Origin of the sequence: Bradyrhizobium sp. SZCCHNR1053 (genome assembly GCF_032381235.1) — a bacterium.
Taxonomy (GTDB): Bacteria; Pseudomonadota; Alphaproteobacteria; order Rhizobiales; family Xanthobacteraceae; genus Bradyrhizobium.
This window is the reverse complement of record NZ_JAUHJM010000017.1, coordinates 50,001-91,376: the sequence shown is the minus strand read 5'-3', so window position 1 is coordinate 91,376 and position 41,376 is coordinate 50,001. Positions and strand designations below refer to the sequence as shown.

45 protein-coding genes and 2 tRNA genes (1 of these 47 cut by a window edge) are annotated in these 41,376 nt (G+C 65.3%); 18 read left to right on the top strand and 29 right to left on the bottom strand.

Annotation, left to right across the window (positions count from 1 at the left end):
- Positions 1-542: 542 nt before the first annotated feature.
- Both QX051_RS27930 and QX051_RS27925 read right to left on the bottom strand, forming a co-directional pair.
- Positions 543-617 (bottom strand) — tRNA-Glu (locus tag QX051_RS27930).
- 403 nt (positions 618-1,020) lie between these two features.
- Positions 1,021-1,359: a hypothetical protein gene (locus tag QX051_RS27925; protein ID WP_315778338.1), complete on the bottom strand. Its 339-nt coding sequence runs from the start codon at positions 1,357-1,359 to the stop codon at positions 1,021-1,023.
- Between the two features lie 31 nt (positions 1,360-1,390).
- Between QX051_RS27925 and QX051_RS27920 the strand changes: the two genes are divergently transcribed.
- Both QX051_RS27920 and rpoH read left to right on the top strand, forming a co-directional pair.
- On the top strand, positions 1,391-2,371 hold the full coding sequence (locus QX051_RS27920; protein WP_315778342.1) for an RluA family pseudouridine synthase: 981 nt from the start codon (positions 1,391-1,393) through the stop codon (positions 2,369-2,371).
- A 219-nt stretch (positions 2,372-2,590) separates the two neighbouring features.
- On the top strand, positions 2,591-3,490 hold the full coding sequence (gene rpoH, locus QX051_RS27915; RefSeq protein ID WP_315737032.1) for an RNA polymerase sigma factor RpoH: 900 nt from the start codon (positions 2,591-2,593) through the stop codon (positions 3,488-3,490).
- Positions 3,491-3,582: 92 nt separating this feature from the next.
- On the opposite strand, the gene QX051_RS27910 is transcribed toward rpoH, so the two are convergent.
- Together QX051_RS27910 and QX051_RS27905 are read right to left on the bottom strand one after the other, a co-directional pair.
- Positions 3,583-4,206, bottom strand: coding sequence for a peptidoglycan recognition family protein (locus QX051_RS27910; RefSeq protein ID WP_315778337.1), 624 nt, complete (start codon positions 4,204-4,206; stop codon positions 3,583-3,585).
- A 21-nt stretch (positions 4,207-4,227) separates the two neighbouring features.
- A complete protein-coding gene (locus QX051_RS27905; protein WP_315778336.1) occupies positions 4,228-5,463 on the bottom strand; it encodes a GGDEF domain-containing protein in 1,236 nt (411 codons plus the stop codon).
- Between the two features lie 227 nt (positions 5,464-5,690).
- Between QX051_RS27905 and QX051_RS27900 the strand changes: the two genes are divergently transcribed.
- Positions 5,691-5,918 carry a hypothetical protein gene (locus tag QX051_RS27900; protein WP_315772285.1) on the top strand — a complete coding sequence of 76 codons (228 nt, stop codon included), beginning with the start codon at positions 5,691-5,693 and terminating at the stop codon, positions 5,916-5,918.
- Positions 5,919-6,023: 105 nt separating this feature from the next.
- Here QX051_RS27900 and QX051_RS27895 read toward each other — a convergent pair whose 3' ends face one another.
- Positions 6,024-6,413, bottom strand: a complete 390-nt coding sequence (locus QX051_RS27895) for a response regulator (protein ID WP_315778335.1) — start codon at positions 6,411-6,413, stop codon at positions 6,024-6,026.
- 151 nt (positions 6,414-6,564) lie between these two features.
- Between QX051_RS27895 and QX051_RS27890 the strand changes: the two genes are divergently transcribed.
- Positions 6,565-7,404: an SDR family oxidoreductase gene (locus QX051_RS27890; protein ID WP_315778334.1), complete on the top strand. Its 840-nt coding sequence runs from the start codon at positions 6,565-6,567 to the stop codon at positions 7,402-7,404.
- Positions 7,405-7,561: 157 nt separating this feature from the next.
- Here QX051_RS27890 and QX051_RS27885 read toward each other — a convergent pair whose 3' ends face one another.
- From QX051_RS27885 to QX051_RS27805, 17 genes are all read right to left on the bottom strand, one after another.
- The gene (locus QX051_RS27885) at positions 7,562-9,529 is read right to left on the bottom strand and encodes a methyl-accepting chemotaxis protein (protein WP_315778333.1); all 1,968 of its coding nucleotides are present in this window, start codon (positions 9,527-9,529) and stop codon (positions 7,562-7,564) included.
- A gap of 257 nt (positions 9,530-9,786) precedes the next feature.
- On the bottom strand, positions 9,787-10,128 hold the full coding sequence (locus QX051_RS27880) for a rhodanese-like domain-containing protein (protein ID WP_315772279.1): 342 nt from the start codon (positions 10,126-10,128) through the stop codon (positions 9,787-9,789).
- 47 nt (positions 10,129-10,175) lie between these two features.
- Entirely contained in the window at positions 10,176-10,733 is a 558-nt protein-coding gene (locus QX051_RS27875) for a YeeE/YedE thiosulfate transporter family protein (RefSeq protein WP_315736281.1), read from the bottom strand.
- A gap of 10 nt (positions 10,734-10,743) precedes the next feature.
- Positions 10,744-11,286, bottom strand: a complete 543-nt coding sequence (locus QX051_RS27870; RefSeq protein ID WP_315778341.1) for a YeeE/YedE thiosulfate transporter family protein — start codon at positions 11,284-11,286, stop codon at positions 10,744-10,746.
- 447 nt (positions 11,287-11,733) lie between these two features.
- Positions 11,734-13,422, bottom strand: coding sequence for a methyl-accepting chemotaxis protein (locus QX051_RS27865; protein ID WP_315778332.1), 1,689 nt, complete (start codon positions 13,420-13,422; stop codon positions 11,734-11,736).
- A gap of 418 nt (positions 13,423-13,840) precedes the next feature.
- A complete protein-coding gene (locus tag QX051_RS27860) occupies positions 13,841-14,941 on the bottom strand; it encodes a YeeE/YedE family protein (protein WP_315778331.1) in 1,101 nt (366 codons plus the stop codon).
- Between the two features lie 68 nt (positions 14,942-15,009).
- Positions 15,010-15,450, bottom strand: coding sequence for a DsrE family protein (locus tag QX051_RS27855; RefSeq protein ID WP_409998148.1), 441 nt, complete (start codon positions 15,448-15,450; stop codon positions 15,010-15,012).
- Between the two features lie 8 nt (positions 15,451-15,458).
- Complete coding sequence (locus QX051_RS27850) at positions 15,459-16,361, bottom strand: alpha/beta hydrolase (protein WP_315778330.1); 903 nt, start codon at positions 16,359-16,361, stop codon at positions 15,459-15,461.
- An 11-nt stretch (positions 16,362-16,372) separates the two neighbouring features.
- A complete protein-coding gene (locus QX051_RS27845; protein WP_315718331.1) occupies positions 16,373-16,807 on the bottom strand; it encodes a hypothetical protein in 435 nt (144 codons plus the stop codon).
- Positions 16,808-16,833: 26 nt separating this feature from the next.
- Positions 16,834-17,592: a cytochrome c gene (locus QX051_RS27840; protein WP_315778329.1), complete on the bottom strand. Its 759-nt coding sequence runs from the start codon at positions 17,590-17,592 to the stop codon at positions 16,834-16,836.
- Positions 17,531-18,814 (bottom strand): sulfite dehydrogenase, encoded by a 1,284-nt coding sequence (gene soxC / locus QX051_RS27835; RefSeq protein ID WP_315778328.1) that lies wholly within the window; start codon positions 18,812-18,814, stop codon positions 17,531-17,533. Before soxC ends, QX051_RS27840 begins: the two co-directional genes overlap by 62 nt.
- A gap of 5 nt (positions 18,815-18,819) precedes the next feature.
- The gene (soxB, locus tag QX051_RS27830; protein ID WP_315772268.1) at positions 18,820-20,514 is read right to left on the bottom strand and encodes a thiosulfohydrolase SoxB; all 1,695 of its coding nucleotides are present in this window, start codon (positions 20,512-20,514) and stop codon (positions 18,820-18,822) included.
- Positions 20,515-20,538: 24 nt separating this feature from the next.
- Complete coding sequence (gene soxA / locus QX051_RS27825) at positions 20,539-21,363, bottom strand: sulfur oxidation c-type cytochrome SoxA (protein WP_315778327.1); 825 nt, start codon at positions 21,361-21,363, stop codon at positions 20,539-20,541.
- Positions 21,364-21,396: 33 nt separating this feature from the next.
- Positions 21,397-21,723, bottom strand: coding sequence for a thiosulfate oxidation carrier complex protein SoxZ (soxZ, locus tag QX051_RS27820; RefSeq protein ID WP_315718309.1), 327 nt, complete (start codon positions 21,721-21,723; stop codon positions 21,397-21,399).
- 18 nt (positions 21,724-21,741) lie between these two features.
- The gene (gene soxY, locus QX051_RS27815; protein ID WP_315778326.1) at positions 21,742-22,194 is read right to left on the bottom strand and encodes a thiosulfate oxidation carrier protein SoxY; all 453 of its coding nucleotides are present in this window, start codon (positions 22,192-22,194) and stop codon (positions 21,742-21,744) included.
- Positions 22,195-22,214: 20 nt separating this feature from the next.
- A complete protein-coding gene (gene soxX, locus QX051_RS27810; protein WP_315755995.1) occupies positions 22,215-22,658 on the bottom strand; it encodes a sulfur oxidation c-type cytochrome SoxX in 444 nt (147 codons plus the stop codon).
- A 130-nt stretch (positions 22,659-22,788) separates the two neighbouring features.
- Positions 22,789-23,379, bottom strand: a complete 591-nt coding sequence (locus QX051_RS27805; RefSeq protein WP_315778325.1) for a thioredoxin family protein — start codon at positions 23,377-23,379, stop codon at positions 22,789-22,791.
- 94 nt (positions 23,380-23,473) lie between these two features.
- Between QX051_RS27805 and QX051_RS27800 the strand changes: the two genes are divergently transcribed.
- Entirely contained in the window at positions 23,474-24,190 is a 717-nt protein-coding gene (locus QX051_RS27800; protein WP_315778324.1) for a hypothetical protein, read from the top strand.
- On the opposite strand, the gene QX051_RS27795 is transcribed toward QX051_RS27800, so the two are convergent.
- Complete coding sequence (locus QX051_RS27795) at positions 24,191-24,925, bottom strand: cytochrome c biogenesis CcdA family protein (RefSeq protein WP_315778323.1); 735 nt, start codon at positions 24,923-24,925, stop codon at positions 24,191-24,193.
- Between the two features lie 121 nt (positions 24,926-25,046).
- On the opposite strand from QX051_RS27795, the gene QX051_RS27790 reads away from it, so the two are divergent.
- From QX051_RS27790 to QX051_RS27780, 3 genes are all read left to right on the top strand, one after another.
- Positions 25,047-25,436 (top strand): thioredoxin, encoded by a 390-nt coding sequence (locus tag QX051_RS27790; protein WP_315778339.1) that lies wholly within the window; start codon positions 25,047-25,049, stop codon positions 25,434-25,436.
- Between the two features lie 24 nt (positions 25,437-25,460).
- Positions 25,461-25,811 carry a metalloregulator ArsR/SmtB family transcription factor gene (locus QX051_RS27785; RefSeq protein WP_315755991.1) on the top strand — a complete coding sequence of 117 codons (351 nt, stop codon included), beginning with the start codon at positions 25,461-25,463 and terminating at the stop codon, positions 25,809-25,811.
- Between the two features lie 121 nt (positions 25,812-25,932).
- Positions 25,933-27,018: a YeeE/YedE family protein gene (locus QX051_RS27780; RefSeq protein ID WP_315736267.1), complete on the top strand. Its 1,086-nt coding sequence runs from the start codon at positions 25,933-25,935 to the stop codon at positions 27,016-27,018.
- A 303-nt stretch (positions 27,019-27,321) separates the two neighbouring features.
- On the opposite strand, the gene QX051_RS27775 is transcribed toward QX051_RS27780, so the two are convergent.
- Positions 27,322-27,398, bottom strand: a tRNA-Met gene (locus QX051_RS27775).
- 491 nt (positions 27,399-27,889) lie between these two features.
- On the opposite strand from QX051_RS27775, the gene QX051_RS27770 reads away from it, so the two are divergent.
- Both QX051_RS27770 and QX051_RS27765 read left to right on the top strand, forming a co-directional pair.
- On the top strand, positions 27,890-29,323 hold the full coding sequence (locus tag QX051_RS27770) for a coniferyl aldehyde dehydrogenase (RefSeq protein WP_315778321.1): 1,434 nt from the start codon (positions 27,890-27,892) through the stop codon (positions 29,321-29,323).
- A 154-nt stretch (positions 29,324-29,477) separates the two neighbouring features.
- Complete coding sequence (locus QX051_RS27765) at positions 29,478-31,079, top strand: GMC family oxidoreductase (protein ID WP_315778320.1); 1,602 nt, start codon at positions 29,478-29,480, stop codon at positions 31,077-31,079.
- A 45-nt stretch (positions 31,080-31,124) separates the two neighbouring features.
- Here the strand turns inward: QX051_RS27765 and QX051_RS27760 are convergent, their stop codons facing one another.
- Positions 31,125-31,886: an SDR family oxidoreductase gene (locus tag QX051_RS27760; RefSeq protein WP_315778319.1), complete on the bottom strand. Its 762-nt coding sequence runs from the start codon at positions 31,884-31,886 to the stop codon at positions 31,125-31,127.
- 110 nt (positions 31,887-31,996) lie between these two features.
- On the opposite strand from QX051_RS27760, the gene QX051_RS27755 reads away from it, so the two are divergent.
- Positions 31,997-32,512 carry a CvpA family protein gene (locus QX051_RS27755; RefSeq protein WP_315778318.1) on the top strand — a complete coding sequence of 172 codons (516 nt, stop codon included), beginning with the start codon at positions 31,997-31,999 and terminating at the stop codon, positions 32,510-32,512.
- 142 nt (positions 32,513-32,654) lie between these two features.
- Positions 32,655-33,437 (top strand): SDR family oxidoreductase, encoded by a 783-nt coding sequence (locus tag QX051_RS27750; protein ID WP_315778317.1) that lies wholly within the window; start codon positions 32,655-32,657, stop codon positions 33,435-33,437.
- 292 nt (positions 33,438-33,729) lie between these two features.
- Here QX051_RS27750 and QX051_RS27745 read toward each other — a convergent pair whose 3' ends face one another.
- Entirely contained in the window at positions 33,730-34,185 is a 456-nt protein-coding gene (locus QX051_RS27745) for a DUF3775 domain-containing protein (protein WP_315778316.1), read from the bottom strand.
- Positions 34,186-34,301: 116 nt separating this feature from the next.
- Here QX051_RS27745 and QX051_RS27740 point away from each other — a divergent pair, with 116 nt between their 5' ends.
- The 4 genes from QX051_RS27740 (at position 34,302) to QX051_RS27725 (ending at position 37,714) form a co-directional block, all read left to right on the top strand.
- Positions 34,302-35,165, top strand: coding sequence for an MBL fold metallo-hydrolase (locus QX051_RS27740; protein ID WP_315778315.1), 864 nt, complete (start codon positions 34,302-34,304; stop codon positions 35,163-35,165).
- Positions 35,166-35,242: 77 nt separating this feature from the next.
- On the top strand, positions 35,243-36,085 hold the full coding sequence (locus tag QX051_RS27735; RefSeq protein ID WP_315778314.1) for a fumarylacetoacetate hydrolase family protein: 843 nt from the start codon (positions 35,243-35,245) through the stop codon (positions 36,083-36,085).
- 128 nt (positions 36,086-36,213) lie between these two features.
- On the top strand, positions 36,214-36,828 hold the full coding sequence (locus QX051_RS27730; RefSeq protein ID WP_315778313.1) for a glutathione S-transferase family protein: 615 nt from the start codon (positions 36,214-36,216) through the stop codon (positions 36,826-36,828).
- A gap of 19 nt (positions 36,829-36,847) precedes the next feature.
- A complete protein-coding gene (locus QX051_RS27725; protein ID WP_315778312.1) occupies positions 36,848-37,714 on the top strand; it encodes an MBL fold metallo-hydrolase in 867 nt (288 codons plus the stop codon).
- A gap of 12 nt (positions 37,715-37,726) precedes the next feature.
- Here QX051_RS27725 and QX051_RS27720 read toward each other — a convergent pair whose 3' ends face one another.
- Positions 37,727-38,059 (bottom strand): DHCW motif cupin fold protein, encoded by a 333-nt coding sequence (locus tag QX051_RS27720; RefSeq protein WP_315778311.1) that lies wholly within the window; start codon positions 38,057-38,059, stop codon positions 37,727-37,729.
- 103 nt (positions 38,060-38,162) lie between these two features.
- Positions 38,163-38,705: a methylated-DNA--[protein]-cysteine S-methyltransferase gene (locus QX051_RS27715; RefSeq protein WP_315736256.1), complete on the bottom strand. Its 543-nt coding sequence runs from the start codon at positions 38,703-38,705 to the stop codon at positions 38,163-38,165.
- Positions 38,706-38,914: 209 nt separating this feature from the next.
- On the opposite strand from QX051_RS27715, the gene QX051_RS27710 reads away from it, so the two are divergent.
- Positions 38,915-39,715: a phytanoyl-CoA dioxygenase family protein gene (locus tag QX051_RS27710; protein ID WP_315778310.1), complete on the top strand. Its 801-nt coding sequence runs from the start codon at positions 38,915-38,917 to the stop codon at positions 39,713-39,715.
- A gap of 167 nt (positions 39,716-39,882) precedes the next feature.
- Complete coding sequence (locus QX051_RS27705; RefSeq protein ID WP_315778309.1) at positions 39,883-41,226, top strand: NAD(P)H-dependent oxidoreductase; 1,344 nt, start codon at positions 39,883-39,885, stop codon at positions 41,224-41,226.
- 48 nt (positions 41,227-41,274) lie between these two features.
- On the opposite strand, the gene QX051_RS27700 is transcribed toward QX051_RS27705, so the two are convergent.
- Positions 41,275-41,376 carry the 3' end of a hypothetical protein gene (locus tag QX051_RS27700; protein ID WP_315736253.1) on the bottom strand. It continues 492 nt past the right edge of the window, so 102 of the gene's 594 nt are visible here — the last part of the coding sequence; its start codon lies off the right edge, out of view — the gene reads right to left on this strand; its stop codon occupies positions 41,275-41,277.

Here is a 41,376-nt window from a genome sequence, read left to right as displayed (position 1 = left end):
ATGGCTCGAAATTGCACCGCGCCGAGCCCTCTCACCCCCCTAATTCGGATTCTTGCCCAGCCTCGTCGGGCAAATCAGATCGATGCTCTTCGCCGTCTCCTGCTCGCTGAAGGGGCGTTTCGCGATCGTCACGGACCGTGGAGCGGGAGATGCGGTGGCCGCCTAGGGTCGCAGTGCGCGTTTCGCGTGCGGACGAACGAACCCGAGGCGGACGGTCAAGCCGTGTGGTCCCGACACCCCGACGCTGGTGTCTTGGTCGGCGACATCCCGATGACGGGGGCAAGCAAGCCCGGTCCCCTGGGAGAGCACGGAGCAGCCGTTCAACCCATCGCGCGGGGAAGGCCGGTTGTTCGGCCAATCCTGTGGTGACTGCCGCCTGCTTTTCTTTTTGCAGGCGGGCCATGGGTGCGGCCTGCACCCGGCCTTCCCTGCGCCCTTCTCTTGGAAGGGCGTGCCTGAGAGCAAAGCTCGGACGCGAACGCGCGCCGCGAGGCTGCGAAGCCGCGCTTACAGGTCGGAGATATCGGGTTGAGCGCCGGGAATGGCGCTCCCTAGGGGAATCGAACCCCTGTTTCAGCCTTGAGAGGGCCGCGTCCTAACCGCTAGACGAAGGGAGCGTGAGTTGAACCGCATAGCCTCGAAATCGCCGCGCCGCAAGACGGGGGATGGGAAATTTCGTGGGGTGAGTGCCTCGAGGGTCTTTCCCCGTGGGGACCCCCACCCCCGACCCCTCCCCGCTAGGGGGAGGGGAGTGGACTGCCCGGGTGGCGAAGGGATCGGCCATCATAGGATGGAAACAGCCGGCCAAGGCGGCGGTGGGCTCCCTCTCCCGCTTGCGGGGGAGGGTTGGGGTGGGGGCGCCGCGGCGGCGGTGCGTGTGGAGAGAGTTCCCCCACCCGCATCGCATCTTCGATGCGATGCGACCTCCCCCGCAGGCGGGGGAGGCGCTGACCGCCCGAGTCGGCAGAGATGGGGCAGCAACGCAATAATGGCTGGCGTCCGAGCGAAACCGCCCTGCCCTTACGGCTCCACCGCGAAGCGGAGGCGGCCGGTGGGTTTCAGGGTCTTGGCGTCGAAGGTGCGGATCTCGGTGGTGCCGGAGACGTCCAGCGTCACCGCCAGGCGGTCGCCGGCGGTGCCGGTGGCGACGATCCGGGCGCCCTTGGGCAGCATGGCGGTGAGGTCGGGGCCCGAAGCTGTGCTTCCATCGCCGCGGAAAAGGCGGTAGCCGATGGCGACCAGAAGCACTGCGATCGCGATCGAGGTGGTCACGCCCGCGATCATCATCATGCGCCGCAGCCGCGCCATCAGCTGGGCCTGCTCGGGCGAGGACGGCTCGGGCGCAACGGTGGAATTCATGGACATCTCGACTTCAAATCCTAGCGGCGTGATGACGGTGACGGTCGCCGGCGACGAAGGCTCGCCGCGGCTCGATCGCGTGCTCGCGGTCCGGCTGCCGGAGCTGTCGCGGTCGCGGCTGAAGGCGCTGATCCTGGCCGGTCAGGTCTGCCTCCGCGCGGAGGCGGTGCGGGACCCCGCTTATCACGTCACAGCCGGCGACACGATCACAATCGACGTGCCGGAAGCGGTGCCGGCCGAGCCCGCGGCCGAGGCGATCCCGCTGAAAATCATCTACGAGGACGACGACATCGTCGTCATCGACAAGCCGGCCGGCCTCGTCGTGCACCCCGCCGCAGGGCACGAGACCGGCACCCTGGTGAACGCGCTGATCGCGCATTGCGGCGCCAGTCTTTCCGGAATCGGCGGGGTCAAGCGGCCCGGCATCGTGCACCGGCTGGACAAGGACACCACCGGGCTGATGGTGGTCGCGAAGAACGATCGGGCGCACGCCTCGCTCAGCGCGCAGTTCGCCGATCACGGCCGCACCGGCGCGATGGAGCGCGGCTATCTGGCGTTCGCGTGGGGCGTGCCGCATCGGCCGCATGGCACCATCAACGCCGCCATCGACCGCCATCCGCATGCCCGCGACAAGATGGCGGTGCGCCCGCGGGGGCGCGAGGCCATCACCCATTACGAGGTGCAGGAGAGTTTTACCGGCCGCGACGGCAAGCCGGTGGCGTCGCTGATCGCCTGCCATCTCGAGACCGGGCGCACCCACCAGATCCGGGTGCATCTGTCTCACCTCGGCCATCCGCTGCTCGGCGATGCCGTCTATGGCCCGCATTTCAAGACCAAGGCGAACCAGCTCGCGCCGGCGGCGCGGCAAGCGCTCGAGGCGCTCGGACGGCAGGCGCTGCACGCCTATCTCCTGGTCATCGAGCACCCGCGGACGGGAGAAATAATGCACTGGGAATCGGAGCTGCCGGAGGATCTCATGCTGTTGAGGAGCGCCCTGCGAGCGGCGCTATGACGCAGCGCCTTCAGAAAAACGCAAGCATGCCAGCAGGTTATGGCAGCCACACGGGGACGTGACCCCCGGAATCCTTCCACCGGGGGGCGAAAATGGTGTATGTTGCGCCTGCGTCGAATGGTCGACGCATGGAACGTCGCAAACCGGCCGGCTTTAACCAAGCGACCGCTTTGCCTGGCCCGCCGCTATCGGGGGCCTGAACCAACTGGAGGGCGCTCGATGGCCCGTACAGCTACGCTGCCGGTTCTCAATGGAGAATCCGGACTTTCACGCTACCTCGCCGAGATCCGCAAGTTCCCGATGCTGGAACCGCAGGAGGAGTACATGCTCGCCAAGCGTTGGCGCGAGCATGACGACAGCGACGCAGCGCATAAACTCGTGACCAGCCACCTCAGGCTCGTGGCCAAGATCGCCATGGGCTATCGCGGCTACGGCCTGCCGATATCCGAAGTCGTTTCGGAAGGCAATGTCGGCCTGATGCAGGCGGTGAAAAGGTTCGAGCCCGAGAAGGGCTTTCGCCTCGCCACCTACGCCATGTGGTGGATCAAGGCGTCGATACAAGAGTACATCCTGCGTTCCTGGTCGCTCGTGAAGATGGGCACCACCGCGAACCAGAAGAAGCTGTTCTTCAACCTGCGCAAGGCCAAGAGCAAGATCTCCGCGCTGGATGAAGGCGATCTGCATCCGGATCAGGTCAAGCTGATCGCGAAGCGCCTCGGCGTGACCGATCAGGACGTGGTCGACATGAACCGCCGCCTCGGCGGCGACGCCTCGCTGAACGCGCCGATCCGCGACGACGGCGAAGCGGGCGAATGGCAGGACTGGCTGGTCGATACCTCGCCCAACCAGGAAGCCATCATGGCCGAGCACGAGGAATATGACCACCGCAGGCAGGCGCTGAACGGCGCGATCGGCGTGCTCAACGCGCGCGAGCGCCGCATCTTCGAGGCGCGGCGCCTGGCCGACGAGCCGATGACGCTCGAGGACCTCGCCGCCGAGTTCGGCGTGTCGCGCGAGCGGGTGCGCCAGATCGAGGTGCGCGCGTTCGAGAAGGTGCAGTCCGCCGTCAAGGGCGCCATCGCCAAGCAGGAGGCGGCGGCCCTGGAGGCCGCGCATTAACGGCGCGGCTTACGGCTTGAAGGTGGTCTTTGGATGCGATCGGAGCCGGCGGAGACGCCGGCTTCTTGTTATGTGATCAGTTTGATATGTGATCAGTCCGGCGCAGCGCGGGCGAGCCCGGCGAGCGCACAGCCCTCGCAATAGCGGGCATCCTTGTAGTCGATCCAGTTGTGCGCATAGATCCGCTCCCGCGGGATCTGATAGCGCAGCCGGAGCAGCTTCGAGAGAATGCGCCACGCGGCGACCTGGGCTTCGGTGGCGGGCCGGGTGACGTTGGGATAGTTGCCGGCGAACTCCACGCCGATGGAATTGTCGCGCACGACCTTGCGATAGGTCGGGCCGTTGTCGATATAGCGGTTGTCGTTGCGGTTGGCGCCGTCGCCATGCAGCGTCACCAGGGTTTCCGGCACCGCCCAATACACCGTGCCGTCGGTTTCCACCCACAGGGTGACGCCGCGCCGTTTCGGGTTCTTGGCTTGCGCCAGCGCCCCCGCCCGCGCCGATCCCGCCGGCCCTTCGGTCTGGTGGACGATGATGTTGGTCCAGGGATGGGCTTTGGCCGGATCGCCCCACGGCGCCAGCCAGACCATCTTCAGACCGGGGATGTCCGGCGTGCCGGACGAGCGGGCGAGCGACGTGAGATCCTCGGCCGAGACCGGCGCAGGAAGAAGAAGCAGCGCGAGCGCTGCGCGGAGGAAGAACAGAACCGGCCTCATGGCCGGCAACGATAGCACCGGCTACCCGGCGGTGGCATCCTGCCGGCGCGGCGGCGCCATCATCGGCTCGATCTGGTCCGGCGCCAATGCCGGCGTCTCATGGTCACCGGCGAAGACGGCATAGCGGTTCTTGCCCTCCTTCTTGGCGGCATAGAGCGCCTGGTCCGCCCGCGCCATCAGCCGGTCGGGGAATGCGCCGACATCCTCGGTCCATTCGGCAATGCCGATCGAGACCTCGATCGGCACCTCGGCGCCGGCACAGGCCTCCGCATCGTCGCGGCAGACCTGCAGGATGCGCCGCGCGATCATCGCGCCTTCGCGCAGGGCGGACGCCGGCAGCACGATGCAGAATTCGTCGCCGCCGGTGCGCGCCAGCATGTCGCCGGGGCGCAGCCGGGTCTGGGCCATCAGCGTGAAGTGCTGCAGGCAGGCATCGCCGGCGGCATGGCCATGGGTGTCGTTGATGATCTTGAAGCCGTCGAGGTCGATCACCAGCAGCGCGAACGGCCGCCGCGAGCGCTCGGCGCGCGCGCATTCCTCGCTCAGGCGCTGCATCAGGTGACGGCGGTTGGCGACGCCGGTGAGATCGTCGAGCAGCGCGAGATCGGCGACCTCGTTGCGCAGCCGGTCCACCGCCATCAGCAGGAAGCCGAAATTGAGCGACATCGACAGGAAGATCAGCAGCAGCACCGCGGCTGCCTGGCCGCTGGTGGAGTGGCTGAAATTGAAATCGGCGCCGACGAACGCCCCGATCGACCGCGCGGCAAACACCGCGATGATCAGAACGGACAGCAGGCCGGCCAGCCGCGCTCCCGGATTGACGGGCCCGCGCCTCGCATCCAGCACCAGCCGCGCGATGATCGCCATGGGGACCGCCTGCCCGATCGAGTAGCACAGGATCCTCAGCGGGCCGTGGTCGTACACGTATTGAAAGAATGCGATCGACGCACAAGTCATCGCAACGACGGTCAAGCTCAGCCGCCACGACGCCCTGTAGCCATAGAAGCGCTCGACACCCATCGCCGCGAGGCAGATCGCGAAGGTCATCAGCGAGCCGCCGGCCAGCAGCGGAACGAACGAGCCGAAATAGAACCGCGTCAGCGCGAACGTCGCCGCTGGCGCGCACATGAACGCAGACGCCGTCCAGTACCGCGCCGAATCCAGATTGGGATAGCTGCGCATCACGTAGGCCCAGATCAGGCCCAGCGCGAGGAAATTGACCACGAAGGCGGTCCACAGCGTCGGAACGTTCAGCATCCCGACAGCAGGACGCCGCAGCTCCTGTCCTCGATGTTCAATATCGCCGCGCTCATGAGCTCCCCTGTTGTTCGCGGCAACATGGGCGCGGCGCAGTTAACGGTTCCTCAAGGTCGCAACCAAGATTGCGCCTTGGTTTTGAATCAATGAAGACACCTTTTACGATCCGCTAACCTTGTCACGACCTGCGTGCCAGCGGCGCAACTGGCCGGCGAATGCATCGAGCTGTGGATAAGCGCAACCGCGCTGGTGACAGCGTGAGGCAGAGCTTCGCGAATCTGCTGGGATCGACACCCGAGGCTGATGCATGGCTGGCGTGCGCCAGCGAAGCCTCGAAGTCGCGTTGCAATCCATCAACTCCTGACGAGGATGCCATGGCGAAGAAGGCGAAGAAGGCCGCGAAGGCCACCAAGAAAGCTGCGAAGAAGACCAAGAAGGCTGCCAAGAAGAAGTAGTTGCACTTCCCGGGTGGGAGCGCGGCTTCCACCCGGCTCTCAGTCAGCTCGACCCGCTAGCCGATCCTACGTCTCCACCGGTCGGCGGTTGCCACGCAACACGCCTCACCTGATATCGGGCGCGCGCTCGAGCGTCACCTCGGCTTCGCGCAGCACGTCCAGCGGCGCCCACGGCTTGCTCCAGAACTTCGTGCCGCCCGGCAGCGGCTGCGACAACGGCCGGCCAGAAGTGACGACCACATTGATGTGGGGGTGACGCGCCTTGGCGAGATGGGCAAGCTCGACCCCGTTCATGCGGCCCGCCAGATTGACGTCGGTCATCAGCAGCACGATGCGATGACCCGGCTTGTTCAGGACGAGTTCGGCGGCCTCCGCGCTCTCACACGCGATGACGTCGTACTCACTCTCTTCGAGCAGCAGCGTGATCATCTCGCGCTGCGCCAGATCGTCTTCCACGATCAGTGCGGTGGCACGGAAAGGTTGCGACTGTCCCATGCAGGTCCTCCACGAATGTGTGCTCGTAAAGTAATGTGAGTTAAAAGCTGAACGGCCGGATGGTTCGGTTCCAATCAGAAAAAGTGGCAGAAAGCCCAGCTGCAATTGGAACAGGCACGTAGATCCGGTCGATCAGGGGAGTGAAGCGACAATGACGATCATTCGAGGCGCATCTGCCGCCGTGACAGGCGCAGCCAGCGGCATCGGCCGTGCGCTGGCGCAGGAGCTGGCGGGGCGCGGTTGCGATCTCGCGCTCGCCGACCGCGACGAGGCGGGCCTCGCAAGCCTCGCCGCCGAGCTCGCCGCGAGCGGCCGCAAGGTGACCACGCACCGGCTGGACGTCAGCGATGTCGCTGCAGTCAACCAGTTCGCGGAGGACGCGGCCCGCGCGCATCCCGGCCTCAACATCGTCGTCAACAATGCCGGCGTGGCACTGTTCGGCAGCTTCGCAGAGATTGATCAGGCGGAGATGGACTGGCTGTTCAACATCAATTTCTGGGGCGTCGTGCACGGCACGCGCGCGTTCCTGCCGCATCTTTCGCGCCAGCGCGAAGCGCATGTCGTCAACCTGTCCTCGATCTTCGGCATCATCGCTCCGCCCGGCCAATCGGCCTACGCCGCGGCAAAGTTCGCGGTGCGGGGATTTTCCGAGAGCCTGCGTCACGAGCTCACAGCCGCCGGCAGTCCCGTGCGGCTGTCCGTCGTGCATCCCGGCGGCATCGCCACGGCGATTGCGCGCAACGCCCGCGCCGGCCACGGCATGACCGACAATGCGCGCCGCGTGCAGGCCATCGAACGGTTCGAGCGGCTCGCCAGGACCAGCCCGCGCGACGCCGCGTTGCGGATCATCGAGGGCATCGAGCGCAATGAGCCCCGCATCCTGATCGGCGGCGATGCGCGCTTCATGGATCTCCTGCAGCGGTTCATGCCGGGCACCTATTGGCGCGTGATGGCGAAGCGGCTCGAGAAGGCGGCCGCGAAGCAGGCGTGAGTCACGGGACGGGAGGCGCCGCCCCGCCTCGCGCTCTCGAGACCACGGCACCAGGACACAGCTCATGCCGGTCGGACACGGGAATCACCCCCGTGGCGGATACGCCGGAGCGATCGGCGTGTCGGCGAGCTTGATACTTCAGCCACCCAACGACCGGTCAGGCCGCTCTGATATGAGCCAGGAACTGGTTGACCTCGCTGCGCAGCCGGGTCGACTGCTGCGCGAGCTCGCCGGCCGCCGACAGCACCTCGTTAGCGGCGTGGCCGGTCTGCACGACCCCGGACGTGACGCCCGCGATGTTGCGCGTGACGTCCTGGGTCTTGCCGGCGACGACGTTCACATTGCCGGCGATCTCGCGGGTCGCGGCATCCTGCTGCGCGATCGATGAGGCGATGATGGTCGAGATCTCGTCGACCTCCTGGATCGTGGTGCAGATCATACCGATGCTCTGGACCGCGGCGGCGGTTTCGGCCTGAACCGCGGCGATCTGAGCACCAATCTCCTCGGTCGCCTTGGCCGTCTGGGTCGCCAGCGTCTTGACCTCGCTGGCGACGACGGCGAATCCCCTGCCCGACTCGCCGGCGCGCGCGGCCTCGATCGTCGCATTCAGCGCCAGCAGATTGGTCTGGCTGGCGATCTGGTTGATGAGTGCGACGACCTCGCTGATCTTGATGGCGGCAACGTTGAGCCGCTGCACCTTGTCGTTGGATTGCTGCCCTTCGTCCGCGGCCTTGCGAACCACGGACGATGCACGCTCGAGCGTCTTGCTGATCTCGTTCATCGAGGATGACAGCTCTTCGGCCGCCGAGGCAACGGTGTTGACATTATCCGATGCGGAGCCGCACGCCTGCGACACCGTCAGGGCCTGCTGCTTCGATTGATCGATCGTCACCGACATCGAACGGGCGGTCGCCTCCATTTCGATGGCCGCAGCCGACACTGCGTCGACAACGCCGCGGACGCTGGCCTCGAAGCCATCGGCCACCTCCATCAGCATGCGGCGCCGGTCCTCCTCGGCACGAGCCTGGGCCTTCTCCTGCTCCGCCTGCAGATCCCTCATCCGGATGGCGTTGTCCCTGAAGACCGAAACGGCGCGCGCCATCTGTCCAACCTCGTCCTTGCGCCAGTCGGCCGGGACGCTGACGTCCAGGTTGCCATCGGCGAGCTCGCGCATGGCGCTCGTCATCTGGACGATCGGGCGGGAGATGCTGCGCGCGATCAACAGCCCGGCGAGCGCGATCAGCACGAGGCCGGCCAGCGTCATCCCGATCGCCAACGCCCCGGCGCGATTGCGAGCCTGGATGAACTCGCTGTTGTCCATGATGATCTCGACGGCGCCGATCGGCTTGCCGGAGAAATCCTTGATCGGGCCCAGCAGCGCGACCACCGGAACGCCTTTGAGCTGTCCTTGGCGCGACAGGAAGCTGCCGGCCGATGCCTCGCGATAGTCGCCGCTTGCGAAGAAGGAGGTCTCCCCGATCGTTGTCGCGAACAGCTTGAAGCCGTTGTCGCCAGCCAGGCGGAACGCGACGTCGACATTCCGGCTGCGCTTGAACTCGTCGAAGAAGTTTTGGCCAAAGGTCAGGCCGAACTCGACCGAGCCCAGATGTTTGCCGGCGGAAACGATCGGTACGACGCCGCGGAGGCCGAGGCCGGCAACGCCGCCCTCCAGCCCGACGATCGGCTTGCGGTCGGTGTTGGCGGCCACCACCGTCTTGCGGAAGCCCGACAGATCGTCGCCGAACTTGGCCGGCTGGTGCACGCGCAGGAAGGACATCGCCGGCGGCGTGTGAAACTGAAACTGGTCGACACCGTAATCGGACTTCATGCTGGCCATGCCCGCGCCGAACAGCCGCATCAAGGCGTCGCGGTCGTTCTGCGCCATGGCGTCCTGGACGGCGGGGATCTTGGCGACCACCGCGCTCATGGCTTCCGCGCGGGTCGACTCCAGCTGCAGGCGCGAATTGAAGGCGTCATATTGGGCGTGGAGCTCGCGCTCATTGGCGCGGTCGATGATGCCGCCGATGATCCACATGGCGACCAGCAGCACGAAGAGGGCCGTCGCGGCCGCGCCGATCACCAGAGAGAGGGTGATCCGGGTTCTCAAGCCAACAAGCTTCAACATGCAATCCTCGAACGTCGACCGGTGTTCGAGTATTGCAGCGTTGCAACTAATTATTCCTGAACGAGTCAACCAATGTAGTGGACCAACAACAAATTAGCTGCTGCGGGCGAGAACGGCTATCGAAGCTTTCCGCCGCACACTTTGCTCTTGACCTGCCGCAACCCACGCTGGTTGCAGGTCATTTCATCTCAACCAGAACAGATCCGTTCGGAACGTCCTGACAGAGCAGAACGTCCGATCTGTCGGACAGGGCGCGTTCAGGCGACAGGACCGCCGCGCGCCCGCCAGCGGCTCATGCCGCCGGCATAGTGGCGGATATCCTGCCGCCCCGCCGACAGCGCCCGCCGCAGCGCGGTGGCCGAGCGGCCGCCGGCCTGACAGATCAGAACCACCGGCTTGTCGTGCACGAGGTCGCCCGGGTCGAAACGCGACAGCGGGTGATTGACGGCGCCGGGAATGTGTCCGCCCTTGAACTCATGCGGCTCGCGCACGTCGACGATGACGCAGCTCCGCTGCTGATGCGCCCGCACCAGCTCGTCATGCTCGATCGCCGGCACGCTGGTCGATCCGGTCAGCTTGCTGAACAGTCCTGATAGCATGGGAGGAACCTCTCACTGATTGACATAGGGGCACTCGGCGACTCCGCCTACCCCTGTGTCCGCTTCGCCTTGGCCTCGGACGCTTCGACCCAGAAGAAGAACGCACCTGCGCCGATCGCGAGCGCGGCGAACCAGACGCCATCCGGCACGCCGGTGATGTCGGGCAGCCGCACCTTGCCGAGCGCCCAAACATTCAGGACGTGAGCCTTCACCCAGTCGAAGCTCAGCGCATAGAGGATCGCGCCGACAATCATGCCGAAAGCGCCGACTGCGGCATGCACGCTGCCGCTGGCGATGGCGCCGAGCGCGGTGCCCGGGCAGTAGCCGTAGACCACCATGCCGACGCCGAACAGCGCCGCGCCGAGCGCGACCGCGAGCATGTTGGCGTCCTTGACGTAATATTTGGTGTTGCCGGTATCAACCAGCAGCAGCACGCCGATGCCGCCGACCAAGATCGCCGTGCCCATCACCTTCAGCACGGTGAAGTCGCGCAGCCGGAACTGGTTCTCGATCACGTTGCAGCTCGTGACCTTGCCCTGCTGCAGCAGATAGCCGAACACGGCGCCCATCAGCAGCGGGCCGGCGATGCTCATCAATGACGTCATGGCCATTCTCCTATGCTTTGCGGAACATGACGCGCGACGCCAGAAGGCCGGTCGCGAACATCACGGCGAGGAACAGCCAGCTCGACAGCGCCAATTGCAGACCGCCGGAGATGCCGTGTCCGCTGGTGCAACCGCCGGCCAGACGCGCGCCATACATGATGACGATGCCGCCGAGAAACGCGGCCACGAAGCGCTTGACCACAGACGGGCCAAAGCGCTCCTTCCAGACCTCCGGTACCAGTTCGAGGCGCCACGTGCCGGAGATGATCGCCGACAGGAATGCGCCGAACGGAATGCCGACCAGGAACCAGACGCCATAGTCCCATTTCAACGGCATCGACTTCCAATAGCTGTTGGCGGCGACGGCGTCGGATCCGATCACCGGCGCGGCAAACAGCGATGCGATGCGCGAAAACGCCGTCGTGACGCCGAGGGGGTCGCCGAACCCGGCAAAGGCCACCCAGCTGAGGACGCCGATGCCGGCGCCGACCAGATAGGGCGACCAGTCGATGCGCCTGGACTTGCCCAGATCCTTGACCATGACGTCGTTCATCATTGCCACGACGGGTCCTCCCTGCTGACGCGGCCCAGCGCCGCGACCGACTTACGTTACTATATGCATATATTCGAATTTCTGCAATTATAATTCAGCCGCTGCCGACGGGTGAGGTGAAAAGGCGGGGCTCTGCGGCAGCCTGACTGCGAGGAAACAGCGGCACTGACGAACTCGGGGACGGCAGCCCCGGGCAAGCCGCGGCGGAGCATGATCCGCCGCGACCCCACGCTCTGTTCATGTCGGCGCGGGCCTCGCAAGCCCATCGTCACCAGGCGACTCGGTCACGCAGCTTGCCGCGGCCGCGCGAAAGATCCTCGAGATGAGCCTCGCAAGCCACCGCAGAAGCGATGGCAGCGTGGCCGGCGCACCTGTCAGCACACCCGACGCGGGCCGGCCGAAATGGCGGCGAGATCGGATCTGCGCGGCTCTCAGTCGCTACGAACCCTAGGCGGCTCTCACGCCGGCGATGAACTTCTTCACTTCCATGCTCAGTCTGGCACTGTCGTCGGCCAGCGATTTCGCGGCGGACAGAACCTGGGAAGCCGCGGTTCCGGTATCGACGGCGCCGCGCTGCACATCCGCAACGTTGGCTGAGACCTGCTGCGTTCCCACCGCCGCGTGCTGGACGTTGCGCGAGATCTCCTGCGTGGCGGCGCCCTGCTGCTCCACGGCCGATGCGATCGTCGACGAAATCTCCTGCAATTTCTCGATGGTGATGCTGATGTCGCGGATCGCACCGACCGATTGCTGGGTGGCGGACTGGATGCCGGAGATCTGCTGGCCGATCTCGCCGGTGGCCTTCGCCGTCTGCTCGGCAAGCGCCTTGACCTCGGATGCGACCACGGCAAATCCGCGGCCGGCTTCGCCGGCGCGCGCGGCCTCGATCGTTGCATTCAGCGCGAGCAGGTTGGTCTGTCCGGCAATCGTATTGATCAGCTCGACGACGTCGCCGATGCGGGCAGCGGACTTCGAAAGCTCGCTGACCTGTTCATTGGTCTTGCGGGCCTGCGCCACCGCCTCATTGGCCATCTGGGCCGAATCCTGGACTTGCCTGCTGATCTCGTTGACGGACGCGGAGAGCTCCTCGGTCGCAGATGCCACCGACTGCACATTGGCGCAGGCTTCCTCGGAAGCCGCGGTGACGGATGTGGCCAGGTTCTGTGCGCGGCTCGCCGTGTTGCTGAGCCCGTCGGCGTGACCTTCCAAAGTGCTCGATGCCGTGGACACGGTATCGACGATCTCGCCGACCACGGCCTCGAAGCGGCCAGTGATCTCGTCGAGCCGCCGGCCGCGCTCCAGTTTCACCTCTGCCTCTCTCGAAGCGATATCGTCGGCCTGCTTCTTCGCAATCAAGGCGGTCTTGAAGACGTCCAGGGCGTCGGCCATCATGCCTACTTCGGTCTTCTGACCGCGATAGGGGATCTCGATCGCCAGGTTGCCCTCACCGAGCGCCTGCATCGGCCTGATGATGGAAGCGATGTACCGGGAAATGTCGCGAACGAACCAGCTTCCGACGCCGATGCCGGTGAGAACGGCAAGGACGATGACCGTCGACATCAATGCAAATGCCTCGGCATAGCCATCCGCGGCGATCTTGGTTTCGGCGTCGGCGCCACGATTGTTGAGGTCAATCAGCTTTCGAAGAAATTCGTCCGACTGATTGGCGACGCTCCGGACCGTCTTGTTGAACAGATCGCTCGCCTGCTTGGTCGCGTTGCCGTTCCCTGCGCGCAGCACCTCGAGCACACCATCGGCAGCCTTGACATATTGCTCCCAGCCCCGCGACCAGCTCTCGAACAGGCTGCGCTCCTCGGCCGACGAGATCATCGCCTCATAGGAGCGGCGCGCCGTCGCGATGACGGCGAGCGTTGCCTTCATGTTGCGGTCGAGATTGTCCTTCTCCTCAGTCGTATCAGCCGTCATGTAGGCTCGCAGCTGCGCCCGATTGAGATTGATCGCCGAACGCAACTCGCCGAGCACGCGCACACTCGGCAGCCAGTTCTTGGCGATCTGTTCGGTATGCGTGTTGATTGTCTGCATGCCGCGGACGGCCAGCAACCCGACGATGGTCATCGCCAGCAGCAGCAGCGCAATGACGGCCGCCATTTTTGCTCGAATGGAGAGTTGCGACATCACGCGTGCCTTTCGTAGTCCCGGCGATTCGTATCGGTCCGCCGCATGATTGCGTCGTCCCCTCGCGACGGTATCACCCGACCTTCGCAAATTGGTTAACGGGCGGGATTTCCGGACTGGAATCTACCAACGTCATGATCGGGCACGATGGTCCGAATGCCGTGTTCGGCACGCATCTCCTGTGGCCAATCCGCGGACTACGCGATCCGCGCTCCGGCGTGACGACGCAAAGACGCGTGTCTTCGGGCTCGATCCGATCTGATCGGACAATGTTCTTCGTCGGAGGCTTGAAGTGCGCCGATACGCCACGCGTCGACGAGCCTGTGACAGACAGGTCCCGGAGATTCATGGATGCTGCGCCTTGACGCTGCATGTCCAATGCCGCTCAGCAGAAGCAGGCTCGCTTCCGCAGGATGCCTCAAGAAGGCATGACGGAGGGCGGCTGAACCGGGCTCTGCGCCGGCTTGGTGGCGAACAGCCAGCGGTCGACGACAAAATCGGTGACGGCCGCACCCAACCACATGCCACCGAGCACGATCCACGCTGTGAGCGCAAACACCGATGCCCCCGTCACGCCGGCGCCGACGGCGCAGCCGCCCGCCAGCATGGCGCCGAATCCCATCAGGACGGCGCCGATCATGTAGCGGCGCATGCCGCGCCCATCCGAGAAGCCTTCGAGATTGAGTTCGCGCGCCAGCGCGGCCGCAACGAACGAGCCGATGAACACGCCCGGAATGATGCCGAGATCGAAGCCCGGCTTCAGCTGCGTGCTGGCGAGCACCTGCATCAGCAGCTCCGCCGAAGGACCGCTGAATGTGAGGCTCTTCAGCGGCACCGGCGAGAACGAGGCCTGGCCGAGCTGATAGGTGAGGAGCCAGCCCCCGGCGACCGCCGCACCCGCGGCCACCGCCGCGCGCAGGATCTTCGGGCCGACCTGAAACTTCGACACGGCGGCGAGCCCGGCCAGGAACCACAGCATGCCGAAGCCGAGCTTCTCGGGCGTGCCGCCGCCGAACAGGCTCATGATGTCGCGCGACGGTCCGCCGTCGACGAGCCAAAGATTGGTGAGCCACTCGCGTGCCGGCGCGAGCAGGCCGCGATAGGCGGACTGCGCCGTCACCGCGAAGATCAGGCCGGACAGCAGCGCCCGCAGATTGCCGTTGGCCGAGAGCACCAGCAGACGGCTGGCACAGCCGCGCGCCAGGATCATGCCGCAGCCGAACAGCGTGCCGCCGATCATCGCGCCGGAAATGCTGCCCTGCTGCGCCAGCTGGCGCGCTTCAGAGACGTCGAGCAGGCCCATCGCCACCAGTGCCTGGGTGCCCAGCAGCGCCGAGGCGAAGGTGAGGAGCCATACCGCCAGCCGCGGACCGCCCTGCCCGCGCGCGAACTCGACCGTGGCCGCCCGCAGGCAGAAGCGGCTGCGCTGGGCGAAGAAGCCGAACGCGCCGCCGGCCGCGAGCCCGCAAAGCAGCGACACCAGCTCCTCACCCAGAAGGTCGATCAATGCGGTGAGCACAGGCGCTCCCGTCGTTCAGGCCTGCCGCTCAACATACCGGGCGGCATCGGCAAGGACGCATGCGCCCGTCACGGGCGCAGGTAGGCGTATCCACTCTGCTGCAGCTCGGTGAGACGCACGACGCCGCCCTTCTCCGCCACCGCGAAGCCTGGCAAGAGATCGTCGAGCTTCACGCCTTGCGCCTTCATGGTGTTGGCACAGGCCTCGAAGCCGACGCCGGCCTTCATGAGGCGCTCGGCCAGAGCCGAGATGGTCTGGTCGGCCGAAATCGCATGAAAGGCCCGCAAGCCCGGACCGTGGATCACCAGGCGAATGTCTGCGCGTCCAGGTCCTCCGGTGCCATCGACGTGATTCTGGAGGTTGCCGAGAACGAACAGGGCGCGGTCCTGATCGGCGAGATGATAGGCGACGCGCTGGCGCGGAGACTCCGTCGCCGCGCGTGCGCGGCTGACACCGAAGATTCCAAACACACTGGCAAAACCGGCTTGCATCAAAGATCGACGTTCCATGGTGACTCCTAACGCGTGGCTGCAATGAATCCTGCGATGCGATCAGCGGCATCCTCGGCGGCGAGATCGCGAAAGAAGTGATCTGCGTCGTCAATCGTCTCCAATCGGACACGGCTGCCGGCGCGTGACGCCAGCGGCACGAACGACGCTGCCACGTCCGGTACCGTCTTGTCTTGCGCTGCCGCAAGCACCAGAACCGGCAGGCTCACATCGGCGATCAGCGCCGCCGTATCCTGGCGCCGGTCGGCGCGATAGAATGCTGCGAATGCGCGCGCCGTCACCTTGGCATCGCGGCAATAGATGAAGCCCGGCACCGACATCCAATCACCGCCGCGCCCGGCGGCGATCGCAGCCTCAGCCTTGTCGAGCAGCGGCGCCAATCGCTGACCGTAGCTCTCCGCATAGGCGTCTCTCAAACCGGCCTCGATGCTCGCCGTCGCCGGCGCCAGCAGGATCGCACCGTCGATCGCGGCCTTGGGATTGGCGACCAGATAGCGCGCGAGCTGATTGGCGCCGCGCGAATGTCCGAGCACGAAGACGTGCGACGAGGTCTTGCGCGCTTCGCTCAGCCAGGCGGCGATCTCGGCGATCGCATCGTCAGGCGCATAGTCATGGGGCTTGGCGCAATCGTACATGCCGGTGCGGCGATCGAGACCGAGCACGAGATTATGCGCGAGCGAGGCGATCCCCCGCTCGGCCAACGCCTTGGACAGGCCCTGGATGGTCTCCATGTCCTTGTGCGCGAGCGTGCCGTGCGTCATCAGCACCAGCGGCACATCCGGTCCCGACTGCGCCGGCAGCCGGAGCGTGCCGAGCGCCGTACGCCCGCCGATCGCGAGCTCGCGCGGCTCCTCGGCCGCGAATGCGATCGACGCAATGAACGAGAGGACGAGAGCCAGCCACCACCGCATCGCAAATTCCTTCAGGGACGCACGATCGTCCAGTTCTTCTCGGACAGCTCCAGCAGGGTCGCGACCCCGGTCTTGACGACAGTGACGCCGTCGAGCAGAGGCGGCTGCCGTCCCTCCTTGCTCGCGAGCGTCTCCAAGGTGTTGCCGCAGGCGATGAAGCTCACATTGGGCATCGACTTGGCGAAGCCGAGCACCCGCTCCTTCACCGGCGAGCGGTCGGCCAGCAACATGTCGAGGCCGCCATTGAAGGCGACGATCACGATCTCGACCTCCGCGCCCTCGCCCGAATAGTGGCGGGAGACATTCGCGGCCACGTCGAGCACCGCGCGCATCTTGGCCGGATCCTCGTCGCTGATCTGCAACGCGAGCCTGTGTGGCTCGGCTGCAGTGGCGATGGACGCAACCCCGCTTCCGGCCAGGGCGACGGATGCGGCCGCCAACAGCATCTGGCGGCGGCTGCATCCGGCAATCCTCACTCGACGCCTCGCGGCTTGCCGTCCTTGTCTTCCGGCGTGACGTCGACCGCTGTCGCGCGTCCGGTGATCTTGACCGGCGCGATGCAGTTCTTCATGCACGGATCCTTCTGCCAGAACGCCTTCTCGCTCGTGCTCCGGTCATCCATGATGAACCCGCCCTCGTTCGGCATCTTGATCGTGGCGAGATTGCTGTTGCTCAACTCGAAGTTCTGATCGGTGATTACGTCGTTCAGATAGAGCACATAGGCAACCAGCGCGTAGTACTCGTCGACCTTCAGCGACTGCGGGCTGCCGAACGGCATCGCGTGGCGGACGTAGTCGAACAGCGTCGAGGCGTAGGGCCAGTAGGAGCCGACCGTCTTGACCGGATTGTCTGATGTCAGCGATCCCTTGCCGCCGGCGAGCACCGGCCAGCGGCCGGCACCCTCGCCGAATTCGCCATGGCAGCTGGCGCAATTGTCCATGAACAGCTTCTCGCCCTGGGCGACGGTGCCCTTGCCGACTGGCAGCCCCTGCCCGTCCGGACGCACGTCGATGTCCCAGCCGCGGATCTCCTCGGCGCTCGGCGCGCGGCCGATGTTGAAGCGCTGCGGCGGCTTGGCCTCGGTTTTGGCCTCGGTCTTCTCGCTCGGACCGCCGGCGAATGCCACCGAGCCCGCAAGTGTTGCCAGCGCCGCAGCGGCAATGATGAGCTTAGGCGACCTCGACATTCTCGACCTCACCGTTTGCCTGCACGTGCCAGGTCTGGATGCCATTGTTGTGATAGATGGAGTTGTAGCCGCGGACCTTGCGCAGCTCGGCCTTGGACGGCTGGACGTAGCCGGTCTCGTCCTGCACCCGCGACTGCAGCAGCAGCGGCTCGCCGTTCCAATCGAACTCGTAGTAGAAGCGGGTCAGCGCCTTGTCGAGCACCGGGCCGTCGATCCGCGCCGGCCACCAGTTGCGACCGCCATCGAGCGACACGTCGACGCGCCTGACCTTGCCGTTGCCCGACCACGCCAGTCCCGAGACGATCGTAAAGCCCTTGCCATGCTTGATCGGCGCCTGCGGGCTCGGGCTGGTGATCACCGACTTGGCATCCATCGCCCAGGTGAAGCGCCGCGCCTTGCCGTTCGGCAAAAGGTCCGTGTATTTCGAGGTTTCCTCGCGGGTGTGCCAGGGCTGGTCGCCGACCTTGATGCGGCGCAGCCATTTGACCCAGAGATTGCCCTGCCATCCCGGCACGACCAGGCGCATCGGATAGCCCTGCTCGGGATACAGCGCCTCGCCGTTCATCTTGTAGGCGATGATGCAGTCGTCGAGCGCCTTCTCGATCGGCAGGCTGCGATCCATCGACGCGGAGTCGGCGCCCTCCACCAGCAGCCATTTGCCGTTGGTCTTGACACCGGCCTCTTCGAGCAGGGTGCGCAGCGAGACGCCGGTGTACTGCACGCAGTGGATCATGCCATGCGTGAACTGGCAGCCATTGAGCTGGGCACCGCGCCACTCCATGCCGGAATTGGCGGCGCATTCCATGAAGTGGATGCGGTTGACGCGCGGGTAGCGCTTGAGCTCGTCGAGCGTCAGCAGCAGCGGTCGCTCGACCAGGCCATGGATCATCAGCCGGTGATCGGCCGGATCGACGTCGGCCACGCCACCGTGATGGCGTTCGAAGCACAGCCCGTTCGGCGTGATGATGCCTTCGAGCTCATGCAGCGGCGTGAAGCTGACCGAGGATTCGCGCGAAGCCGTCAGCCATTCGACGTCGCGGCGGACAACGTCCTTCTCGAACTTCGACGGCTTGCCGTAGGGGCGCACAGCGACGCCCTCGCCGAGGGTGCGCGTCCATTCCGGCACGTTCGGCGGCTGGTTGGCGGGATTGCCGGCGCCGGCACGCGCCTGCGAGGCCAGCGCCGTGGCGGCAAGACCGCCGGCGGCCGTCAGGAAACCACGGCGCGACGCACGTGGGGCTGAGGGAAGTAGTTTGTCCTTGGACATCGTCGTCACACTCCGGAGACTTTGACGGCCCGGTTGGGCTCGAGACGCACGGTTTTCTGGCGCTGCAGATAGCTCGACACGACCTCCCAGATCGGCGGCCCCTGGGTGCCCTCGTTGACGCTGGCCCATCCCGCGACCTGATACTCGCGCGACGGATCGATCGCCGCACCGGTCTTGATCAGGCGCATGTCGGAGATGCGCTGCCCCTGCGGCTTGTTGACGTCGATGGCGTAGGACATGCCGCCGATGCGGACCATGTCGCCGCCCTGCTGGTAGTAGGGGTCGACGTTGAACAGGTTGTCGGCGACGTCCTCGATGATCTCCTTCAGCCGCGTGCCGGTCATGCCCATGCGATAGACGGCCGGATAGGTGATCGCGGTGGCGTTGGTGACGTCCTCGAAGGTGATGTCCTGGCCCGGCATCACGCTGGTGCCCCAGCGGAAGCCCGGCGACAGCGCGATCTCCGCATCGCGCTCCTGCAGCAGCGCCTGGCAGATGAGGTCGTCGAACGTGCCGTTGAAATTGCCGCGGCGATACAGCAGCGTCTCGGTCCGTCCCAGCGGGCGGGCGAGATCGGCGGCAAACGGCTTGCGCACCTCGGCGATCTTGGCCGCCATCGCCGGATCGGGCGTGATCACGTCGGAGAACAGCGGGATCAGCTTGTAACGATAGCCCTTCACCTCGCCGTCCTTGACGTCGAGATCGAGCCGCGAGACGAACTTGCCGGAGGAGCCCGACGCGATCAGCAGCGTCTTGCCGACCTTCACGGCCTCGGGCAGCGCATCATGGGTGTGACCCGTGAGAATGACATCGAGACCCTTGACGCGGCTGGCCAGCTTGCGGTCGACGTCGAAGCCGTTGTGCGACAGCAGCACCACGAGGCCGGCGCCGTCCTTGCGCGCCTTGTCGACCTGGGTCTGAACATCCTCCTCGCGCACGCCGAATGACCAGTTCGGAATCATCCAGCGGGGATTGGCGACCGGCGTATACGGGAAGGCTTGGCCGAGCACCGCGATCTTGACGCCGCCGCGCTCGATCATCGTCGAGGCTTCGAACGCCGGCTCGTTCCATTCGGTGTCGCGGATGTTGAGGCCGAGGAACGGAAAGCCGAGACCATCGACCGCCTGCTTGACGCGCTCGGTGCCGTAGGTGAACTCCCAATGCCCCGTCATCGCATCCGGCTTCAGCAGCGCCATGCAGTCGATCATGTCCTGGCCGCGGGTCTTCAGCGACGACCATGATCCCTGCCAGGTGTCACCGCCATCGAGCAGCACGACCTTGTCGCCGCGCTCGGCGCGGATGGCCTTGATGACGGTGGCGGCGCGGTCGAGCCCGCCGATCCGCCCGTAGGTCTTGGCGAGCGCCTCGAAATCCTCCGACGTCAGCGCATAGGCCGACGACGAGCCCGGCGCGATGCCGAAGCGGGTGAGGAAATCCTTGCCGGTGACGTGCGGCGGCTGGCCCTTGGCGTCGCCGACGCCGAGATTGGTCGACGGCTCCCGGAAATACAGCGGCATCAGCTGGCCGTGGATGTCGGTGACATGCACCAAGGTGACGTTGCCGACCGGATCGAACGCCAGCAGCTCCTTCTCGGTCAGCTTCTGCTGAGCAAAGGCGCGGGTCGCACCCGCAAGACCGGAGCCACCCGTCAAGGCAGCCGCCGCCAATGCGACCTGAACGAATTCGCGACGCGATATCATGATGTATCTTCCTTGTGTCCGCGGCTAGTTGCGGACCGACGGTGTCTCGACGGGCAGCCCGATGCCGCGCCAGGCGACGTAGACTTCGAGGGCGAGGAACTCGTCCGACAGCGGCTTGTAGGGCACGCCGCGAACGTCGAACATGCAGCCCTCGAACCGTTCGTGCAGCGGGATCAGGCGCTGATCGCGCAGCCGGTAGGTCGGAAAGCCGTTGGTCTGGCCTTGGCTCAGATAATCGGCGCGCATGAACTTGCCGTTGTTCTTCTCGTGGCAGGACGCGCAGGCAAGATCGAGCTGCCCGACCCGCGTATAGTAGATCTCCTTGCCCTTCTCGAACCATGGCGACATCGGACCGTCGGTCTTCACCGCCACCGGCATGCCGCGCGACTGGTAGCGGACGAACGCCGTCATGTCCGTCAGTTCCTTCGACTTGAAGGCCCAGGGCTGCGCCTTCATGTGCTCGGTACGGCAGATGTTGATCTGCTGCTCGAGATTGACCGGCTTGTTGAGCTTATCGCTCCATTTGGGCATGGCGGCGCCGACGCCCTTCATGGTCTTTTCCGCCTCGCCATGGCAGCTCATGCACGACTTGCCTTCGCTGCCGTCGACCGTCTTCCAGACGTCGGCGGCCCGCTCCACCGCGAGGAAGCCGGGATTCTCCAGGTCGTCATCCTGGAGCGCGCGCGTTTCCTTGGTGCGGAACTGATAGCCCGAGATGATGGTCTTGAAGACGTGACCGGGAGGCGCCGGAATGCCCTTCCGTTCGGCCTCCTGGCCGAACGTCGCGACTGCCGACAGGGCGAGCGCGGCCGAAGCCAGGACGGCGAGAGAACCGTAGCGAATGGACATCCGTCACTCCTCCTAGCGATCACACGCGGCCGATCAGGCCTTCAACGCGATCTTCTCTTCGGCCGTCACGACTGAGCCATCATCATCCGTCCAGGCGAACTTGAACGTGCCTTCCTCGTCGATCCTTGCGTCGAACTGGATGTACGGGTTGGCGGAGATCGCCGGCTCCAGCGCGCAGGAGAACACCGGCTTGCCGTTGAACTCGCAGGTGAACTTGTTGATGATCTTGCGCGGGATCGGCTTGCCCTGCGCATCCTTGCGCTGACCCGATTCCATCAGATGCGAGACCAGCGTCTTGATCTGGATGATCTCGCCCTTCTTGGCTTCCTTCGGAAGCTTGATCCGCGGCTTGTCTGCCATGTTCGTCTCTCCCCTGTCTCAGCCGCCGCAGCCGCCGATGGTGACCTTGACGGTCTTGCGCTCCGTGAAGAGCGAGCCGTCGCTCATCTTCGCGATTGCGATCACGTTCTGGGTCTGCGCCAGACGGATACGGATCGACGCCTCGGCCTTGCCGGACATCGGCGTGAACATCAGCGTGGCGACGCCGGCGTTCGGATTGCCGTCGGCCACGAACAGCACTTCCTTGACGTAGTTGTCTGGTGTCATCGGGCTTTCGACCGTGAGCGCGAGCGGCACGGTGTTGCCGTTCTCGGCGATCTCAGGCAGATCGAGCGTAATCTTGCCCTTGGCCGCTTCCTTGCCGCCGGTGAACTTCTTGATCATCTCGGCCGCGTCGTTGCTCGGCTCGGCGTTGGCGGCCATCGGCAGCACCGTCAGGGCGACGAAACCGCCGCCGAGAAGGAACGCCTGTCGTCTGTTGATTGCGCCCATGCATCATCCTCCAGAGGCGGTTATTTCAATGTTTCGAGAAAGGCGACGACGTCCTCGACCTGCGCGGCGGTGAGGACGGGTTTGCCGACGAACTCCGGCCTGACGCGATTGAGTCCGTCGTTCTTGTAGAAGGCGGGCATCACCGTATCGGTAAAGATACGCTTGGGATCGGCGACGATCAGGCGCAATTGCGCCGTGTTGTAGCGGGTCGCGACGCCGTCGAGCGACGGACCGAACTCGCCGTGAAACTCTTCCGACTTCAGCGACGACACCTGATGGCAGGCGAGACAATTGCCCAGCGTCCGCGTCAAGAACACTTTCTTGCCGGCATCGGCATTGCCGGGCGCGCCGGTCAGCGATTTCGGAATGGCATAGTCGACGACATCGAGCCTGATCGGCTCGTCACCTCGCGCGGCTGCCGACAGCAACACGCAGAGCAAGGCGGCCGGAATCAAACGGCGCATGTTTCCACCCTGACCGACGAGGCGTCCCCTCGCCTTACGATGAACACGACGGACTTACGATCCATCATATTCAAGAATTATGATTTGATAATGTGATTGGTGTCAAGCGTATTTCGATGCCGCACTGCACTCAACCCTTGGTCGAAGCGAGATAGTCGCGGAATGTGCCGCGCTCATAGGCCTTGTCGCGCACGAAGCGGAACATTGCGAGGAAATGCGGCGGCTTGAGATAGCCCGGCGCGCGAGCCACCTCGCGCGCGAGCGGCTCCTTCGCAGAGACGCCCTCGGCCGATGGCGGAAAGAACTGGAACGTCGGCGTGAAGCGGATCGCGTAACGCTCGGCGAGCTCCTTCTCGGTGAACTCCTTGCCGTCGAAGTCGATCACCTTGCGCGCGCCGAGCAGGTTGAGCTGCAGCACTTCGAAATTGGCACGGATGTAGTCCGTGATCCCTTGGTCGGCAAAGTTCACCAGATGAGTCTCGCGGCAATACGGGCAGCCGCGCAGCTCCCACATGATCGCAAGCCGCTTGCCTTCCGACGCCGCGCTTTCGAGATCCTCGCGCAGATCCAGGAAGCTGTTGAGAAACCAGGACTGGTGATAGAGCCCGTCGTCGCCGAGCGCCGCGTCGGCCTGCGCCGGCGCTGACGCCAGGCCGACGGCCGCCGCGGCAGAGAGCAGCGCAACCAGATCGCGCCGCGTCATCGTCCGGTTCGTCGTCATCAGCCTGCTCGCGCGCTTTGCCAAGTCCACTTTGCCAAGTCCACGGAATTTCGATACATGATATTCGAATAACAGAATGTGAAAAGGACATTCGATGCTGCGCCGCGTCATCATGCTGTCGCTCGTGCTGTCATGCCTCACGCATGGCGTCCGTGGGCACGCCGAAGAGAACGCGGATGTTGCTGCCTTCATGCACTCGGCGATGGCCAGCCTGCGCACAGCCGCGAGCTATGGCCGCACCGGCAATGTGGGCCTGGCGCAGATCGAGCTCGACGACGCCCGGATCGCCTGGGCCAGGCTCAGCCGGCTCGCCGAGCGCTCCAATGCGCCCTATTCGGCCAAATCCTTTGCAGAGCTGATCGCCACCGGAAACGATCGCCTGAAGCAGGCGGACGAAGCGCTGACCGCAGGTGACGGCGCGCGCGCTGCGGCGGCCATTGCCGCGTTGCGCCGGTCGCTTCACGCCCTGAGGCAGGACGCCGGCGTGGTCGAGCTCAGCGATTGCGTGTTCGAGCTGTCGCCCGTCATGGACGCGTTGCGCAACGCAGCTGCGCGGCTCGCAGCGGGCAAGGCCGAGCCTGGCGAGGTCGTCCAGGCCGGTACAGCGCTGCGCGACCGACTGCAACGCTGCAACGACCTCGCCGCGCCCGACGTGGCGAGCCAGGCCGAATTCCGCCGCCTGATCGACGGCGCCACGACGAGCGCCGGCGAGATCGGCCGCGCCGCGCGCGAGAGCGACGCCGGCCTGGTGCATCGCTATGAGATCGAGCTGCAGTCCTTCGTCAATCTATTGGACTTCCGCTTCGGCTGATCAGCCGATGGTGGCGAGCGACGGAAAGCGCTCGAAGATCCATTCCGACATCCGCGGGATCACGCCGGCGAGAAAGGCCGCGCCGGTCAGGACGAGAAAGCCGCCCATCGTCTTCTCGACCAGGGGGAGATGCGGCTTGATGCCCTTGAGCATGGTCATGAACTGCCCCGTGAAGGCCGCGGCGATCAGGAACGGGATGCCGGTCCCGACCGAGTAGGCAGCGAGCAGCAGCGCGCCCTTGCCGACCGTCGCCTCCGCGCCTGCCATCATCAGCACGGCGGCAAGGACCGGCCCCGCACACGGCGTCCAGCCGAAGGCGAAGGCAAGTCCCATCACGAACGCACCGAGCAGACCGGCCGGCTTGCTTCCGACGTCGATCGTCGCGCTCCGGTACAGCAGCGGAATCCGGAGTACCCCGAGGAAATGCAGCCCCATCGTGATGATGACGAGGCCGGCGAGGATGCCGAGCTGGCTGAGATGGCCGGCGATGAATCGCCCGAACACCGAGGCGGTGGCGCCAAGACCGACGAACACCAGCGAAAAACCGCCGACGAAGCACAGCGCCGTCAGCACCGTCCGCCGCCGCTGGGCCATGCTGGTTTCGCCGATCGCGTCGGCCGCCGAGACGCCGGCCATGTAGCACAGGAACGGCGGGACCAGCGGCAGAATGCACGGTGACAGAAACGACAACAGACCCGCGGCCAGCGCGGCCCCCAGCGTGACGTCGAGATCCATCTTTCCTCCCGGTCGGCCAGCGCTACATGCCCGGCCCGCCGGGCAGGATTCGGAAATCGCGCACTAGTACATATTCGAATTTAATGATAGATTGACCGACAAGTCCAGAGAGGATCTCGGCATGTCCAGCAGAAGTGCATCGCGCGGATTCGCAACGCTCGCAGGGGCGGTGGTGACCGGCATTTGCCTCTCGGCCCCGGCGTTTGCCTCCGAGCTCGTGATGTTCGAACGTCCGGGCTGCGGCTGGTGCGCCCGCTTCAACGCAGAAATCGGTCCGATCTATGCCAAGACCGACGAAGGGCGCGCGCTGCCGCTGCGACGGGTCGACCTTGCCAAGCCGCTGCCGACGGATCTTTCCGGCATCGATCCGGGAGCGTTCACCCCGACCTTCGTGGTGGTCGAGCAGGGCCGCGAGATCGGACGCATCCGCGGTTATCCCGGCGATGCGTTCTTCTTTGGGCTGCTCGGCCGCATAATGAATGCTACAAGCGGGGCTCCGGCCCGCTCCTGACGCCAACCGAGGGATTCAGAATTCATGCCGCTGCCGAAGTTGAAGGACATCGAAACCTCTGCCGAGCTCGAGCAGATGATCGAGAAGGCGCGGGAAGCCAGCGAGATGCTGAAGGCGCTGTCCCACGAGTCCCGACTTTTGCTGCTCTGCATCCTCGCCGAAGGCGAAAAATCCGTCACCGAGCTCGAGCAGTTCCTGGGCGAGCGGCAGTCGACCGTCTCGCAGCAGCTCGCCCGTCTCAGGCTCGACCGGCTGGTCACGACGCGGCGCGACGGCAAGACGATCTACTACAGCCTTGCGAGCGAAGATGTCCGCAAGATCCTGACGGCGATCTACGACGTCTATTGCGAGCCGGTCCGCAAGCGCCGCCGCTGAGAGGTTGGCCCTCGCGGTCTCGGGCTTCGCATCGGCGCGCCCTGTAGCGGCGCGAGAGGTCTGGCGTCCCCGCCGTTCCTGGCGCACAATGCCGGGAAACCAACGAGGATGTCGGAGAGGAATGCTCAGCCCATCAGCACTGACGTTCATGTGTGGGCTGCTCGCGGGCGCCGTTCTCGGCGTCGCCGGTCGCGCCGGCCGCTTCTGTACGCTCGCGATGCTGGAGGACGCGTTCTTCGGCGCCGATACCCGACGACTCAAATCCTTCGCGCTGGCGGCCGCGGTCGCGCTGGTCGCAACCCAGTTGCTCGCCAGCTTCGGCCTGATCGACCTGTCGCGCTCGATCTACTTGACGTCGTCCATTCCGCTCGGCGGCGCCATCCTCGGCGGCCTGTCGTTCGGCATCGGGATGGCCCTGGTCGGCACCTGCGGCTTCGGGACGCTGGTCCGTATCGGCGGCGGTGATCTGCGCGCCATCGTCGTGTTTCTGGTGCTGGGCGTGTCAGCCCTGGCCGCGATGCGCGGGCTCACGGGATTCCTGCGCATCTCGCTGATCGAGCCGCTCTCCATACGCCTGCCCGAAACGATGACCCAGGGCATGGATATGCTGCTGTCGCCCGCACTTGGCTCATATGCGCGGCCGGCAACCGTTTCCGTCGCAGCGGTCGCGCTCGCGGCCTGGGCATTGGCCGACGGGCGCCTCGTGAGATCGCCGCGCCTGCTGCTCTCCGGCCTCGCCGTAGGCTGTGCGGTGGCGTTCGGCTGGTTCGCTACCAGCTGGCTCGGCAATGACGATTTCGATCCGGCGCGCGTGGCATCCCTGACCTTCGTTGCCCCGCTCGGCAATACCGTGCTCTACATCGCCACGCTGTCCGGCAGCCGGGCCGACTTTGCGATCGGCTCCGTCGCCGGCGTGATCCTGGGCTCGTTCGTCGCGGCAATGTTTTCGCGCGTCTTCCGCTGGGAAGCCTGCGATGACGCGCGCGAGCTGAAGCGTCACATGACCGGCGCGCTGCTGATGGGCACCGGCGGCATCATGTCGATGGGCTGCACCATCGGACAGGGCCTGTCGGCATTCTCGACGCTGGCGGTCTCGGCGCCGCTGACGATGCTGGCGATCACCTGCGGCGCACGGCTCGGCCTCGAATACACCATGACCGGCGAATGGCGCCCTGCCGTGCGCAACCTGCTGCGTCTGACATCGTGACGGTGGCTGCGCTGTCGCAATGTGCAAGCTTGCCCCCACGCCAGGGCGATGGCGTTGTACCGCAGGCAGACGGATTGTGGATTTCGCCGTTGCTTCAATACTTCAGTTCAACGCGAGCTTCGCAGAATTGTCCGCCGGCTCACATGGTCGTGTGCGCGCCGTCCTGGTGATAATTCCCGCATCTCCGATGCCACGCTTCATGGGGAGACGGCACTGTCCTCAGCTGCACAGCAGCTCACAGGGAGGACGCGGCACAAACCAAAACTCCCGCAGCCTCGTCGGCTACGGGAGTTTCGTTCTCAATGGTTGCGGGGATAGGATTTGAACCTATGACCTTCAGGTTATGAGCCTGACGAGCTACCGGGCTGCTCCACCCCGCGTTAACTTGTGCGTCACCTTCAGAGAAGCGCCGGGCGGTCCTGGCAGACGCCTGAGGCGCTGCCGATCCATCCCAAAGGCTTCCTGAGAAGGCTTGAGCCCGCCGGCCGGGTCGGCCATCGGGTGCGGGCGGTATGTACCAATGCGAGGCCGGTTTGGAAAGGGCTTTCCGCAAGTTTTTTTGCCGGATTGTGACACCGCCCGCTACGAGCCTCGTTGTTCGAATTACATCGATAATCCAATCTCTTATGAGATCGGCCTGTTTGCCCGCCAGCATGAGGCGCACGGCCCAGGCTGGGAACAACGACAAAGTTCCTCGAGGGGCGGCGGCAGGGATCGACGAACCACACACCCGCCAAACGGTTTGGCTCTAGGCTATCGCCAGGCGGCGCAAACCGATGCCGTGCTTGCCAAGGGTTCCGCAACGCGGCAGCTTTAGGCCAACCAGAATGACGGCCCTGCACGCGGCCGCGGTACACGCGAGGAGACGTCCATGGACCAGTCCCTGAAGAGCCCAGCCCTCTCGGCGCTCGACGACGCGTTCCAGGCGCAGGTCGAGGCCTCCCGCAATGCGCCTCCACCCGCCCTCGCGGCGCGGCTCGACGGCCTGAAGCGGCTGCGAGCGATGCTGTCGGACAACGAGAAGCGCCTGGAGCAGGCGATCTCGGCCGATTTCGGCCACCGCTGCGCCGTCGAGACCACGATTGCCGAAACGCTGTTCCTGCAGGCCGAGATCAGGCACACGCTCAAGGTGCTGCCGCGCTGGATGGCGCCGCGGCGCATCGCCACCGCGCTGCAGTTCTGGCCGGCGCGCAACCGCCTGATTCCGCAGCCGCTCGGCGTGGTCGGCATCATCGCGCCGTGGAATTACCCGTTGCAGCTGACGCTGGCGCCGGCAATCGGCGCGCTCGCCGCCGGCAACCGGGTCATGATCAAGCCGAGCGAGCTAACGCCGCACTTCTCCGCGCTGCTCAAGGAGCTCATCGCGGCGAATTTCGACCCGACCCAGCTCATCGTCACCGGCATCGACGACGGCGTCGCGGAGACCTTTGCCGCGCTGCCTTTCGATCATCTGGTCTTCACCGGCTCGACCCGCGTCGGCCGCATCGTCGCCGAGGCCGCCGGGCGCAACCTGACCCCGGTGACGCTCGAGCTCGGCGGCAAGTCACCGACCATCGTCGACGTCTCCGCCGACATCGACGAAGCCGCGGAGCGGATCGCCTATGCCAAGCTGCTCAACGCCGGCCAGACCTGCATCGCGCCGGACTACGTGTTCGTGCCCGAGCCGCAACGCGACGCATTCGCGGGCAAGCTGCACCGGCAGATGCTGCAGATGTTCGGCACCAACCCGACCAATGACGACTACACGTCGATCATCTCCGAGCGGCACTATGCCCGGCTGGAAGGATTGCTGCGCGACGCGATCGCGCGCGGCGCCAAGACGCTGAGCACGACCAGTCCGGAAGATCCGGCCTGGAAGAAGCTGCGGAAATTTCCACCGACCGTCGTGGTCGGTGCAACCCCGGACATGGCGATCATGCAGGAGGAGATCTTCGGTCCCCTGCTGCCCATCATGACCTATCGCCAGTCCGACGAGGTGATCCGCCACATCAATGCCCACGACCGGCCGCTCGCGCTGTACTGGTTCGGCAGTGACGCGGCTTCGCGCGACACGGTGCTGGCGCGCACCGTCTCCGGCGGCGTCACCATCAACGACTGCCTGCTGCATTTTGCGCAGATGAACCAGCCGATGGGCGGCGTCGGCGCCTCCGGCACCGGCCACTATCACGGCGAATGGGGCTTCAACAGCTTCAGCAAGCTGAAGCCGGTATTCTACCGCTCGCCCTTCAACCGCATGAAGGACCTCTATCCTCCTTACGGCGCCAGCATCGCCCGAATCGAAAAGCTGCTGCGATTCCTGTCCTAGCCACACCAATCGTCATTCCGGGGCGCGCAAAGTGCGAACCCGGCCCCCGAGATGATGGGGTGCAAGCCTAACCCAATGGTTTCGCCAGCTGTGCGCGGCGCCGCCCTTGGAATGACATTCAAACAACAAGCAAGACAACATCAGGGAGAGATGCGTGACGGACGAGGTCGATTTCATCGTCGTGGGCGGCGGCAGCGGCGGCGCAACGGTTGCTGGCCGCTTGTCGGAAGATCCGGCGACATCCGTGGCGCTGCTCGACGCCGGGGGACGCAACGACAACTGGATCGTGACCACGCCCTACATGCTGTTCCTGATGGTCGCGGGGCCCGTCAACAACTGGTCCTTCACCACGGTGCCGCAGAAGGGCCTCGACGGGCGCAGCGGCTATCAGCCGCGCGGCCGCGGGCTCGGCGGCTCCTCGGCGATCAACGCCATGGTCTACATCCGCGGCCACCGCGCCGACTACGATCATTGGGCTTCCCTCGGCAACACCGGATGGTCGTATGACGACGTGCTGCCCTACTTCAAGCGCTCCGAGAACAATGCCGAGTTCGACGGCGAGTATCATGGCCGATCGGGACCGCTGCCCGTCAACCGGCTGCGGACCGACAATCCTGTGCACGAGATTTTCCTCCAGGCCGCGCGCGAAGCGCAGTTTCCGATCCGCGACGACTTCAATGCCGAGACGCAGGAAGGGCTCGGGCTCTATCAAGTCACGCAAGCCAATGGCGAGCGCTGGAGCGCGGCACGGGCCTACATCCAGCCGCATCTCGGCAGCCGCAGCAACCTGCGAGTCGAGACATCGGCGCATGCCTCGATGATCCTGTTCGAGGGCAAGCGCGCGGTCGGCGTGAAGTATCGCCAGGGCAAGGAGGTCAAGGAGATCCGCTGCCGGCGCGAAGTGATCCTCGCCTCCGGCGCGTTCCAGACCCCGCAATTGCTGATGCTTTCAGGCGTCGGCGACGCAACTGCACTGGCGCGGCTCGGCATCGCCAGCGTCCACCATCTGCCGGGTGTCGGACAGAACCTGCAGGATCATCCGGATTTCATCTTCGCCTACACCTCCGACAACCCCAACTTCTCTTCCCTGTCGCCGAAAGGCCTGCGTCGGCTGCTGGCGGGCATCGGCCAATATCGCCGCGAGCGCCGCGGCGTCCTGACCTCGAACTTCGCCGAATGCGGCGGCTTCCTGAAGACGCGGCCCGATCTCGACATCCCCGACATCCAGCTGCATTTCGGCATGGCCGTCACCGACGATCACGGCCGCAAGCGCCACGGCAATGGCTTCTCCTGCCATTTCTGTCTGCTCCGGCCGAAGAGCCGCGGCATGGTCGGCTTGAAGAATGCCGATCCGCTCGCCGCGCCGCTGATCGATCCCAACTTCCTGGGCGAGGCCGAGGATCTCGAGACCATGGTGGCCGGCTACAAGACGACGCAGCGGCTGATGCAGACGCCGGCGATGCGCAGCCTCGGCAAGCGCGACCTGTTCACGTCGGACGTCAGGACCGACGACGACATTCGCGCCGTCCTGCGCGCCCGCGTCGATACGGTCTACCATCCTGTCGGCACCTGCAGGATGGGCGTCGACGATCCACTCGCCGTCGTCGATCCCAAGTTGAAGGTGCACGGTCTCTCCGGCCTGCGCGTGGTCGATGCCTCGATCATGCCGACCCTGATCGGCGGCAACACCAATGCGCCGACCATCATGATCGGCGAGAAGGCCGCCGACATGATCAGGAGCGAGCTGAAAGGCTGAGTCCGCTTGCCATCGAGGGATATCAACCTGCGGATCAGCAGGGCCTCACGTCAGTAGGAAGCCGCCGTCCACGGTGACAACGCTGCCGGTCATGTAGCGCGAGGCGCTGGACGCCAGCAGCAGGATTGCGCCGTCAAGATCACTCTCATGGCCGACGCGCCGCTGCGGGATGCGCTTGATCAGCTTCTCGCCCGCAGGCGTCTCCCAGACGTCGTGATTGATGTCGGTGTCGATATAGCCGGGCGCCAGTGCGTTGACGCGGATGCCGCTCGCCGCAAACTCCAGCGCTAGCGCCTTGGTCGCCTGCACCACGCCGGCCTTGGAGATCGCATAAGGCGAGATGAACTTGACGACGCTGAAGCCGAGCACCGAGGCGATGTTGATGATGTTGCCGCCGGCCTTGCGCGCCGTCATGCGCCGCGCCGCTTCGGTTGCGGCGAAATAGGCGCCCTTCAGATTGGCGCCGATCACGGCGTCCCAATCCGCCTCGCTCTGCTCGACCGCGAGCTTCTCCACCGCGATGCCGGCGTTGTTGATCAGCACCGTGACGGGCCCGAGCGCGGCTTCGGCGACATCCATGCCCCTGGCGATCGACGTCGTGCTCGTCACGTCCATCTCGACCGCGGCGGCGCGACCACCCCTCGCCCTGATCTCCTCCTCCAACGCCTTGAGCTTGCCGGTCTGGCGCGCCGCGAGCGCAACGGCGGCGCCATGCGCCGATAGAACCCGCGCGAACTGCCGGCCGAGTCCCTGGCTCGCGCCAGTGATCAGGATCACCTCGCGGCTGACGTCGAACAGGTCGGACATGGTCCCTCCCACGGTTTCCTCATTTGTTGCAGCGCATTGATACAGACGATTTGAAACAGCGCAAACCGGAATCGTTTACCGGACCGGCCTACAACCGCGGCGGAGCAACCATGAACGCTTTCGACCTCGCCGCTTGTGCAGCACTGATGGTTGCCGTCTACAGCGGCTTCTCGACCGGGCTGTTGCGCAGCGCCATCACGATTCTGGCCTACCTGCTCGCGATGCCGCTGGCGATGGGCGCTGTCGCGGCGATGAGCCCGCAACTGCGCGACGTGCACGGGACTCCGCTGGCACAGAACTGGCTGCAGTTCTTCGCCGCCTTCGTCGTCATCGGCATGGCGCTGGGCAAGATCGGCCGCATCCTGCTCGACGAGGCGATCGGTTCCGAAGCCGGCTTCGGCGACCGGCTCGGCGGCGCTCTGCTGGGCGCAGTGCGCACCGGCATGGTCGCGACCACGCTGGTTCTGGTGTTCGACAGGATCGTTCCACCCGAGCGTCAGCCGCGCTTCCTCGAGGGCTCACGCCTGCGTCCGGTGCTCTCGCTCGCAGGCGCAAACGGCTTCCGCTCGCTGCCTCCGGAGGTCGCAAGCCTGATCGATCGGCTGAAGCAGGAACGGCGCATCTGATCGACCTGGCGACGCCGCCTCTCCCCTCCCTGGCGAGCCATGCAATTCGGCACAGGCCGGCTGCTCTTATCAGCGGCAATGCGGTTGGCTAGAATGCGCGCATCTTCCTTCCAGCCTCACTGACATATCGGAGTGATCAATCGTGGATCTCGGGATCAAGGGCCGCCGCGCCATCGTCTGCGCCTCCAGCAAGGGTTTGGGCCGCGCCTGCGCCATCGCGCTCGCCAATGAGGGCGTGCATGTCACGATCACGGCACGCGGCGCCGAAGTGCTGGCAAAGACCGCAGCCGAGATTCGCGCTGCCAATCCTGGCGTCACCGTGACGGAAGTGGCGGGCGACATCACCACGCCCGAGGGCCGCGCCGCCGTGCTGAAGGCCTGCCCGGATCCGGACATCCTGATCAACAATGCCGGCGGTCCGCCGCCCGGCGATTTTCGCAACTGGACCCGCGACGACTGGATCAAGGCGCTCGACGCCAACATGCTGACGCCGATCGAGCTGATCAAGGCGTCCGTCGACGGCATGATGGCGCGCAAATTCGGCCGCATCGTCAACATCACCTCGGCCGCGGTGAAGGCACCGATCGACATCCTCGGCCTCTCCAACGGCGCCCGCGCCGGCCTCACCGGCTTCGTCGCTGGCCTGTCGCGCAAGACCGTGATCAACAATGTCACCATCAACGCGCTGCTGCCGGGGCCGTTCGAGACCGACCGCCTGCTCTCGACGGCAAAGGGCGAAGCCGAGAAGCGCGGTGTCACGCCGGAGCAGATCCTCGCCGACCGCGCCAAGACGAACCCTGCAGGTCGCTTCGGCGATCCCGAGGAATTTGGACTCGCCTGCGCCTTCCTGTGCGGCGCCAAGGCCGGCTACATCACCGGCCAGAACATCCTACTCGACGGCGGCGCCTTCCCAGGCACGCTGTAAGACAGACTTCCTTGGGCGGTCTGGCGCGGAAACCTGCTACGCCAACCCCGGGCTTTCACCTCGCCCGCTTGCGGGGAGAGGTCGGATTGCGTCGCAAGATGCAATCCGGGTGAGGGGGGCTCTCCCGCGAACGCGGATGTCTGTGGAGAGTCCACCTCACCCAACCCTCTCCCCGCAAGGGGGCGAGGGAGCGCAGTGCCGGCGTAATAGGAATTCGAATCCAACTAATAAAGCTGTGAGTTCTGTTTGCCATCCGCGCTATGAATACAGCGACTCTACCTTTCCGAATGACCTACCGCTTCGTGGTCTCGTCCTCGTCGCGCTGGCTCGGGCTCGACGAATCCGCCGTGGTGCGGCCTTCCGTCCAGTCGATGCCGAAGGCGTCGAGACCTTCCGCAAGCAGATCGCCCAGCATCGGCTCGCCCAGCAGATAGCGCGCGGTGTGGCGGTCGCGCTGGCCAGCGGCCTCGCAGCGCAGATCGTCCCACTCGTCGATATCGCCGTCGCCGCGGCCGAGCCGCATCAAGGCGACGAGATCGGTCTGCTCGTCCTCGGTCATCGCGTTGATGAAACCGGTGATCTCGCGCACCACAGGATCATCGCCGCTATCCTGGAGCACGTCGACCATGTCGTCATCGACGGCATTCGAGCCGGATTCCTCATCGGTCGCCTGCTCCTTGACGTCGAACTCGCGCGCCTTTTCGATCAGGAAGGCGACCTTCTCGGGCGATATCGTCAGCTCTGGCATGGCGTTCTCCTCATGGACGGAATGCAGCAACGCTTGTTCCGGGCAGTTGATCCATTGCGCCGGAATAAGCCACGCGGCATCGTGACCGGCATCAAGAATACGACGAGGAAGCGCGCATGTCTTGGACGATCGGCCGGGTCAGGATCACCAAATTCGTCGAGCTGGAGACTGTCGGCGGCACCCGCTTCATCCTGCCGCAGGCAACGCCCGAGGCGATCCGCGAGCTGTCCTGGCTCGCGCCCGATTTTGCGACCGATGAAGGCCGGCTGAAGATGTCGATCCACACCCTGGTGCTGGAAACACCGACGATGCGGATCGTGGTCGACACCGGGCTCGGCAACGACAAGCAGGGCCGCAGCGTGCCAATGTGGAACAACCGCGCGACACCGTTCCTGGAGACGATGAGCGCTGCTGGCCTCCCGCCTGAGAGCATCGACATGGTGATCTGCACCCACCTCCATGTCGACCATGTCGGATGGAATACGCGGCTGGTCGACGGCCGCTGGGTCCCGACCTTTGCCAATGCGCGCTACGTCTTCGGCCGCAGCGAATATGAGCATTGGCGCAATCACAGCGAGGCCGCCGACGAGACCGCGACCTTCGCCGATTCCGTGCAGCCGATCGTTGCGGCCGGACGTGCGGAGCTCGTCGGAAGCGAGGCTGTGATCACCGACGAGATCACGCTGATCCCGACGCCGGGCCACAGCCCTGGTCATGTCAGCCTGCACATCCGCTCGGATGGCGCGCAGGCCCTGCTCACCGGGGACGTCGCCCATCATCCCTGCCAGATGGCGCATCTCGATTGGAGCTCGACGGTCGATTCCGATCCGGCGCAGGCGATCGCGACCCGGCGGGCGCTGTTCTCGCGTTTTGCCGACACTGAGACGCTGGTGATCGGCGGCCATTTCCATGCCGGCCATATCCGGCGGGACGGCGCCACCTTCCGCTTCGAGGCATTACAGGGCAGCGGCGACGCATAGCCCGCGAGGTTGAATTTCCTCCCGCCATGCTCCATGACAGGGCTCTGGAATACCAGCGAATTGAGGGAGAGAAACCAATGAAGCTTGTTCGCTACGGCGAGAAGGGCGCGGAAAAGCCGGGCCTGATCGACGCATCCGGCCAGTTGCGCGACCTGTCAGCGCATGTGGAGGACCTCGACGGCGCCGCCTATGCGCCGGAGTCCCTGAAGAAGCTCGCCGCGCTCAATCCGGCCTCCCTGCCCGCCGTCGCCGGCAAGCCGCGGCTCGGCGCCCCCGTCACCGGCATCTCGAAATTCGTGGCGATCGGTCTCAATTACTCCGACCATGCCAAGGAGACCGGCAACCCGATTCCGGCCGAGCCGATCTTCTTCCTCAAGGCCAACACCGCGCTGTGCGGCCCCTATGATCAGGTCGAGAAGCCGCGCGGCTCGACCAAGCTCGACTGGGAGGTCGAGATCGCCGCCATCATCGGCACCCGCGCCAAATACGTGTCCGAGGCGGAGGCGCTGAACCACATCGCCGGCTACACGATCTGCAACGACGTGTCCGAGCGCAACTTCCAGATCGAGCGGCTTGGCCAGTGGACCAAGGGCAAGTCGCACGACACGTTCGGCCCGGTCGGCCCGTGGCTCGTCACCAAGGACGAGATTCCAGACGTGCAGAACCTGTCGATGTGGCTCGACGTCAACGGCCAGCGCCGCCAGACCGGCACCACCGCGACGATGATCTTCTCGATGGCGAAGTGCATCTCCTACGTCTCGCAGTTCATGACGCTGCTGCCCGGCGACATCGTCACCACGGGCACGCCTCCGGGTGTCGGCATGGGCATGAAGCCGCCGACCTTCCTCAACGTCGGCGACGTCGTCACGCTCGGCATCGAGCGCCTCGGCGAGCAGCGCCAGGAAATCATCGAGGCGTAACACCATCCACCGTCATTGCGAGCGAAGCGAAGCAATCCAGGATGCCACGCGCGACTCTGGATTGCTTCGTCGCTTCGCTCCTCGCAATGACGGAGAACCATCTGTCGCGAGCCAACAGGAATACGTCGATGAAACTCACCTTCTCGCCCGCCTCGCCGTTCGCCCGCAAGGTGCGCATCGCCGCCATCGAGCTCGGGCTGATCGACAAGATCGAATTCATGGCCGCAGCGGTGACGCCGGGCCAGGCCAATGAGGAGTATTCGAAGATCACGCCGCTGAAGAAGCTGCCGGTGCTGATCCTCGACAACGGCGACGTGATCCTGGATTCCTATGTGATCGTCGAGTATCTCGACGAGCTCGCCGGCGGCAACAAGCTCATTCCGGCATCGGGTCCCTCGCGCTGGAAGGTGAAGAGCGAGCATTCGATGCTGCAGGGCATGCTCGATTCGATGCTGTTGTGCCGCTACGAGGCGATGGTGCGCCCGGAGGGCCTGCGCTGGCAGGCGTGGTCCGACGACCACTGGAACAGAGCCTGGATGGGCATGGCGCGCTTCAATGCGCAGCCCGACTTGATGACGCGCCCGTTCGACATCGTCTCGATCGGACTCATCTGCGTGCTCGGCTATGCTGATTTTCGGTTTGCGGATTGCGGCTGGCGCAAGGCGTTTCCGACGCTCGACGCGTTCCACAACAAGATGCTGGAGCGGGAATCGGTGAAGGTCTCGGTGCCGCCGGCGGCTTGATCGCCGAACAGGAGCTGACGTGACGCTGACATTCTCGGTTGCAGACACGACCATTCATCGCATCATCGAGCAGGAAACCACGTTCCTGCCGGCGCGCGAGATGTTTCCGGAGCTGACGCCGGAGATGCTGGCAGCGGAACGCAGCGCGCTGCAGGCGGCCGGTGCCCTCGATGCGCAGGACACGCTGATCCTGTGCTTTCAGTCCTACGTGGTGAGGACGCCTCACCACACCATCCTGATCGACAGCTGCATCGGCAACGACAAGCCGCGCGCGCGGCCGGTCTGGAACATGAAGACCGACGACACCTACATGCGGGCGCTTGCGACTGCGGGCGTGTCGGTCGACGACATCGACGTCGTGATGTGCACCCATCTGCACACCGATCATGTCGGCTGGAACACGCGGCTCGACAACGGCCGCTGGGTGCCGACCTTTCCGAATGCGCGCTACGTCTTCGCGCAGCGCGAATATGATTACTGGGTGGCGCAGAACGCCAAGGCCGAGGTGCCTCCATTCGCCGACAGCGTGCTGCCGGTGGTCGAGGCCAAGCGCGCCGACATCGTGAAGGATGGATTCGCGATCGGCGATCACGTCCGCCTGCTGCCGACGCCGGGGCACACGCCCGGCCATGTCGCGGTCGCCGTCGGTAAGGGCAAGGACGACGCGGTGTTCTCCGGCGACCTGATGCACTCGCCGCTGCAGCTTGGGCTTCCCGAGCTGTCACCGAAATTCGACGTCGATCCGGCGCAGGCCGCAGCGACGCGGCGCACCTTTCTCGATCGCTATTGCGACACGGCGACGCTGTGCTGCACGGCCCATTTTCCCTCGCCCTCGGTCGGGCGCATCAGGCGCAAGGGCGACGGCTTCGTCTGCGAGACCGTGTAATGCTCGCAGATCTCAGTCGACGATGAACAGCTTGGCGCCTTTCGGCGTAAAGGACCGATGGGCAGCGTCACCGAAGTCGGAGACCTGATAGCTCATGCCCGCCGACAGAGTGAACCTGCGGCCGTCCTTGAGCTCGCTCTCGAGCTCGCCTTCCGTCACCAGAAGGATGTGGCCGCGATCGCACCAATGATCGGCGAGATAGCCCGGCGTGTACTCGACCTGCCGCACCCGGATGTCGCCGATCATCAGCGTCCGCCAATAGGCCGTGCCCTGCTCTCCCGGATGCTCGGTCACGGGAACGGCCGACCAGTCGGTCACGGTGAAGGGAAGGGTCGGAATTTTCATCGGCGCGCTCTGGTTGGAGATGGGTTGGCGGGGTCGAGACCGCGCCACCGCATAGAGCGAGCCGCGCCGGAGATCAAACCCGCCTTCCAGTAGCGTTCTGCCGTCAATCGAACAGGCTGGGCGTATGGTTCACCGCGGCGCCCTCGATCGCCAGCATCCTCAGCTTGGTGTCGACGCCACCATTGGCGGAGAAGCCGCCCGGCTTGTTGCCGGCCGCGAGCACGCGATGGCATGGCACCACGATGGGACACGGGTTGCGGCCCAGTGCCTGACCGACCTCGCGCGACAACTCGACGCCGCCGAGCTGTTTGGCGATGTCGCCATAGGTCAGGGTCCGGCCCGGCGGGATCCGGCGCGCGATGTCGTAGACGCCGCGCTGGAATGCGCTGACGCCGTCGAGATCGAGAGCCACGTCGGTGAGATCATCCGGCTCTCCGGCCAGTAGCGCCTTGACGCGGGTGATGACGCGCTGCACATGCGCCGGCGGCTCATCCTCGCCGATGCCCGGGTGGCGCTGCTGCATCCGGGTCCGGGTCTGCGCGACGCCGCCCATCGGCAGTTGCACCGCGTTGATTCCGCGCGGTCCCCAGGCGATCGCGCAAGTGCCGATCGCGGTCTCGAAAAGTGCGTAGAAGTGGTCAGACATGGCGGGCTCCATCGTCGATCTGCCCCGTATCATCTGCCAGTCAAAATAGGCTTGGAGAATGTTGCGATCCACCCGGATTCTGCCAATGTCGACAGCGGAAGCACAGTGACGCCCATCGGCAGGCCGAGAGGATGGGAGCACGACGCAGAGGCAGCCCGGTGCAAAGAGCGGGAGCCCCGTCCGAGGAAGCCAAGGCGAGGGAGAAGGACATGAAGCTGACCCCGGAGCAGATTGCATTCTTCAACCGCGAGGGCTGGCTGTTCCTGCCCGAGCTGTTCAGCCCGGAGGAGACCGCGTTCCTCGCCCACGAGGCGGAGGCGATCTACGCCGCCAACAGGCCCGAGGTCTGGCGCGAAAGGAGCGGCGCGCCGCGCACGGCGTTTGCCGCCCATCTCTACAACGACGCCTTCCGCGTGCTCGCGGCGCATCCGCGCATGATCGAGCCGATCGAGCAGATCTTCGGCGAGAAGGTCTACATGCATCAGTTCAAGATCAACGCCAAATCGGCCTTCACCGGCGATGTCTGGCAATGGCACCAGGACTACGGCACCTGGAAGCGCGACGACGGCATGCCGGAACCGCGCGCGATGAACATCGCGATCTTCCTCGACGAGGTCATGCCGATCAACGGCCCCTTGATGCTGGTGCCGCGCAGCCAGCATGCCGGCGACCTCGAGGCGTCGCACGATCTCGCGACGACGTCCTATCCATTGTGGACCTTGGACGAGGCGACGGTGACGCGGCTGGTCGCGGAAGGCGGCATCGTCGCGCCAACCGGAAAGCCGGGTGGCATGCTGATGTTCCACGGCAATCTTGTGCACGGCTCGGCCGGCAACATCACACCCTATCCGCGCAAGATCGTGTACCTCACGCTCAACGCCGTCTCGAACCATATCCGCAGCCCGACGCGGCCGGAGTACATCGCGCATCGCGACTTCACGCCGATCGAGACGGTGCCGGACGATGCGCTGCTACAACTGGCGCGGGCGCATCGCGAAGCGGCGGAGTAGAGCACAGCACTCGCCACGAAAAATGTCGTCATGCCCGGGCTTGACCCGGCCATCCATCAATCAGGACGACGGCCCCCGTTGGGGATGGATGGCCGGGTCAAGCCCGGCCATGACGGGGAAACTGATAGCCGCCCTACCGCGCCTCCAAGAAACGCTGGAATTCTCCAATGAACCTCCACGCCCTCCTCCAAGCGCGCAATGCCTCCGGCAAGCCCGTCCGCGTGGCACTGATCGGCGCCGGCAAATTCGGCTCGATGTTTCTGGCGCAGGTACCGCATGTCGCGGGCCTCGAGGCCCCCGTCATCATCGACCTCGATCCCGAGCGCGCCCGCGACGCGTGCCGGACGGTCGGCTGGAGCGCCGAGCTGATCGCGCGCACGAATTTCAGCCCCGATGGTTCGAAGGCGACGGGTGACGGCGTTGATGTCGTTGTCGAAGCGACTGGCAATCCTGCTGCCGGCATCCGCCATGCGCGCGCCGCGATCAAGGCTGGCAAGCACATCGTGATGGTCAATGTCGAGGCCGACGTGCTGGCCGGGCCGCTTCTTGCGGAAGAGGCGCGCAAGGCGGGCGTGGTCTATTCGCTGGCCTATGGCGACCAGCCGGCGCTGACAGCCGAGCTCGTCGACTGGGCACGCGCGACCGGCTTCCACGTGGTCGCGGCCGGCAAGGGCACGAAATATCTGCCGGCCTATCACGACGTGACGCCGGACGGCGTCTGGCAGCATTACGGGCTGACGGCGGGCGAAGCACAGTCTGCCGGCATGAATCCGCAGATGTTCAATTCCTTCCTCGACGGCACCAAGTCGGCCATCGAGATGGCCGCGATCGCCAACGCGACCGGGCTCGACGTGCCCACGGACGGACTACTGTTTCCACCTTGCGGTGTCGATGATCTGCCCCATATCCTGCGCCCGCGCGACCGCGGCGGCGTGCTGGAACGATCGGGCATGGTCGAAGTGGTGTCATCGCTGGAACGCGACGGACGGCCGGTGTTTCGCGATCTGCGCTGGGGCGTCTATGTCGTGCTGGAGGCGCCGAACGACTACGCAGCGGACTGCTTCCGCCAATACGGCCTGAAGACGGACGCCAGCGGCCGCTATGCGGCGATGTACAAGCCCTATCACCTGATCGGGTTGGAGCTGAACGTCTCGGTGCTGTCGGCGGCGCTGCGGCGCGAGCCGACCGGACAGCCGCTCGGTTTCCGCGGCGACGTCGTCGCCGTCGCCAAGAAGGACCTGCGCGCCGGCGAGATGCTCGATGGTGAGGGCGGCTACACGGTCTGGGGTAAGGTGATTCCGGCGCGTACAAGCCTCCAGCTTGGGGCGCTGCCGATCGGATTGGCGCATCGCGTGAAGCTCAAAGACGACGTTGCTCATGGTGCAGTCGTGCGGTGGGGCGACGTCGACGTGGACAACATGGACAGCGATATCGTCGCGACCCGCAAAGGGATGGAAATGGCGTTCGCGCGCGGATTCACTCCCGAGCCTCACCCCTCTCGCGGTCAATAAAAAGCCCCGACCGACGGCCGGGGCTCTGAGATCACGTGACGTCTGGGCTCAGTTGTCATCCTCGCCGAAGGCAGCGGCGAGCTTGTCGTAATATTTGACGACGAGATCGATGTTGCCCTTGTTCTCGACCTCCGGTGGCTTCGCCTTCAG

What these genes read in the sequence shown, in the direction of transcription:
- QX051_RS27925 (WP_315778338.1), bottom strand. Translation starts at nt 1,359, where the DNA reads ATGAATTCCACCGTTGCGCCCGAGCCGTCCTCGCCCGAGCAGGCCCAG.
- QX051_RS27920 (WP_315778342.1), top strand. Translation starts at nt 1,391, where the DNA reads ATGACGGTGACGGTCGCCGGCGACGAAGGCTCGCCGCGGCTCGATCGC.
- rpoH (WP_315737032.1), top strand. Translation starts at nt 2,591, where the DNA reads ATGGCCCGTACAGCTACGCTGCCGGTTCTCAATGGAGAATCCGGACTT.
- QX051_RS27910 (WP_315778337.1), bottom strand. Translation starts at nt 4,206, where the DNA reads ATGAGGCCGGTTCTGTTCTTCCTCCGCGCAGCGCTCGCGCTGCTTCTT.
- QX051_RS27905 (WP_315778336.1), bottom strand. Translation starts at nt 5,463, where the DNA reads ATGCTGAACGTTCCGACGCTGTGGACCGCCTTCGTGGTCAATTTCCTC.
- QX051_RS27895 (WP_315778335.1), bottom strand. Translation starts at nt 6,413, where the DNA reads ATGGGACAGTCGCAACCTTTCCGTGCCACCGCACTGATCGTGGAAGAC.
- QX051_RS27890 (WP_315778334.1), top strand. Translation starts at nt 6,565, where the DNA reads ATGACGATCATTCGAGGCGCATCTGCCGCCGTGACAGGCGCAGCCAGC.
- QX051_RS27885 (WP_315778333.1), bottom strand. Translation starts at nt 9,529, where the DNA reads ATGTTGAAGCTTGTTGGCTTGAGAACCCGGATCACCCTCTCTCTGGTG.
- QX051_RS27880 (WP_315772279.1), bottom strand. Translation starts at nt 10,128, where the DNA reads ATGCTATCAGGACTGTTCAGCAAGCTGACCGGATCGACCAGCGTGCCG.
- QX051_RS27875 (WP_315736281.1), bottom strand. Translation starts at nt 10,733, where the DNA reads ATGACGTCATTGATGAGCATCGCCGGCCCGCTGCTGATGGGCGCCGTG.
- QX051_RS27870 (WP_315778341.1), bottom strand. Translation starts at nt 11,286, where the DNA reads ATGAACGACGTCATGGTCAAGGATCTGGGCAAGTCCAGGCGCATCGAC.
- QX051_RS27865 (WP_315778332.1), bottom strand. Translation starts at nt 13,422, where the DNA reads ATGTCGCAACTCTCCATTCGAGCAAAAATGGCGGCCGTCATTGCGCTG.
- QX051_RS27855 (WP_409998148.1), bottom strand. Translation starts at nt 15,450, where the DNA reads ATGGAACGTCGATCTTTGATGCAAGCCGGTTTTGCCAGTGTGTTTGGA.
- QX051_RS27850 (WP_315778330.1), bottom strand. Translation starts at nt 16,361, where the DNA reads ATGCGGTGGTGGCTGGCTCTCGTCCTCTCGTTCATTGCGTCGATCGCA.
- QX051_RS27845 (WP_315718331.1), bottom strand. Translation starts at nt 16,807, where the DNA reads ATGCTGTTGGCGGCCGCATCCGTCGCCCTGGCCGGAAGCGGGGTTGCG.
- QX051_RS27840 (WP_315778329.1), bottom strand. Translation starts at nt 17,592, where the DNA reads ATGGCATCCAGACCTGGCACGTGCAGGCAAACGGTGAGGTCGAGAATG.
- soxC (WP_315778328.1), bottom strand. Translation starts at nt 18,814, where the DNA reads ATGTCCAAGGACAAACTACTTCCCTCAGCCCCACGTGCGTCGCGCCGT.
- soxB (WP_315772268.1), bottom strand. Translation starts at nt 20,514, where the DNA reads ATGATATCGCGTCGCGAATTCGTTCAGGTCGCATTGGCGGCGGCTGCC.
- soxA (WP_315778327.1), bottom strand. Translation starts at nt 21,363, where the DNA reads ATGTCCATTCGCTACGGTTCTCTCGCCGTCCTGGCTTCGGCCGCGCTC.
- soxZ (WP_315718309.1), bottom strand. Translation starts at nt 21,723, where the DNA reads ATGGCAGACAAGCCGCGGATCAAGCTTCCGAAGGAAGCCAAGAAGGGC.
- soxY (WP_315778326.1), bottom strand. Translation starts at nt 22,194, where the DNA reads ATGGGCGCAATCAACAGACGACAGGCGTTCCTTCTCGGCGGCGGTTTC.
- soxX (WP_315755995.1), bottom strand. Translation starts at nt 22,658, where the DNA reads ATGCGCCGTTTGATTCCGGCCGCCTTGCTCTGCGTGTTGCTGTCGGCA.
- QX051_RS27805 (WP_315778325.1), bottom strand. Translation starts at nt 23,379, where the DNA reads ATGACGACGAACCGGACGATGACGCGGCGCGATCTGGTTGCGCTGCTC.
- QX051_RS27800 (WP_315778324.1), top strand. Translation starts at nt 23,474, where the DNA reads ATGCTGCGCCGCGTCATCATGCTGTCGCTCGTGCTGTCATGCCTCACG.
- QX051_RS27795 (WP_315778323.1), bottom strand. Translation starts at nt 24,925, where the DNA reads ATGGATCTCGACGTCACGCTGGGGGCCGCGCTGGCCGCGGGTCTGTTG.
- QX051_RS27790 (WP_315778339.1), top strand. Translation starts at nt 25,047, where the DNA reads ATGTCCAGCAGAAGTGCATCGCGCGGATTCGCAACGCTCGCAGGGGCG.
- QX051_RS27785 (WP_315755991.1), top strand. Translation starts at nt 25,461, where the DNA reads ATGCCGCTGCCGAAGTTGAAGGACATCGAAACCTCTGCCGAGCTCGAG.
- QX051_RS27780 (WP_315736267.1), top strand. Translation starts at nt 25,933, where the DNA reads ATGCTCAGCCCATCAGCACTGACGTTCATGTGTGGGCTGCTCGCGGGC.
- QX051_RS27770 (WP_315778321.1), top strand. Translation starts at nt 27,890, where the DNA reads ATGGACCAGTCCCTGAAGAGCCCAGCCCTCTCGGCGCTCGACGACGCG.
- QX051_RS27760 (WP_315778319.1), bottom strand. Translation starts at nt 31,886, where the DNA reads ATGTCCGACCTGTTCGACGTCAGCCGCGAGGTGATCCTGATCACTGGC.
- QX051_RS27755 (WP_315778318.1), top strand. Translation starts at nt 31,997, where the DNA reads ATGAACGCTTTCGACCTCGCCGCTTGTGCAGCACTGATGGTTGCCGTC.
- QX051_RS27745 (WP_315778316.1), bottom strand. Translation starts at nt 34,185, where the DNA reads ATGCCAGAGCTGACGATATCGCCCGAGAAGGTCGCCTTCCTGATCGAA.
- QX051_RS27740 (WP_315778315.1), top strand. Translation starts at nt 34,302, where the DNA reads ATGTCTTGGACGATCGGCCGGGTCAGGATCACCAAATTCGTCGAGCTG.
- QX051_RS27735 (WP_315778314.1), top strand. Translation starts at nt 35,243, where the DNA reads ATGAAGCTTGTTCGCTACGGCGAGAAGGGCGCGGAAAAGCCGGGCCTG.
- QX051_RS27730 (WP_315778313.1), top strand. Translation starts at nt 36,214, where the DNA reads ATGAAACTCACCTTCTCGCCCGCCTCGCCGTTCGCCCGCAAGGTGCGC.
- QX051_RS27720 (WP_315778311.1), bottom strand. Translation starts at nt 38,059, where the DNA reads ATGAAAATTCCGACCCTTCCCTTCACCGTGACCGACTGGTCGGCCGTT.
- QX051_RS27715 (WP_315736256.1), bottom strand. Translation starts at nt 38,705, where the DNA reads ATGTCTGACCACTTCTACGCACTTTTCGAGACCGCGATCGGCACTTGC.
- QX051_RS27710 (WP_315778310.1), top strand. Translation starts at nt 38,915, where the DNA reads ATGAAGCTGACCCCGGAGCAGATTGCATTCTTCAACCGCGAGGGCTGG.
- QX051_RS27705 (WP_315778309.1), top strand. Translation starts at nt 39,883, where the DNA reads ATGAACCTCCACGCCCTCCTCCAAGCGCGCAATGCCTCCGGCAAGCCC.